Consider the following 57,398-nt stretch of genomic DNA (forward strand, 5'->3'; position numbering starts at 1 on the left):
CTCGAGACGGCCCCGTCACATTATTCCTATAAGGACCCTTAACCGCAATCACCCACTGCCCGCAAGTCGACGAACTCTCTTCGCACTACAACCCAAAGAGTCTCTTCGAACCGAAATGTCAGCCAGTCACATCGATGTGCCGTCGCGACAGCGCTCAGCATCGCGCCGGTACATTGCCGCATGCTCGGTGAACTCCTGCCGTCCGGTCTCGGTGGCGCGTCGCTCAGTGAAGGCCGCCAGGTCCTCCAGGCGTCGGGCCGCCGCTTTCCGAACCTCCAGGGGAGTGAAGTCGGCTCCGTAGGTCTCGATGAGTTCCCCGAGCCGGTCCTCGCGCGAGCCATAGCGGGCAGGGTCGAACCCGGCAGCGTCCTCGGCATAGGGGATGAGCCGGTATGCGAGGTAGGCGAAGTCCCAGATGCGCGGTCCGGGCGAGGCCATGTCGAAGTCGATGACGCCGACAAGCCGATGTTCTCGGACGATGAGGTTGTACGGCGCGAAGTCGTTGTGGCAGAGGACCTCGACGGGCGAATGCGACTCGCTGCGCCATACGACGCTTCGCGCGACCAGCGGCTCGCTCGCGTCGTGAAGCCTTCGAAGCAGGGCACCTGCGGCTCGCAGAATCGAAGGCCGCCATCTGGTCTCCGGCGGCGCCTGCTCGAGTGTCACTCCCTCGATGAAGGTCAGGATCTCCCTGCCTTCGGGGTCGATCCCACGTGGGCGCGGCGTCTCGGGGATCCCGGCTGACTCATAGGATCTGAGCAGTTCGTGCACGGCTTCAGTCCATTCGCCGCTGACGCGCCGTACGGTGCCACCGATTCTGACCACCGGATCCATATTGCCACCGGACAAGGTCTCAACTTGCATCGCTTCCTCGACTCCCTCCCCTGTCCGCCTCGCCATCCCCACCCCGCCTTCATACCGCCATACGGCCAAACCGCCGATTATTCACGTGGACGAACAACCCACGGAATCCATAACTGTCGGTATCGGGTCGCATACTTGCCGCACCGGGTCAGCCCCGGCGCAACCGCACAGGAGGAAACCGATGGAAACGCCCGAACTCGACCGCCTCGCCGACGCCATCACCGACCTCGCGAACGTCCGCGCCCGAATCCCTCTCGACCGTCTCCTCCGCGAAACGGCCCTCAACATTCTGATCCTCACCAGGATCGCCACCAACCGCCTCCCCGACCGCCAGCGCCGAGACGACATCGACGAATCCTGCGATCACCTGGTAACGCAACTCCGCCAATGCTCCTGGGAGCTCCCACCGGGCAAGGGGTGAATCTGGCTTGATCCGCGCAGCGGCTACTCGGCGTCAAGCTCGACCGGCCAGCCGACGAACGTGCCGTTCTCCTCGTACACGACCGCCATGCCCTGCGATTCGATGAGCTCGCGGAGATCCTCGATCGGAGCTTCAGGCAGGAGCACCGCCGTCCGGCGGGCCCGCACGTTGCGCTGGTAGTCGTGCAGCTGGCCGATGGCCAATCGGATCAGGTCCCGGCTGGCCCGGCTCTTGGCCTCGTACAGGACATTGTCGGTCTCGTCGTGGACATCGGTGAGGAAGGAGGCGGGAACACCCTCGATCGTGATGCGCTTGCGCTTTGCCACATGACCGTTCGCCTTCAGGAATGCCGTGTATCGATCGATGAGCTCGGCCTCGCGCCGTTGCATGTCGGTGCGGGCGACGGACTCGCGGGTGATGGGCTCGCCGGAATTCGACTCGAGTTCGACCGCCTCGACCGTCGTCGCCTCGACTCCGTGTTCGTCAGGCCGGAGATCAAGCGTGATCACAGTCGTCTCGATCGCGGGGCGCATGAAGTCGATGCCCGCCTGGTAGGTCTCGCCGAGCGGTCTCAGACGAAACGTGATGAGATCCCGGATGGTTCCTTCGCCGTCGGGGGCCTGGACCACCGTATAGGGCTTCATCCGGTCCAGCTCGAACTCGCCTATGTATCGGTGCAACTTGGCGTCGCCGCCTGGCACAGTCCCGTCCGCGATGAGCACTCGGAGCACGCGGTGCTGTTCTCGATGCCGCAGGACTCTCTTATTTATCCCGCTCAAACCCTGGTTTCCGGTCTTGCCCTCGGCGCTGTATTCGAAGACCGGCCCGAACTCGTCCGCATCGGCCGACCACCCGTCGCGATAACCGTGTTTGGGCCCCTCTTCGAGGTCGGCGTAGATGAGGACGCAGTCCTTGCACAGCACGATTCCCGTGAAGAGCCCACCGCCGTACACAGCCCTGACCTCTTGCCGGGTGTACTTCTGCCCCAACGCGATCGCTTCGTCGCCCATCGACCCAATCTACCGTTCGCTCACATCGTTCGCACTCCCGCCGACGATGCGGGAGGGGAGTTCGGCGAGGCGGCGGAGGCCGGAGATCTCATGGGGTGCACCCATGCCGCCGCTAGCCCATGGAACGCGATGTCGATCGGTGGCCAGCAGGTGAGTCGCACGGCTGGTTGAGTTGGCGGCTCGGACCTATCGAGTTGGAGCCAGTCGTGCATGTGACCACCGATCTCAAGGTGTTGTATTTCGGGACCCCGGTGGTGCTGATCGGCAGCCGCAATGAGGACGGGTCGGCGAATCTCGCGCCGATGTCCTCGGCGTGGTGGCTGGGGCAGCGTTGCATGCTCGGCATGGGGAACCGTTCCAAGACCGTGGCGAACCTGCTGCGGGAACGGGAGTGCGTGCTGAACCTGGTCTCCTCGGACATGGCGGGCGCCGTCGATCGGTTGGCTCCGCTGACCGGGGCCACTCCGATACCAGAGCGCAAGGCCGCCATGGGGTATCGGTTCGAGGCCGACAAGTTCGGGGCGGCCGGGCTCACACCGCAGGCGTCCGAGGTGGTCAAGGCTCCTCGGGTCGAAGAGTGCCCGATTCAGCTCGAATGCCTGGTCGAGAGCGTGCATGCGTTCGGGGAGACGGCCAGCGCCATCGAGGTCCGGGTGGTCCGGGCGCATGTCGAGGAGCGGCTGGTCATTCCCGGGACGGATCATGTCGATCCGGTCGGGTGGGATCCGTTGATCATGAAGTTCTGCGAGTTCTTCGGCGGCGGGTCGCAGGTCCATCCGTCGGCCCTCGCGGAGGCTTGGCAGATGCCGCACCGGCGATCGGGGCGGGCTCCGGTCGGTTGACGGGCTGCTCGGGCCCTGGTATACCTCCCCTACGCGCTGGTAGGCGTGTCCTTTGTCGCTTGGGAAGGCGGAACGGTGGACAGTGACGTCATCGTTGTCGGTGGGGGTTTGGCCGGGTTGGTGGCCACTGCCGAGTTGGTCCGGCTGGGGAAGTCGGTGACCCTGGTGGAGCAGGAGGGGTCGCAGTCGCTTGGGGGGCAGGCTTTCTGGTCCTTCGGAGGATTGTTCCTCGTGGACTCGCCCGAGCAGCGGTTCATGGGGGTGCGGGACTCTCGGGAGTTGGCCTGGCAGGACTGGGTGGGGACCGCCGGGTTCGATCGGCCCGAGGACGCCTGGCCGCGGAAGTGGGCCGAGGCCTATGTGGATTTTGCCTCCGGGGAGAAGCGGGCCTGGCTGCACGGCTTGGGGGTTCGGTTCTTTCCCGTGGTGGGGTGGGCCGAGCGTGGGGGTTATACCGCTCAGGGGCATGGGAACTCGGTTCCTCGGTTTCACATCACCTGGGGCACCGGTCCCGGGATCGTCGCTCCGTTCGCTGATCGAGTTCGCGCGGCGGCCGGGGCCGGGTCGGTTCGGCTTGCCTTTCGGCATCGGGTTGATTCCCTGAACGTCTCCGATGGCGTCGTCACCGGTGTCTCCGGGTCGGTGTTGGCCGACGATGACTCGCCCCGCGGGGTTTCCTCCTCCCGAGAGGTCGTCTCCGAGTTCAGCCTTTCCGCCGAGGTCGTCGTCGTCACGTCCGGTGGCATCGGGGGGAACTTCGATCTGGTTCGGGAGAACTGGCCTTCCCGTATGGGGGCCGCGCCCAAGCACTTGATCAGTGGGGTTCCCGCTCATGTCGATGGGCGGATGCTCGGGATCTCCGAGGATGCCGGGGCGAGCCTGATCAATCGGGATCGCATGTGGCATTACACCGAGGGCATCCAGAACTGGGATCCCATCTGGCCCCACCACGGGATTCGGATCCTGCCCGGGCCCTCCTCGCTGTGGCTCGACGCGACCGGGAACCGGCTTCCGGCGCCGCTGTTTCCCGGGTTCGACACCTTGGGGACGCTCGAGCACATCATGTCCACCGGTCATGAGCACTCCTGGTTCGTCCTCACCCAGAAGATCATCGAGAAGGAGTTCGCGCTTTCGGGGTCAGAGCAGAACCCGGACCTGACGGGCAAGAACCTCAAGCTCCTGCTCAAGCGCGTCCTGCCCGGTGCACCGGGCCCCGTCGAGGCGTTCAAGGAGCACGGCGCGGACTTCGTGGTGGCCGATGAGCTCGATAAGTTGGTCGACGGAATGAACGCGCTCACCGCCGAACCGCTGCTCGATCCCGCCCGAGTGCGGGATGCCGTGCACGCGAGAGATAACGAATTGGCCAATACCTTCACCAAGGATCTCCAGGTGACCGCGATGCGCGGGGCCCGGGCCTACCGCGGGGATCGGCTCATTCGGGTCGCCACCCCGCACCGGCTGCTCGATCCGAAGGCCGGGCCGCTCATCGGGGTGCGGCTCAATATCCTCACCCGCAAGACCCTCGGCGGACTCCACACGGACCTGGACGGGCGGGTCCTACGGGCTGATGGAGAGCCGCTTCCCGGCCTGTTCGCGGCGGGTGAGGCGGCCGGGTTCGGGGGCGGCGGGATGCACGGATACCGTTCCCTGGAGGGGACATTCCTGGGCGGTTGCCTCTTCTCGGGCCGCCAGGCCGCCCGAGGCGTAGCAAGCTAGAGGTGGGGACTGCTAACACGCGTTCCCCTCGCTCCTCGCTGCGCAGGTGAGAGACGCTTCACTTCGCTTGACGTGTCGCATGCCGGGTCTAAGGTGGTCGTGAAACGGTAGTTTTCACCTGCGAAACTGAAGACCTCTCGCCTACCGGGCGTGCTCCGCTATCATCCAAGACCTTGCGAGTGCGGCCCCCGGACCGGCACCGATGAGCACGTGGATGGTTGAGCATGAGCGACTACGAACGCCCCGGCACCGGCCCCTCGGCCGGTCCTCCCGGCGGCTCCCCTCCCCCGGGCGGTTACTCCCCACCTGTCGGCCCCACCCCGGGCCGGGCCCCGCAGTACGGCCCCGCCTCGACCCCTGGCGCAAACCCTCCCAACGTGAGCCCTCACAGCGTGAACCCTCACAGTGGCCCGCCTCACCAGGGCGGCCCCGCTGTGCCCGGCGGCCCCGGAGATCACGGCGGCGCACCCGGCAATGTCGGCCGCGCCTCGGTCGTCGGCGCCGTCCGCAAGACCATGCCTCTGGGTAAGAAGCCCAAGTCGAAGTCCAAGAAGCGCATGTCGATGCGCCGCCGCCGCGTGTACGCGGCCCTCATCATGGCCGTGCTCATGATGCTCGGCGCCGGGACCGTCGCCGGGGCGACCTATTTCGAGAACGTCCCCGAGCCGAAGGACCTCGCGTACGGCGAATCGACCACCATCACCCTCGCCGACGGCACCCCCGTCGCCGGCTACGGCGAGTACACCCGCAAGCTGGTGGACGACTACGAGGAAATCCCCGACGAGGTCGTCTGGTCGCTCCTCGCCTTGGAGGACAAGAACTTCTTCGAACACGACGGCGTCGACTGGAAGGGCACCACGCGCGCCCTGGTCAACAACGTCACCGGCGGCGACACCCAGGGCGCCTCGACCATCACCCAGCAGTACGCGGGCATGGTCGAGGACATCCGCGGTGACATCTCCTACGGCCGCAAGGCCAAAGAGGCCATCATGGCCATGAAGATGGAGCAGGACTACTCCAAGGAGGAGATCCTGACGCACTATCTGAACCTGAACTTCTACGGCCGCGGCGCCTACGGCATCGCCGCCGCCAGCGAGGTGTGGTTCGGCGAGAAGGTCAAAGATCTCGACTGGGGCCAGGCGATGATGCTGGTCATGCAGGTCAAGGCGGGCGACGGGTCCTTCGACCCGCGCGTGGCCGGGGAAGACTCCACCGCGCCACAGGACCGCTGGGACTACGGCATGAACGAGCTCAAGAAGATGGGCCACATTGACCAGGCGGAGATCGACGCCGGCATGCCCGAGACCGAGGAGTCGCTGGAGAACCCCGGCACCTGGGGCAACAACACCCCGACCGGCTTCCTCACCAACCCCACCGACGGCTACATCTGGGACGAGCTCTACAGCCGCTACGGCCTCACCCAGAACGATTTCTACGGCAAGGACGAGGACACCGGCGGCTACACCGTCGAGCTCACCATCAACTCGAAGGTCCAGGACGCCGCCGAGGACACCGCCAGCCGCGGCGACCTCAAACGCCAGGAGGAAGACGGCGTACTCGTCGACGACAACGGCGATCCCGTGGAGGAAGAGGCGGACGCCGCCGAGTACGAGAACGAGGACGGCTACTACGAGTTCAAGAACGACAACGAGAACGCCGCGCTGTACAAGCAGAACCCGTCGATGGCGAACGCCGTCGTGGCCGTCGAGCCCGGTACGGGCCGCGTCCTGGGCTACTACGGCGGCGAGAACGGCCTCGGTGTCGACAAGGCCGGGTTGGAGAACCCGCACCCGCCGTCATCGACGTTCAAGATGATCACCGCCGCGACGGCGGTCAAGAACAATGCCTCGATCGACTCCTGGTGGAACTCCGACTCCCCGCGCGAGTTCGACTCGCTCGAGGACTTCGAGGACAACGCGATCGAGAACGCCGGCACCGACGAGAACACCGACCGGACCCTGACCGACGCGGTCCGCGACTCGCGCAACACCCCCATGTACGCGATCGCCGAGAAGTACGGTGCGACCGCGATCCTCCAGACCGCCATCGACATGGGCCTGCGCACCCTCACCCAGACCGAGGACGGCGAGCCGGTCACCTACAAGTTCTACCGGGCGGACGACGGCACCATCACCTACTCGCGCCACGGCGTGCGGGAGCTCGACGACGGCACGTTCGAGACCCTCGACAACGGCAATATCAACCCGATGGCCTCGCTCGACGGCTACGAGGACGACGAGGTCACCCCGAAGACCACCGAGCTGGACCTGGAGTCTAAGAACTCGCCGTTCTACTACCACATTGGATTCGGGCAGTACCCGACCACGGTGAAGGACATGGCGACCGTGTACGCCACGATCGCCGCCGACGGCGTCTACAACGAGACCCACTTCGTGGAGAAGGTCTACGACCGCGACGGAAACGAGTACCCGGAGCAGCGCCCGCTGGAGCAGACCCAGGCGCTCACCACCGAGATCGCGCGCAACCTCCAATACGTCGGCTCGACCATCGACGGCGACGGCGGCGCGATCGACCGCCCCTACACCGGCAAGACCGGTACCTGGGAAGCCGCCGAGGAGTTCAGCCCGGCCAACGCCCACACCTGGTACGTCGGCGCGATCCCGCAGCTGAGCATCGCCACCTGGGTCGGCAATGCGACCGCCGAGTCGGCGCCGCTGCTGAATCCCGAAGGCAGCATCGACGGCGTGTTCGGTTCGACGCTGAGCTATCCGGTGTGGAAGCAGTTCATGGAGGGCTCGATCGACGCCATGGGCTACGACTCGCAGGCCTGGGGCGAGGCCGCCCACGTCGGCAGCCCCATCACGGATGACATCGAGAACGAAGACGGCACCATCGACCCCAGCAGTCCATATTGCGCGGCCAACCCGACCGATACCCGCTGCGGCGTACCCGGCGGCGACGGGGGCGGCAATGGGAACGGCGGCGACGAGAACTGCACGCCGATCCAGGAGATGCTCGACCTGTGCGAACAGGGTGGCGGCGATGGCGATGGCGACGGTGGCGGTGGCAATGGGAACGGAAACGGCAATGGGAACGGCGGAAACGACGACGACGACTGAGTGAGCGCGTTCGTCTGGGGGGCGTTTGTGAACCCCCTAGACGAACGCCTTGCCCTCGCCCCGGTACGTCGGCGCCTCGTCGATGATCTCACCGCGCGAGACCAGGTGGATCTCGTTCACCCGCTCCGCCAGCTCCCCGGCCTTGGCGTGCCGCATCCACACCCGTGAACCGATGACCAGACCGTCGGCGGCCTTGCCGCGCAACGGGGTCTGCACCTCCCCGGCGCCCTCAGTCCCGGCGAACGACATTCCACTGGGGAACGTCGGCTTGGGCAGCCGGTCCTTGCCCGGCACCCCCGAGGCGATCCAGCCGCCGCCGAGCGCGGTGACCATGCCCCGCCGCGGCCGCCGCACCACCGGCAGCGCGAAGAACGCGGCCGGGAGCGGGCGGATCGACCGGTAGCCGTCGAACAGCGCCGGCGAGTACAGGCCCGACCCGGCGGCGACCTCCGTGACCGACGGGTCCCCCGCCGTCCACCCGATCGAACCGGTCCCGCCGCCGTTGACGAACTCCAGATCGGCCACGCCCTGCACCGCCGCGACGGCGTCCGCGCGGCGCTCGGCCAGCTCGGACTTGGAGATCCGCTGCATGAGCCGCACCAGCGGATACTGCAGGGCCGCAGCGCTGAAGGCGTCCTGCACGCCCGCGATCTGGCCCTCGTAGCCCATGATCCCGACCAGGTTCACGCCCTGGCGCTTCTCGATCTCGTGCGCCATCGCGAGCGCCTGCTCGGCCGAGTGGACCGGCGAGCGGTGGGCGCCGATGTGGACGCGGCCGCCGAACAACTCCAGCGACATGTCCAGCTCCAGGCACAGCCGCAGCGGACGCGACGGATTCGGTTCCACATTGCGGCGCAGGAAGTCCAGGTGCTCGACGGAGTCGACCATGAGCGTGATGCGCCGCGCGGCCTCGTCGTCGCCCGCCAAGCGGCGCAACGCCTCCACGTCGGCCGTCGGATATCCGACCACGATGTCGTCGAACTCCTCCGCGAGCCACAGCGCCTCGGGGAGCGTGAAACCGAGAATGCCGCGGAACCCGGGCTGGGCCAGCGCCCTGCGCATGAGCGTGCGGCACCGCAATGACTTGCTGGCCAAACGGATCGGTTTCCCGATCGCGCCGCGCCGCAGAATGGCGGCGTTGGTGTCGAAGGCACCGAGGTCGACCACGGCGAAGGGCGGCTGCACCCCGGCGGTCGCGCGGCCCAATTCGGCGAACAGGTTCTCGGCGGGGCCGTGGCCCAAGTTGGTCCGGGTTACCATGTCGCTTCCCTTCCCTGGTCAGATGCGGTTAGATGAAAGCTACCGTCACGTAGAACGATCACTACCGGAGGCCCCGTGACAACCTCTCTGTGGCAGAACTGGTCGGGTACCGAAACGGCCGAACCCTCGCGGGTCGCCAGACCCGCCGAAGTGGACGATCTGGCGGCCCTGGTGCGCGCCGCCGCCGACGACGACCTGCGCGTCAAGGCCGTCGGCGCCGGCCACTCGTTCAGCGGCATCGCCGTGCCCGAGGACATTATGGTCGACCTCGGCGACCTGGACCAGGTGATCGAGATAGACGCCGCCTCCCATCTGGCCACCGTCGAGGCGGGCATGCCGCTGTGGCGCCTCAACCAGGTGCTGGACGCGCACGCGCTGGCGTTGGAGAACATGGGCGATATCGACCGGCAGACCATCGCGGGGGCGATCTCGACGGGCACGCACGGCACCGGCGACCGGTACCGCGGCTTCTCGTGGCAGGTCGCGGGCCTGAAGCTGGTCCTGGCCGACGGCACCGTGGCGCGGTGCTCGGAGAACGAGCGCCCGGAGCTGTTCGCGGCGGCCCGACTCGGTTTGGGGGCGTTGGGGATCATCGCCGAGGTGACGATGCGCTGCGTCCCGGCCTTCCAGCTGCGGGCGGTCGAGAAGCCCATGCGGCTGGAGGTGGTGCTCGACAGGCTGGACGAGCTCGTGGCCGAGAACGACCACTTCGAGTTCTACTGGTTCCCGCACACCGACCGGACCCTGACGAAGCGGAACAACCGCTACTCGATGGACGAGCGCGGCCGGGCCCCGAGCCGGCTCTCGTACTGGTGGAACGAGGCCTTCACCGAGAACACGCTGTTCGAGGCGGCCAACCGGGTGGGGACGCGGTTCCCGGGGTGGGTGCCGGGGATCAACCGGCTGGCCGGGCGGGTGTGGAGCGCCCGCGAGTACACCGACGTCTCGCACCGGGTCTTCACCTCGCCGCGGCGGGTGGTGTTCCGCGAGATGGAGTACGCGGTGCCGCACGAGAGCCTGCCGCAGGTCTTGAGGGACTTGCGGGACATGGTGGAACGCGAGGGCCACCACGTCTCCTTCCCGGTGGAGGTGCGCTTCGCGGCCGCCGACGACGTGTGGCTCTCGACCGCGCAGGGCCGGCGCACCGCGTATGTGGCCGTGCACCAGTACCACCGGCACGAGTACGAGGCCTACTTCCGCGACTGCGCGGCGATCTTCGACGCGGCCGAGGGTCGGCCGCACTGGGGCAAGATGCACTGGCTGGACGACAAGAAGCTGGACGAGCGCTACGAGCGCTTCGCGGATTTCGTGGCGGTGCGGGACGAGGTGGACCCCGACCGGCGATTCGGCAACGCCTATCTGGAACGCGTGCTCGGCGCTTGACCTCCTTCCCGCCCTGAGGAACGGAGCATCCTCGTGGCGCCGGGCGATCGGCGACCGGCTGGCTGGAAGGCGCTAGCCTGGGGGTGCCCCGCAGCTCCCATAGAAAGTGCCCCATAGTGACTGACCAGCAGCCCTACGGCCCCCAGTACTCCCAGCCTGGGCATCCGATGCACCCGCCGACTCCGCTCGGGAAGAACCCCGAGCGCTCCTTCGAGGACAAGATCAAGCTCGGCCGCGATGTCACCGTGGGGGTGGTGCTGGTGCTCGCCGGCAGCGCGTTCACCGCCGCTTCCGCCTGGTACTCGATGTTCGTGGCCGACGCGTTCTGGACGCCGGTTCCGGTCTCGCTGCTGGCGGTCGCCTTCGTGCTGTTCCTCGCCCAGGTCTGGTATTTCGTGCTCCGGGAGGGCCTGACGCCGATGATCGCGGCGGCGATCGGCGTCCACCTGGTGCTGTTCGCCATGCCGATCCTGATCTTCATCGGCGTCAATGAGCAGGTCCTCACCGAGCGCGGTGTCACCGAGTCCTGCACGGTCACCTCGCAGGAGAAGACGTACGTCCGCAGCGACGGGGAACGGAAGCCCAAGTACGACCACACCATGGAATGCCCGGAGGGCGGCGAGTTCGATCTGCGGACGTCGCCGAGGCAGCGCCACGACGTCGGCGAGTCGGTCGTGCTCACGTACGACCCGGAGGGCCGCGCCGGTCACCGCACCGGTGAGCCGAGCGGGTCCCCGCTCGCGCTGTTCGGCGGGATCGCGGCGGCGGTCTTCGTCGTCGGCACGGTGGTGCGGGTGATCTACCTGCGGTTCAGGTTCCGCCGCGGCGCCAAGCGGCGGGCCGCGTTCGGGGCACCGGGCCTTTAGGAGGCTCACGGGTACGGGCGGGCCTAGGGGTGTTTCGGAACCCCTAGGCGCCCTGGCCGTCCCAATCGAATGGCAGAATCTCGAACGCGTCGAACCCGGCCGTGAGCGGCCTGATCGCGCGAAAATCCCGCTGGTCCAGCGTGAAGATTCGGTTGGTGTCGTACCGATCCGCCAGCGCCACACCGACCGTGTCGGCGAGATCGAGTTTCAGACCGCGGTAATCAAGCCTGAGCTGGTTCGCGGTTGCGAAGTCCTCATAGCGAATCGACGCCAGCTGGTATCGACCGCGTTCGAATCGGACCAACAGCGCCGCAGCGACCTCGACCGCGAAGTCGAACCCGCCTTCACGGCGCGCCAGATGGTCGAGCTCCGTCATGACCAGTGGGGAGACGAGCAGCGACTCGGTCTCCATGATCTGTTCGGCCGCTTCATGATGCGGCTGGCCTTCATCGAAGGCGGCGAGGACTGCCGAGGTGTCTGCGACGATGATCATCGCTTCTGCGCGCGCCGCTTCATGCTCTGGTAGATCGCCTCGTCCATCTCATCGACGGTGAGCGGCTGCTCGCTGCGGTACTTCGGCAGAGGCGGCAGCGGGTCGGATTCCCCGGTTCGGATAAGCCCTTCATCGATGAATCGGCGCATGAGCTCAGCTTTCGAGGCACCCAACTTCCGGGCTACTGCCTCCAGCCGCATGTCTGCGGCCTCATCAAGGTAGATAGTGCTCTTCTTGCGACTCATGCCATCGATGGTACCACCCGTTGATATTGCCAGCGATGAACTGCGGCGGAACCGTTTCACCGAACTCACGCACCGCTGTCGGCCGGGTTGTCAGTCCCGTGGGCTAGGTTGTGGCCGTGGCAGATGTGCTGTACCGAACGCTCGACGATCTCTCCGATTCCGAGATCTACCAGGCCTATGAGCCGCCCGAAGCCGATTGGCTCCGCGTCAACTTCGTCTCCAGCGCCGACGGCGCCGCGACCCTGAGCGGCCTGTCCGGGCCACTTTCGGGTGAAGCCGACAAGCGGGTCTTCAAGGTCCTGCGCGCCAGGTGCGACGTGCTGGTGGCCGGGTCCGGGACGGTCCTGGCCGAGGGGTACGGGCCGCTGGTCCTCAGCGCCGACCGCATGGCCTGGCGCCGGGACCAGGGACTGCCGGAGGTCCCGATCATGGCGATCGTCTCGCGCTCGGCCCGGCTCGACCCGTCTGCGGCGATCTTCACCGAGGCGCCGCGGCGGCCGATCGTGATCTGCGCGGCCGACGCCGCCGTCGACCAGATGGCCGAGATGCGGGAGGTCGCCGACGTCATCGCGATCGGCACCGGCTCGGTCGACTTCCCGGCCGCCATCAGGGCCCTGCGCGAGCGGGGCCTGCGCCAGATCCTGTGCGAGGGCGGGCCGACCGTATTCGGCGAACTCATCGCGGCCGACGCGGTGGACGAACTGTGCCTGACGGTCTCGCCGCTCCTGGTCGGGGCCGGGGCACCGCGCATCGCCGAGGGCCACGCGGCCGAATCGGCCCGGGCACTGCGGCTGCGACACGTCATCGAAGCCGGGGGCAATCTGATCGTGCGCTATCTGCGAGGATCGACCGATGAGTGATTCTGTGGGCCGCGTCCTCGGCACCGAGGACGCCACGCCGCTGTCGTTCTGGGTCGGCGTCGGACCCGACGCCTATGCGCAGCTCGACGACGTGCTCACCACCGAACGCCAGGTCCCGGGCGTCGGCACGGTCACCGTCTCCGGCGTCGTCACCGCGGTGCGCAGCCGCCACGAGGGCGCCCAGTTCGACTCCGACGTGTTCGACATCGCCGGGGGCCTGCTCCCCGCGCAGGTCCAGGAGGCCGCCGAGGTCACCGTGACCCGCGTCGAGCCGGAGGTGTTCGTGCCGCCGACGCCGGGCGCCGAGGTGCACCGCGCCACCGGCGACGAACGCGACCGCGCCCTGTACTTCGACGGCATGACCCGCCAGATCCCCCTCGGGTTCTCGCGCGACGGCCAGCCGGTGTTCCTCAACGCCGACTTCCTCGACGGTTCGCGCGGCGCCCACGTGTCGATCTCCGGCATCTCGGGCGTCGCCACCAAGACCTCCTTCGCGACCTGGCTGCTCTACTCGCTGCTGCACTCCGGCGCGATGGGCGCCGAGGCGGCCAACACCAAGGCGCTCATCTTCAATGTCAAGGGCGAGGACCTGCTGCTCCTCGACCACGACAACACCCGCATCGACGACACCATCCGCGAGCAGTACCGTCGGCTCGGCATGGCGCCCGGCGCGTTCAAGTCCGTCGAGGTCCTGGCCCCGCCCCGCGAAGGCGACCGCAATGGCGTCCCCGACGTGGCCTGCCGCTCCACCGGCGTCGAGGCCTTCTACTGGACGCTCGGCGAGTTCTGCGCCGACGGCATGCTGCCCTTCGTGTTCGCCGACGCCGACGACGACCGCCAGCAGTACACGATGGTCGTCCACCAGGTCGCCGCCCGGCTCCGCAAGGAGGCCCGCCCGAAGGACAACGGCGCCGTCGCCATCGACGGCCAGCTCCTCACCAGCTACCGGGACCTGGTCGACCTCATCTGCGAACGGCTCTCCGACGACGACACCCGCACCGAATGGGCGGGGTCCGCGATCGGCCTGGGCACCGTCAACGCCTTCATCCGCCGCCTCATCGCCTCCGGCCGCGACGTCGGCCGCCTCATCCGCGGCGACCTCCCCTCCCGGGGCAAGGCCGTCTCCTCGGACGCGCAGGTGACCGTCGTCGACCTGCACAACCTGCCCGACCGGGCGCAGCGCTTCGTCGTCGGCGTGGTGCTGCGGACCGAATTCGAGCGCAAGGAGAAGGCCGGCACGGCCAGGCCGCTGCAGTTCGTCGTCCTCGACGAGCTCAACAAGTACGCGCCGCGCGAGGGCACCAGCCCCATCAAGGACATCCTGCTCGACATCGCCGAGCGCGGCCGCTCCCTCGGCGTCATCCTCATCGGCGCGCAGCAGACCGCCTCCGAAGTGGAGCGCCGCATCGCGTCGAACTCCGCGATCCGCGTCGTCGGACGCCTCGACGCCGCCGAGGCCACCCGACCCGAGTACGGATTCCTGACACAGGCCCAGCGCATGCGGGTCCTCATGGCCAAGCCCGGCACCATGTTCGTCGGCCAGCCCGAACTGCCGGTGCCGCTGGTCGTGAACTTCCCGTTCCCGGCGTGGGCGACCCGCCCCGCCGAGGCCGGCCACGCCCCGACCGCCACCGCCCGCTCGGTGACGGCCAAAGTGGACCCGTTCGACCTGGCCGGCGACGACGAAGACGACATTCCGTTCTAGGCCTTTCTAGGAGTGAGCCTTGCGCATCCTGCACACCTCCGACTGGCACGTCGGCGTCACCTTGAAAGGCCGGCCGCGCCTCGACGAGCAGCGCGCCGTCTTCGCCCAGCTCGCCGACATCGTCCGTGAAGAGCGGCCCGACCTGGTCATCGTCGCCGGGGACCTCTACGACACCGCCGCGCCCTCGAGCGCGGCCCAGAAGGTCCTGTACTCGACGCTCTCCGCGCTGCGCCAGACCGGCGCCGAGGTCGTCGCCATCGCCGGGAACCACGACAACGGGCCCGGCCTGGAGGCCCTGCGCGAATGGGCGCACGCCGCCGGAATCCACCTGCGGGGCCGCATCGGCAAGGCCTCAGACCACATCGTCACCGGCACCACCGAATCGGGCGAGCGCTGGCGGCTCGCGGCCCTGCCGTTCGTCTCGCAGCGCTACGCCGTGCGCGCCGCCGAGCTGTTCGAACTGAGCGTGGCCGACGCCGAGTCCGCCTACGCCGACCACCTGCGCCGCATGGTCTCCGCGCTCACCCAGGGCTTCGGCGCCGACGAGGTCAACCTGATCTGCGGCCACCTCACCGTCGTCGGCGGCAAGGTCGGCGGCGGCGAGCGGGAGGTGCACACCGTGGCCGACTACGCCGTGCCCGCCGCGATCTTCCCCGCCTCCACCGGCTATGTCGCGCTGGGGCACCTGCACAAGGCCCAGAAGATCGAAGGTCCGTGCCCGATCCGGTACTCCGGCGGGCCCCTCGCGGTCGACTTCGGCGAGGAGGACCACCAGCCGAGCGTGACCATCGTGGACGTCACCAACGACACCCCGGCGCGCATCCGCGAGGTGCCGCTGACGGCGGCCGTGCCGCTCCAGACGGTGCGGGGCAACCTGGGGCAGCTCGCCGAGGCCGCGGAGTCCGGAATCGACGAACGGGCGTGGCTGCGGGTGTTCGTGACCGAACCCGCCCGCGCCGGACTGCGCAGCGAGGTCGCCGACCTGTTCCCGCGCGCCGTCCAGATCCACATCGACCCGGTCCTGCGCGCCGATGCGACGAAACCGAAGGAGCGACGCTCGGGCCGCAGCCCCGGCGAGCTGTTCGGCGAATACCTGACCGAGAACGGCCACGACGACCCCGCCGTCGCCGCGCTCTTCGGCGAACTCTACGAAGCGACCCAGACCGTCGCGGCGGAGGATTAAATGAGGCCGATTCGCCTGGACCTGCACGGCTTCGGTTCCTACACCGAGGCCTCCACCTTCGACTTCACCGACGTCGACTTCTTCGCCCTCACCGGCCCCACCGGGGCCGGCAAGTCCACCGTGCTCGACGCGATGTGCTTCGCGCTCTACGGCAAGACGCCGCGCTGGACGAACTCGACCCAGCACTTCATCGCGCCCTCCGCCGTCGAGGGCCGGGTCCGGCTGGTGTTCGCCGCCGGCGGGAGCCACTACGTGGCAACGAGGGTGCTGCGTCGCGGGGGCAGCGGCAATGTCACCACCGCCCAGGCGGCGCTGGAGCGGCTGCCCGAGGGCGTCAACCCCGCCGACGACGACGAACTCCTCGAAGGGCTCGGCACCGCGCTGGCCTCGGGCGCCTCGGTGGTCGGCAAGGCCGTCGAGGGCATCATCGGGCTGCCGTTCGACCAATTCACCAAGTGCGTGCTGCTGCCCCAGGGCGAGTTCGCCGAGTTCCTGCACGCCTCGGCGGCCGATCGACGCAAGATCCTGGAGAACCTGCTGGGTCACAGCGTGTACCGCGGGATCCAGCAGCAGGCCCGGGCCCGGTACTCGGCCGCGTCGACCGCGCAGCAGACGCTCGAGGCGCAGCTGGCGCACGTCGCGCCGGTCTCCGACGAGGAGCTGGCGGCCACCGCCGAGCGGGTCGAGCGGCTGGAAAAGCTCACGGAGCCGGTGCGGGACAAGGCGAACGCGCTGGACGGGATGAGCGCGGCGATCGAGGCCGCGCGGACGCGGCTGGCCCTGGCCGAAAAGCACCTGACGTCGCTCACGTACATCAAGCGGCCCTCAGGGGTCGACGACATCGCCTCGCAGGTGGCCGACGCGGCCGCCAAGACCGTGGAGAAGGCGGCCGAGGTCGAGGCGACCGAGGCCGAGGACGAGCGGCTGCGCGCCGAGCTCGACGGGCTCGACCTGGGCCTGATCGAGCGGCAGCTCAAGGCCTGGGCGGACCTGTCGGAGACCGACGTGAACCTCAGGACCGGCACCGAGCTCACCGAGGAGTTGAAGCTCCAGCACGAGGAGGCGAAGGAGCTGGAGGGCGCGGCGGCCGAGGAGGTCGAGATCCAGCACGCGGCCCTGCACAAGATCCGCATGGCGGAACTGGCCGGGACGCTGCGCGCCGAGCTGGTCGCCGGGGAGGACTGCCCGGTGTGCGACCGGGCCGTCGAGACCGTTCCCGAACGCGACGTCTCCGAGGAGCTGAAGGAGGCGCAGGCCGCGGCCAACAATGCGCAGATCGAGCACAAGGACGCGCAGCAGGCGGTGGTGAGCCTCCGGGCGAGGCTGGACTCCTATGAGGAGCGGCTGACCGAGCTGCGGCTGACGCAGCGGCGGCTGAGCAAGAAGCTCGAAGACGTCCCCGACGCGGAGGCGTTGCGCGCCAAGCGGTCGGCGGCCGAGGTGGGCAAGCAGCAGCTGTCCGGGATCGCCAATGAACTGCGGGCCGCGCGCCGGGCGCTGCGGGAGGCGCAGAAGCGCAAGACCACCGCGGAGGAGAAGCGGCAGCGGGCCTGGACCGAGTTCAACCACGCGCGGGACCAGGTCGGCGGGCTGACGCCGCCGCCGGTGGGGACGGAGCTGTCGGCGAGCTGGCAGTCCCTGGTGGAATGGGCCGCCACGGCGCTGGAGCGGACGACGGCCGACCGCGAGGCGGCCCGGTCCGAGTCGGAGAGCCTGGACGGACGCGCCAAGACGCTGCGGGCAGAACTCCTGGCGGCGATGGCCGAGTTCGGGGTCAAGGTGCCGCTGACGGGAACGGGCGGCGACTACGTTGCGGCGCATGCCAGGTCGGTGGAATCGGCCCGGGCGGAAGCGGCACGGCTGTCCGAGCAGCGAAAGCGGCGCGTGGAGCTGGAGTCGGAGACGCGGCGGTTCGCGCGGGACGCCGAGGTGGCGAAGGAGCTCGCGGCGCATCTGAAGGCGGACCGGTTCATGGAGTGGCTGCTGAGCGAGGCCCTGGACGAGCTGGTGGCGGGCGCGACGGTGATGCTCAACCGGATCACGGGCGGGCAGTACGACCTGATCTACCGGGATCAGGATTTCTGGGTGGTGGACCACCACGACGCGGACATGGCGCGGCCGGCGCGGAGCCTGTCGGGCGGGGAGACGTTCGCGGCATCGCTGTCGCTGGCCTTGGCGCTGAGTGATCAGCTGGCGAGCCTGGCGCGGCACGGGGCGTGTCTGGAATCGATCATCCTGGACGAGGGCTTCGGGACGCTGGACCCCGAGACGCTGGACGCGGTGGCGACGACGCTGGAGGCGCTGACGATCTCGGCGGGGCGGACGGTCGGGCTGGTGACCCACGTACCGGAACTCGCCGAGCGGGTCCCGGTGCGATTCCGGATCACCAAGGACGCGAAGGGATCACACGTGGAGAAGACCTTCGCCTGAGACCGAGGCCGACGCGCGACCCGGGCCGGCAGCGCATGGTCGGGCTCGAAGAGCGCCATGCCGTCCGCGAGGACGACCGCAATGCCCGAGGTTCCCCCGCCTGCTCGACCTGGTGCGGGAGTGGGAACCGGAGGAGGGCTAGGAGGGTTCGCGAACACCCCCTAGGCTGGGGTCGACCGTCGAGCAGGGGTGCTCACAACCGCCTCTGAGCCGAGGTCGACCTCCAAGAAAGCGGGTGCGCCTTGCAGATCACCGTCGACGCCTGGGATCCGTCCTTCGCCGACAATTCCGAATCGCCGCGGAAGGCCGACTCGGCCGAGGTCAATGCCGAGGTGGAGGTGCCCGCGAAGGACTGGGCCCCGCTCGACGCCCCCGGCACCGGCCCCACTCGGATCCTCGTGGTCGACGGCGTGCGCCGCCTCGACGCGCGCATCGAGCTCACCGACGAGACCGGCCGCTGGCCGGGGCTGTGCGTCTCGTGGGCTGCCGGCGCGGTCGCCTGCGACCTCGAAGGCGGCGCCTCCGCTGTCACCGAGACGGCCGTCGAACGCGGCCTCTTCTCCCCTATCGACCCCGGCACCGACTTCGGCCAGTACCCGTACCGCAAGTCCGACGCCGCGGAAGCCGCCGAACTCATCGCCGCCGCCCAGACCGCCATGGCCTCCCTGGAGGCGAAGGTCGCAGCCGCGGTGGCGACCCACGCGGAACTCTCGGTCCTGGACGGGACCCTGCGGGGCCGCACCAGGCTGCCGAACGCGGTGGGCTACATCAAGAGCCACCACCGGTCCTACCTGCGCGGAGCCATGAACGGCGTGGTCGAGCAGCTGCGTCCCGGCCAGCGCACGCCCGTCTTCCACCTCATGACGACCTGGCCGCGGTACTCCTGGTACCTGCGCCTGCCGGGAATGAGCTCCAAGGGCTGGGCGGGCATCGCGCGGATCGAGGCGGCGGACGCCCTGAGCGAAGAGGCGGCGATCGCGCTGGCCGACGCGACGGCGGCGGCCCTGCCCCCGTTGGGTTCGGCCGCGCACAAGGACCCGCGGGCCCCGCAGAACCTGACCCCGATCGCGGGGCTCGAACGTCGCCTGAAGCGGAAACTCGGAGACCCGCGACTGCTGTTGAAAGCAGTGCGGGCCTCCGCGTCCGAGTTCTGACTCGGCATTTATTCAGTAGTTATTCAGTTCGGGCTCGTTGCCGGTATCGGCGTGTCGGGCTCGGGGCCGGTATCGGCGTGGGCTCAGTACCAGCCGTTGGATTCGGAGTGTGCCCAGGCGCCGCAGGGGTTGCCGTAGCGGCCGTCGATGTAGTCGAGGCCCCAGGCGATCTGGGTGGCCGGGTTGGTCTCCCAGTCGTCGCCGTTGGCGGCCATCTTGTCGCCGGGGAGCGACTGGGGGATGCCGTAGGCGCCGGAGCCGGAGTTGTACGCCGACTCGTTCCAGCCCGATTCGCGGTCCCACAGGGACACGAGGCAGGAGACCTCGTTCATGTCCCAGCCGGCCTCGAGGGTCATGGTGCAGCCGATGGCCTTGTTGCCGGAGTATTCCGAGCAGTCGGCGGCGATGTCGACCGTCGAACCGCTCGAGTCGTCGGAGGAGGTGTCCTCGGCGGGCTCCTCTTCCTCTTCCTCCTCCTCAGGGACCTCGGCGGGTTCGGACTTCTCGGTCGTGTCGGTGGCGGTCTCCTTGACGGGGAGAATGCTCTCCATCGTCGAGACGTTCTCCCACTTGTAATCGGCCGAGATGCCGTCCGCGACGATGTCCGAGGCGACCTGCTCCTCGGGTGTCGGGTCTTCGACGCCGGTGATCGCAGCGCCGGCGGTCGTCGCCGAGCTCACGGCGATCACGGACGCGGCGACCGAGGCGAAGACGCGGTTGCGGACAACGCGCGCGCCCCAAATGGGGGTGGCGGCGGCCGCGTGTCTTCCACGGGTCAGTAGCTTCGTCAAACGCATCCGGGCAACGTTAGGGGTCGCCTCGGATCGCGAGGTCACGCTTGGTAGCTGCGCAAACTCGGCACACTTCCGTCCACGTCGGAACTGTGCGCCTATCCCTTTCGTCCGATACCGGCCCTATCGTGTGCGCTGCGGCAAGCGCCTGATCTACAGAGGATTCAACTCAGCCGTTCGGCCCATTGACACTCCGAGATTCGCCAGATCTTCTTCCCTCAATGTCTACAGAGCCGCATCTCACACACCCGGAATCGGCTCTCGGTCATGGCGTTTCGGACTCACTCGGAGAAGGCGGGAGCTCACTCGGCGTTGCTTCGGCCTCGCTTGTCGGATCCCAGGGGCTCTCGCTTTCCGAGCTCCCGGACTCCGAGGTGGTCGCCTCCGCGGTCTCCTCGCTCCGGGACTCCTCGACGGTCGCCTCCGGAAGGTCCTCGTAATTGACGGTGCCGTCGTCGCTGACGAACGGGGCCCCGAAGAAGAGGAAGCCCATCGCCAACACCATCACCAAGGTGCCGGCGCCGACTCCCAGTCCGATCCACAATCCCGTCAGCGACCTCCGCGGCGGAGCCACGAGCGGCGGTGCGATGCCGGGGAAGGCCGGTGGCACGAACGCCCCCTGGCCCCCCGGCCCCCCGCTTCCCGGGATGCCCTGCGCCGGCGTCTGTTCCGAGGAGACCCGGACCGCCTCGCGGAGCTCCTTCGCATAGTCGGCCGGGGTACCGAGGCGGCCCACCAGGCTCGACTCCAGTTCCAGCTCCGCCGCGACCTCGCCGAGGTGCGCTTCCAGATCGGCCAGCAGTTCGGCCCGCTCGGCCGCGGGCAGGCGGCTCAGGTGGGCCTCCACCGCCTGGCGGTAGGCGGCCACTTCGTCGGCCCGTCCGGGATTGTCGGTCATGATCGTCCTTTCTCGGGGATGTCGAGGAGCTTCCGCATCTTGGCGCTGACGTCTTCCCAGGCCTCGTGCATGCCCTTGAGATAGCCGCGGCCCTCGGGCGTGAGCGTGTAGTACTTCCGGTGCGGGCCCGAGTCACTGGGCAGCACATAGGTGGCCAGGTACCCGGCCTTGTACAGGCGCCTCAAGGTCCCGTACACCGATGCGTCGCCGAGCTCGTCGAAGCCGGCGCCGCGCAGGCGGTGCAGGATCTCGTAGCCGTAGGCGTCCTCGATCTCCAAGACCCGCAGGACGATGATGTCGAGCAGGCCCTTGAGCAATTGTGATCGGTCCACGCAAACCACACTACCATGCATTGCATAGTAGTGCGCTAAGGCAAGTCCCGGAAACGACGAACCGGCCCCGCCCGAGAACGGCGCACTCTCGAATAGACGAACCGGCCCCGCCCCGAAACAGAACGAGGCGAGACCGGTTGCGGTCGTTCGTATTACAGCGTCGCGCGGGCCGCACGCAGCCTGGCGAGGCTCACGTCCTTGCCCAGCAGCTCCATCGACTCGTACAGCGGCGGCGACACGGTCTTGCCGCTGATCGCCACCCGCACCGGACCGAACGCCTTGCGCGGCTTCAGACCCAGGCCGTCGACCAGCGCCGACTTCAGCGCCTCCTCGATGCCCTCGGTCGTCCAGTCGATGCCCTCGAGCGCGGCGATCGAAGCGTCGAGCACCTCGTCAGCGCCCTCCTTGAAGGTCTTCTTCGCGCTGGTCTCATCGAGCTCGACCTCGGTGCCGCAGAACAGGAAGCGGAGCATCTCCACCGCCTGGGCCAACGTCGTGCAGCGCTCCTGCACCAGCGGGACGGCGACCTCCAGGACGTGGCGCTGCTCGGGCGTGACGACCTCAGCGAGCAGGCCGGCCTCCCGCAGCCTCGGGACGAGCATGTCGGTCAGCTCGGCCGAGTCGATGCCGCGGAAGTGGTCCGAGCAGATCGCGTCGAACTTCTTCTCGTCGAACCTCGCCGGGTTCGACTTGACGTCGTGCAGGTCGAACGCCTCCAGGAACTCCGCCACGCTGAACACGTCGCGGTCGCCCGAGAGCGACCAGCCCAGGGTCGCCACATAGTTGAGGACGCCCTCCGGCAGGTACCCGGCCTCCTTGTACTGCAAGAGGTTCGAGCGCGGATCGCGCTTGGACATCTTCTTGCCGCGCTCGTCCACGATCAACGGCAGGTGCGCGTACTCCGGCTCCGCGTCGGCCAGGCCGAGCTCGACCAGCGCGCGCCACATGACGATCTGGCGGGGCGTCGAGGGCATCAGGTCCTCGCCGCGGGTCACCATGTTGACCTTCATGAGGGCGTCGTCCACCGGGTTGGTGAGCGTGTACAGCGGTGAACCGTCCGCGCGCGCGATCACGTAGTCCGGCACGGTCCCACCGGGCGTGGTGACCTCGCCGCGCACCGCGTCGGTGAAGGTGATGGCCTCATCGGGCATCCGCATCCGGTAGACCGGATTGCGGCCCTCGGCCCGGAACGCGGCCTTCTGCGCCTCGGTCAGGTGGCGGTCGAAGTTGTCGTAACCGAGCTTCGGGTCGCGCCCGGCCGCCCGGTGGCGCGCCTCGACCTCCTCGTTGGTCGAGTAGGCCTCGTAGGCGTAGCCGCCTTCGAGGAGGCGCTTGATGACGTCGGCGTAGACGTCGAGCCGCTGCGACTGCCGGTAGGGCGCATGGGGTCCGCCGATGTCGGGCCCCTCGTCCCAGGACATGCCCAGCCAGGACAGTGTGTCCAGCAGCTGGTGGTAGGACTCCTCGGAGTCGCGGGCCGCGTCGGTGTCCTCGATGCGGAAGACGAACTCCCCGCCCTTCGCGCGGGCGTAGCCCCACGAGAACAGGCAGGTGCGGACCAGGCCGACGTGCGGCGTACCGGTCGGGCTGGGGCAGAAGCGGGTGCGGACGTTACTCACTGGAGACCGCCTTATTGGAGAGGGTGCCGATGCCGGCGACGGAAACGGATACGGTCTCGCCGCCCTGGAAGGAGCCCACGCCGGCCGGGGTGCCGGTCAGCACCACGTCGCCGGGCATGAGCGTCATGACCTGGGAGATGTAGGAGACCAACGTCGCCGGGTCGAAGATCATGTCCTTCGTGGAACCGAGCTGGCGGACCTCGCCGTTGACCTCGCAGCGGACCTCGGCGTCGACCGGGTCCAGGTCCGTCTCGATCCACGGGCCGAGCGGGCAGAACGAGTCGAAGCCCTTGGCGCGGGTGAACTGGACGTCCTGCTGCTGGAGGTCGCGGGCGGTCACGTCGTTGGCGCACGTGTAGCCGTAGATCGCGGTGGCCGCGGCCACCTTGTCGGCATTGCGGGCGCCCGGCAGCCCGATCACGATGGCCAGTTCGGCCTCGTGCTCAACCTGGTCGGAGATGGCCGGGAGGCGGATCGCCTCGCCCGGACCGATGACCGATGTGGACGGCTTGAGGAACAGCAGCGGTTCCTTGGGGACCTCATTGCCCAGCTCGGCGGCGTGCTCGGCGTAGTTGCGCCCCACGCACACCACTTTGGACGGAAGGATGGGGGCGAGCAGCCGCACGTCCTCAAGCGCCCAGCGCTGGCCGGTCAGTGCGACTTGGGCGAACGGATGCCCGTCGATCTCGGCAGCGGTAGCGCCGGGCCCCTCCCCTTCGAGTAGTGCGAAAGACATGCCGTTGGGGTGAGCGATCCGTGCGATACGCACTCTGCGCCCCTCTCTAAGAGTCAACTTGACCTGGTGCCGAGGCACCAGGATTGTAGGTAGCGTCTGCGGCTGGCTGCAGCATATGCTCCTACGTTTACCATCACCTAGCTTCGGGTGGTGGAGGGACGCGTGACTCACGCCCCGCTGTCCACGCAGAATCGCCGCGGGCGGCGATATTGCGGGAAGCATTCCAGTCGGCGTGGGCAACGACCCCGCACGACCGGCAGCAGAACACGGCCTGCGAAGGCCGGTTCTTCTTATCAACGTGATGGCAATACGAGCACTCCTGGGAGGTATAGGCCGCATCGACGTACACCACCGGCACTCCGGCGATCTTCGCCTTGTAGGCGATGAACGCCGCAAGTTGATGGAACGGCCAGGAATGGATTGCGGCCCGTTGGGGCTTGCGGAGCCGTACCCGGTCACGGAGCCCTGTCAGTGTTTCAAGGGCGATGCCATGTCCGGTGCGTTCAGCCTCGGCCACAATCCTTTTCGATACTTGGTGATTGATGTCATTGTTGCGGCGCTGCTCTTTTCTGCGCCGGATCTTCAACAGCCGCTTCGCCGCTTTCGTACCCTTCGCGTGCAACTTCGCGCGCAGGTCCTGCTCGCGTTCGCGTTGGCGGTTACGGGCCCGGTTGGACCGGATCTTCCCGTCCGAGGTGGTCGCTACGTTCACGATCCCCAAATCGACGCCCAGCCATCCCATCGGGTGCTCATTGAGGGCCGATTCGGGGACCTCGCAGGTAGCCATCAGGTAGAACACGCCGTCGCGGCATACCAGATTGCTCTCGCCTTTGCGGAAGCCCCGCAAGGTCTTCAACTGGTCGGCGCCACCCGTGAAGGGAATACCGCGGATTCGCCCCGCGACGGTCCAGATCGAGACGGTCCCAGCGTCCAACTGCCAGGACAGACACCGGTCGTCGAAGGGCTGGGCGCTATCGGCGCGGAAGGCGATCGGTTTCGACTCGGCCTTCCCGCGTCGCACCGAACCAGGCTCGCCGAGGTTCCCGGCTTTGATGTTGGCGCGCAAGGTGGTGTAGGCGTCCGATACTTTCTTGATCACGTGCTGCGCGGCCTGCGCGCCGAGCCCGCGAGTTTTCAACTCCGCGTAGGTGTGCGTCCGTAGTGCGTACTCGCGCGGCACGCCACGATCGAACGCGACCTGCGAAACCCAGTTCGCAGCCTCGTTGGCCACCTTCAGAGTGGCCCGCATCGACGCCGCCTGCTCAGGCGTCGGGCTGAGTTTCACGGTCACCGCGATCTTCACACACCCGATCGTATTGGCCGGGCCCTGCAACCCCTCGCACCCACACGCCAGCCATGAACATGATTCAGGTCACATGCCGCCGCGCGGTAAGACGACCAGACTGTCCCTATTGGAACCGAAGTTCTCCCAGGGCCGAAATCCGGGGTTCCCATGGATAGTCACTGAAGCGAACCTGTCGCCGCTCAGCTTAGTTCGGGCGCCTGCGTTCGCGAACGCACTATACGAACGGGAGGAAGGCCACCACAATGAGCAGGGCGCCGATGAGGGCGCCGACGACGATCCCCATGCCGAGCCGGCGCAGGCGGCCGGACAGGGCGATCGCGAAACCGAGCGCGAAGGTGAGAGGCGCGGCGACCAGGCACGACATCGCGGTCACGCCGATGCGGACCTTGAGGGAGGCACCGACGTCTCCGTCCAGGACGAAGCCGAGGACCAGGGCCAGGGCAATACTGATCACGAGCCCCAGGAACAGGCCGGAGGCGAATCGGCGCCGCGAGTAGACCGCCGAATCCGCGGCGAGTGCCGCGGCGCGGGCACGATCGGTCTTGTAGGAAGTCACCTTCCCACTGTAGTACGTACTGACCAGACCGATGGTGTCCGCACTCACCAGTTCCGCCTGGCAGGGGCGCCTATTTGCTGTGAATCTCCTACTGAACCCATCAATCGGCTCGCAAGCTTCGCCACTGACCTCATCGATCGGCTCGCAAGCTTCGCCGACCTTCGAACAAAATCCACCGACCACCCGTCAGTGGGACTCGCCGTCGCGAATCCATCACGCAGTGTGTTGCTCGTGCGAGACTGCCGCAATGCGCCGCTTGATCACACTCTTGACAGTATTCGGATTCGCCTTCCTATTCCAGATCCCGGCCCAGGCGATCGACTCCGACGCCCCCCGGGCGACCGCGTCGTTCAACGACGACGTCATGAAGGTCACCTACTCCGGTGACACGGTCTATGTGGGAGGCCTGTTCACCCGGGCCCGCAAGACCGACGGCACGTTCGAACGCCGCAGCCACCTGGCGGCGGTGAACTCGGTCAGCGGCGAGCTGCTGTCCTTCGCGCCGCAGATCGACGGGCCGGTCCACGACGTCGTCGTCTCGGGCGACTACCTGTACGCCGCAGGGTCGTTCAGGCATGTCGGCGAGGCCTCGACCCCGCGCGTCGCCCGCTTCTTCCTGTCCTCCGGCGAGCTCGACGCCTCGTGGCGTCCGGTGCCGTCGGCGACGGTGTACTCGATCGAGCCGGTCGGCGACACCGTCTACCTCGGCGGCACGTTCGCGAAGGTCGGCCGGTTCGAGCAGGCGAGGCTGGCGGCGGTGACGGCCTCGGACGGCACGCCCCTGACCGGGTTCGTCCCGCGCGTCCAGCAGGGCGCGGTGCGCGACCTCCAGCTCGGGCACGACCGGCTCTACGCCGCGGGCGCGTTCAGCATGATGGAGGACGAGAAGAAGTACGGCAAGCTCGCCGCGGTCGACCTGGACTCCGGTGCGGTGGACCGGTCGTTCGAGTCGAAGGTCTACGTATTGACCCGCGAGGTCGCCGTGGCCGGCGAGCGGGTGTTCGCGGCGCTGGACGGGCGCGGCGGCGAGATCCGCGCGTTCGAACGCTCGGGCGAGACCGCCTGGTACCAGGCGGTGGACGGCGGCATGCAGTCGGTCGCGGTCTGGGGCGATGTCGTCATCGGCGGTGGGCACTTCGACAAGGCCTGCGTCACCAATCACGCCGGACCGAACGGCGAATGCGTCGACGGGGTGCGGGCCCCCCGGGGCAAGCTCCTGGCGGTGGACTCCAACGGGAAGCTGCTGCCGTGGAACCCGAACGCGAACGGCGTGATCGGGGTGTGGGACGTGACGACACACCCGCAGGGAGCCAACCTGACCGCGGGCGGCACGTTCACGACGTTCGGCGGCGGCGCGATCGAGCAGAAGCGGCTCGCGGTGTTCGACTGAACCCCGGGCGAAACGAGCGAAGTAATCCTCACTTGGCGATCACTCGTCTAGAGCAAACAGGCGGCCCCGGCGCGGTAGCGCTGGGGCCGCCTGTTTGCTGCGCCCGATCCGCTGATGGCGGTAGGGCACCTCGGTGCCGGTGGGACGCGGGGGTCTCCCTCGCCTCCCGGCGCTCCCGAACCGCCGCGATTGGCAGTCCGGTCGGTCTATGAGTGGGTCACTGGCGGTTCAGGCCGTAGGTCAGGCCCTCCGCGAGGGCGTTCCAGGACGCCTCGATGAGGTTGGGGGCCGCGCCGACCGTGGTCCATTCGGATCCGCCGTCGCTCATGGTGATGAGCACCCGGGTCACCGCGTCGGTGCCGGTCGAACCGGCCAGGATGCGGACCTTGAAGTCGGTCAGGGCCAGGCTCGCCAGCTTGGGGTGACGCTCGGACAGCGCCTTCCGCAGCGCCGCATCGAGCGCGTTCACCGGGCCGTTGCCCTGCGCGGTCGCGATGACGCGCGCACCGTCGACGTCGAGCCGCACCGTCGCCTCGGCGACCGAGTGTCCGGCCGGGTCATGGTCGACGATGACGCGGTAGGTGTCGAGGGTGAACGGCCGCGGCAGGCCGCCCTCGACCTCGTCGCGGACCAGCAGTTCGAAGGAGGCGTCGGCGGCCTCGAAGGACCAGCCCTTCGATTCGAGTTCCTTGACGCGCTTGGTGATCCGGTCGAGCGCTTCGCGGTCACCGGAGAGGTCGATGCCCAGTTCGCGGCCCTTGAGCTCGACCGAGGCGCGGCCGGCCATCTCGGTGACGAGGATGCGCATGTCATTGCCGACGACCACGGGGTCCACGTGGTTGTACAGCGCCGGGTCGGCCTTGATCGCCGAGGCGTGGATGCCGGCCTTGTGCGCGAAGGCGGCGTGGCCGACATACGGGGCGTGCTCGTCGGGGGCCAGGTTGGCGATCTCGGCGATGGCGTGGGAGATGCGGGTCATCTTCTCCAGGCAGCCGTCGGGCAGGACCCGCATGCCGAGCTTGGTCTCCAGGTTGGCGATGACGCTGAAGATATCGGCGTTGCCGGGACGCTCGCCGTATCCGTTCGCCGTGCCCTGGACGTGCATGACGCCGGCCTGGACGGCGGCGAGGGTGTTGGCCACGGCGCAGCCGGTGTCGTTCTGCGCGTGCATGCCCAGTCGGATGCGCTCGGGCGCCAGGTCGACCGCGAGGCGCTCGCGCAGGTCGGTGATGGCCTCGGTGATGTCGGAGGGGATGCGGCCGCCATTGGTGTCGCAGAGGACGACCGCTTCGGCGCCGGCCTCGAGGGCGGTGCGCACCACCAGGGTCGCGTACACCGGGTCGTGGCGGAAGCCGTCGAAGAAGTGCTCGCAGTCGATGAAGACCTCGCGGTCGTGCTCGCGGCCGTGGCGGACCGAGTCCACGATCATGGCGAGGTTCTCTTCGGGCGTGGTGCGCAGGGCCTGCTCGACGTGGCGGACATCGGACTTGGCGACCAGGCACAGCACCGGCGCGCGCGAGTCCAGCAGGGCCTGGAACCCCGGGTCCTCGGCGGCGGTGGTGCCGGCCCGGCGCGTCATCGCGAAGGCGACGAGCTTGGCGTGCTTGAAGTTCAGCTCATCGGCGGCGCGGGCGAAGAACTCGGTGTCCGACGGGATCGCGCCCGGCCAACCGCCTTCGATGTAGTCGACGCCGAACTCGTCGAGGAGTTCGGCCACGGCGAGCTTGTCGGCCACCGAGTACCGGAGGCCCTCCATCTGCGCGCCGTCGCGGAGCGTGGTGTCGAAGACGTGGAACGCTCCGTCGGTATGTGTTTGCGTCACTTGGTGCTCCAGGTTCTAATGGGTTCGTCGGATCAGCAACTGAACGCTCGATCAGCCCCAACGAAAAAGACCCCCTGCGGACGCAGGAGGTCTGGCGCTTGACGGTGGCATCTACAGTCGGTGCTCCGTCAGGCGCCCGCAGCTAATGATGAGCTGGAAGGTCACGAGTCGAAGTATGCCACCGGCCCTCTACCCGAGCCAGGATTTCCCATTATACGGGATTGAGCGTGTTGCCGAAAAGAGCCGGGACCTGACGCTGATCGCCAACCCGCCCGCCGAACCCTATAGGATTGCGCGAAGCGGGCGTTACCAGTGGGAACGCAGGGCGCGTCGGCGCCACCAGATCACCGCGACGGCCCCGGCGGCGACCGCCACCACTCCCCCGGACACGGCGACCGCGAGGCCGGGGCCCGTCGACGGCAGCGTCGCGGCGACCGGATCGGTGGTCGGGGCCTCGACGTTCTCGCCCGGCGATGGCGACTCTGACGGCGACGGCGTCTGCTCCGTCGGAGGCGCCTCGGGGCCGGACTCGGCGGCGAGGCGCCACTCCTGGGCGTGCTGGGACGCGTCGACATCGACGGCCATCACCGCGGAGCCGCGATCGGCCTGGGACTGGCGCTCGATGCCGAGGAGGAGGCCGTCGGGCGTGACGAACCGGTAGTCGTCGTGGCCCGCGGCGTCATCGTGGACGATCTCCCAGGGCTCGGCGTCGACGCAGTCGACGAGTTCGAGCGGTGCCGTGTCCCCGTCCGCGGGCAGGGGCCGGGCGCCGAGACACTGCCCGGTGTCCTCGTGCACGATCAGGTGCGCTCCCCGATCATGAAGGGCCTCAATGGGCTTGAGCAACCAGTGGTGCCCCTCGGAGTGGAGGGCCGCACCGTCGCCCGTCCAAACCAGCGGCAACGTTTCGAAATCCTTGAGATGCAGCAGGACCGGCTCGGAGGGCAGTTCGGCGGCCTGAACTGGGGACGCGACCGGCGCGAGAGCGAAGGCCGCGACGAGGACGGTACGGACAAACATGGCTTTCATCCGCGAATTACATCAAATGAGACATTTTCGCGTTATCCGCCTCGGATCGCGCCTCGAGCTGCCACGGCAGTCCAGTTGCCCGGCCACCTGCGTAGATCGAACCTGTTGAGGCCCAAGGGGCCCGGCTCAGGAGCCCGGCTGGAGCCTGATCCGGCCGCGAATCTCGCTGGCGGCGTCGCCCGCCGCGCGGAGGCGGTCGGCCGCGTCAGTGAGGCTCTCCAGCGTCTCGTCCGCCGAGTGCGCCGCCAGCGCCTCGCGCAGGCCGACCGACTCGGCCAGGCACTCCCCGGCGGCGCTGACCATGTCCTCGTAGGCCGTCACTCCCGCCTCCAGGCGTTCGATCAGCCGGTCGCGGTCGGCCTCCAGGGATCGTTTCTTCCCTTCGGGCGCAATGCGAATGGACTGCTCGACGTCCCGGATCGTCGCGGCCAGCCGCAGCAGTTCCCGGCCGGCATTCCCGGCCCCGGCGAGTGCCGCGAGGGCTTCGGGATTGCCCTCCAGGCGTTCAGCCAGGTCCTCGGCGGTGATGCTGGCGCGCTCCAGGCGCAGGTACGGGGCGAGGGCGGCGCTGCGGCGGAACTTCGAGCGCATCCGCCCGCGCCGCAACGCGTCGGCGACCTCGCCCGCGAATCCGCGGACCTCTTGGCCGAGTCCGGCCGATCCGTTGATCTCGAGCGAGTCGCGGGCGGCGGGCAGGGCGCGGGCCAGGCGCCGGTAGTCGAGCCAGCGGAGGACGGCCAGCGTGGTGGAGAGTCCGGCGGCGATGACCCAGGCACCGTCTGAGCCGGAGATGCCGCCGTAGGGCACGAAGAAGGCGCCGCCGGCGACGGCGGCGCCTGAGATCACCGTCCAGGACTTGGCGGAGGACAGCCGGGTCTGCATGCGCCGCTCGGCGCGTTTGCGGGCCTTGGCGTCCACTGCGGCCTCCTGGATTTAGCTCTTGGTGGTATCGGCCTCGGCCTCGGGCGTGTCTTCGGCCGGGCCTTCGTTCAGGCTGGCGCGAATGTCGGCGAGGCGGTCGTTGGTGACCGTTTCCTTGGACTGGACGGCGGGGGCGCCGCCCTTCGAGCCGGACAGCTGGTCGCCTTCGAGCGAGGCGCGGATCTGGTCGAGTCGGGAGGCGCCGGCCATGTCGCGGGTGGCGCGGTTGACTTCGAGCAGGCGGCCTTCGACGGAGTTGGAGGCGAGTTCGGCTCGGCCCATGGCGTTGGAGTAGCGGCCCTCGATCTTGTCCCGGATCTCTCCGAAGTTCGGGACGTTGCCGGGGGCGGCGGTCTGCGACATCGACTCCAGGGAAGAGGCGATGGTCTCCTGCATCTTGGCCTGTTCGAGCTGGCCGAGGAGTTTGGTGCGCTCCTGCAGTTTCTGCTGGAGCATCATCTGGTTGTTCTCGACGGCCTTCTTCGCCTGCTCGGCGGCGTTGATGGCCTGGTCGTGCATGGTCTTCATGTCTTCAAGGGACTGCTCGGTGGAGACGAGCTGGCTCGCGAGGACTTCGGCGGTCTGCTCGAACTGCTGGGCTTTCGCCTCGTCGCCGTCGGCACGCGCCTTGTCGGACAACACCAATGCCTGCCGGGCCTGCGCCTGGAGGCGCTCGACTTCGGCCATGGACCGGTTGAGCTTCATTTCCAGCTGGCGCTGGTTCCCGATCACCGAGGCGGCCTGCCCCACCAGGGTCTGGTGCGACTTCTGCGCTTCCTCGATCGCCTGCTGGATCTGGATCTTGGGGTCGGCATGCTCGTCGATCTTCGCGCCGAACAGCGCCATCATGTATTTCCAGCCCTTGACGAACGGATTGGCCATTATCGGGGTCCTTCCGGTGATGCCTTCAACGCCGACTTCCCTCTTAGTGTCGGACATTCCCGCCACTCATGTGCGACAGGGTGACGCCTTAATCGCCAAAACTACATCATCGGTCGTGTTCAGGCCGCCGCGCGGACCACCGAATCGGTCACTTCGCCACGGCGGTGACGAGTGCGGGCTCCGGCGATCGAAGCGGGCGAGGGCGGCGGCGCGTGACGGCGGCGGCGCTGGGCCTCTTCCAACGCTTCCTTCTCGCGCGGCAGGGGCAGCACCGCGACGGGCCGTCCCTGCTGGTTCACGACTTCGTCCCCGCGTTCATGGGCGGCGACTTCCCGCGAAACCTCCGCGAGTACCTCGGACAGCCGCACCTGGAGCGCCCCGCACACCGATGCGAGGAGTTCACTGGAGGGTTCCTTATGGCCGCGTTCGATCTCGGAGAGGTATCCGAGACTCACGTTGGCCTGCTTGGACACATCGCGGAGCGTCCGCTTCTGAGCGCGGCGGCGCCGACGCAGGGTCTCTCCCAGAAGTTCCCGCAACAACACCATCGGCTTCTCCTCCACGCAGCTTTGCTCTCGTGAGCCTAAGTGGGTCCTGCAAGCCTAGCGCGCCGAGCGCGTCGGGCTCTCCTTCAATTTGCCTTCCTCATTTGGAAGGCTTTCCAGAGGTAATCAATTCCCGTCACGACTGTGAGGATGAGCGCTGCGCCCATGATCCACAGTCCGACGACGTCCAGCGGCTCGGGCCAGGGCCACAGCAGCCAGGCGATCGCGACGATCTGGAGCACCGTCTTCAGTTTGCCGCCGCGGCCGGCGGCGATCACCGCGTGCTTGAGCACGGCCATGCGCAGGGCGGTGATGCCCAACTCGCGCACCAGGATCACGATCGTCACCCACCAGGGAAGGGCGTCGTAGTAGCTGAGCAGCACCAGTGCGGTGCCGACCATGGCCTTGTCGGCGATCGGGTCGGCGAGTTTGCCGAACTCGGTGACCAGGCCGCGTGAGCGGGCCAGCCAGCCGTCCACGAAGTCGGTGGCGGAGATGAACACGAACAGCGCGCACGAGGCCATCATCCAGCCCGAGTGTTGCATACCCGAGAGCACCACGAACACGGCGAAGACCGGGACCAGGAAGATCCGGGCGACCGTGACGACGTTCGCGATGTTCCACGGTGAGACGGGGGTGGTCCCACTGGGCTCGGTGGTCACCAGGTCTCCTCTACGATTTCGGCGACCAGGTCGACGCCGTCGGAGTCGATCACTTTCACGGTGACGTAGTCGCCGACCTGGAGGCCTTCGACCTCGCCGACGATCGCGATGGAACCGTCGACCTCGGGGGCCTGGTGCGCGCCGCGCCCGTCGACCCCGTCGTCCTCGACCGATTCGACCAGGACCTTCATGGTCTCGCCGACGCGGTCGGCGGCCCGCTGGCTGACCAGTTCGTCCACCAGCATGGAGACGCGGGTGACGCGCTCGGAGACGACGTCCTCGTCGACGTGGCCGTCGAGGTCGACCGCCTCGGTGCCGTCCTCATCGGAGTAGGCGAACACGCCGGTGGAGTCGAGCCGGGCGTCGGACAGGAAGCCCATGAGCTCCTCGACGTCCTCCTCGGTCTCGCCGGGGAAGCCGACGATGACGTTGGTGCGGGCGCCGGCCTGCGGCGAGACGGCGCGGATCTGCTCGAGCAGGGCCAGGAAGTTCTCGGTGGAGCCGAAGCGCCGCATGCGGCGCAGGACCTTCGCCGAGGAGTGCTGGAAGGACAGGTCGAAGTAGGGGACGACCTTGTCGATGCGGTGCATGGCCTCGATCAGGCCGGGCCGCAGTTCGGCGGGCTGGAGGTAGGACAGGCGGATCCACTCGATGCCGTCGATCTCGGCGAGCCCTTCGAGCAGGTGCTCCAGGGCGGCCGAGTCGGCGAGGTCCTTGCCGTAGGAGGTGGTGTTCTCCGAGACGAGGTTGAGCTCTTTGACGCCTTCGGTGGCGAGCCAGCGCGCCTCGGCGAGGATCTCCTCGGGGGTGCGGGAGACGAAGGAGCCGCGGAAGGACGGGATCGCGCAGAAGGTGCAGCGGCGGTCGCAGCCGGAGGCGAGCTTGAGGTTGGCGACCGGCCCGGTCGACAACCGGTGGCGCAGGACCTGGAGGTGGGCGGGGGCGCCTTCACCGGCGGCCGCGTCGTCGGCCTGAGCAGCGCGCGTGTGGCCGGGGACGACCGCGGCGGCGTTCTGGCGCTCGGCCGGGGCCAGCGGAAGGCGCTTGCGGCGGTCGGAGGGCTGGTGCGATTCGACGGCGCGGCCGGCGAGGATGTCGTCCAGGCGAGCGGCCATGTCGGGGTAGTGGTCGAAGCCGAGCACGGCGTCGGCCTCGGGGAGGGAATTTGCGAGCTCGGTGCCGTAGCGCTCGGCCATGCAGCCGGTCGCGACGACCTTCGCGCCCGTATTGGAGGCGTCGAGCAGCACGTCGATCGACTCGGTCTTGGCCTGCTCGATGAAACCGCAGGTGTTGACCATGACGACGTCGGCGTTTTCGCCGTCGTCGGTGATCTGCCACCCGCCGGCCGACAAGCGGGCGGCCAATTCCTCGGAATCGGTTTCATTGCGGGCGCAGCCGAGAGTAAGGACCGCGACGCTCTTGGCGGCCGAGTTAGCTGAAGACACCATAAAAGCGTACCCACCGAAGGGGCCCTGCGGGCCGGGCGGCGGGCCGGGCCACACCGATACCACGCGGTAGAGTGGCGCACCTTACGTGCCGGAGGGGTTATCGGTACGCCGTAGCTGGGCAAACGGGGCGAAGCGGGCCCCTGATCTGGGTCCGGTGCCGCGGGCCGCCATGTCCTAGGCTGGTCCTATGTCCCCCATAGGCATCGCCCCCACCCCTATGCCGGCCGCCCGACCGGCAATCGCTCGCCGCAGCGCCGTGCTCGCGCTGGCCGGCATCGCCGTTCTCGGCGCCGCCGCCTGCTCGGCCCCGACCGCCTCGATATCCACCCGTTCCGGCTACTCGATCGTCGGCGACGACATTCCCGTCTCGGTCTGCCCGTCCGAGGGCGAGTCCAGGCTCTCCGACGAGGAGGGCACGCTCATCAGCGCCCACTTCGCGCTGCGGGTCGAATGCGTCGCGTCCTTCACCGAGATCCCCGAGGACTTCCAACTCGCCTACCTGTTCGGCGACGACGCCGAGGTGCTCCCGCCCGAAGCGGGCTTCGAGTTCACGCTCGTGCAGTTCGCGCCCGAGCCCGACGCCGAGGCGCCCGACGAGGACGCGAACGAGGTGACGGGGACGCTCGCGATCGGCGACGTGACCTGGGATTTCGACCAGGAGCTGCCGGGGCCGGGCTCGGTCTACCTGGCGGTGACCGAGGCCGACTCGCCCGTGAATCTGGAACTCACCGACGCCGAGCGGACCCAGTCGCTGGATCTGCGCGAACGCACCCGGACCGGCACCATCGAGGCGCTGTACACCGGCGAGCCCGAAGTCAAGAGCGACGTCATCGAACACACGGTCGAAGCGTCCCTGAACAGCGGCGGCTACAACTACTGGGTCGACGGCTGGGTGTACAGCACCAACTTCGTCGGCACCCGCACCGTCTACGCGGACGGGGAATGGGTCGCCGAGCCGGACCGGGCGCTGCTCTCCGTCAGCTTCGTCTGGATGCGCTCGGGCAGCGGGCTGGAGTGGGACATCGACCCCGAGGAGACGCTCAAGGTCTCCGGCCCCGACGGCGCGCTGGAGCCGGCCGTGGTCGACCACGACGACGAGGACTACGGCGACGGCGAGCTCCGCTACTACGACATGCAGTACGACGTCCCCGCAGACGCCCTCGAATTCACCCTGAAGTTCAGCCCCAAGGGGCCGATCGCCTGGCCGGAGGAGGGCATCGAAATGCCCGTCGAGAACGAGAAGACGCACGAAGCGGCGCTCGACTTCGCCTAGGGGGTTCGTAAACACCCCTAGGGCCAGTCCTGTGAACCCGGATGTCACTCGCCCCGGATGGAGGCGAGGACGCCGTCGAGGTCCCCGGGCTGGACCAGGACGTCGCGGGCCTTGGTGCCCTCCGAGGGGCCGACGACCCCGCGCGTCTCCATCAGGTCCATGAGCCGACCGGCCTTCGCGAAGCCCACGCGCAGCTTGCGCTGAAGCATCGAGGTGGAGCCGAACTGGGTGGTGACCACCTGCTCGACCGCCTGGCACAGCAGGTCCAGGTCGTCCCCGATCTCCGCGTCGATCTCCTTCTTGGTGCCCGGGGCGGCCGTGACCTCGTCGATGTACTGGGCGTCCATCTGCGACTTCGCGTGCTCGACGGCCGCCTCGATCTCGGCATCACCTACCCAGGCGCCCTGGATGCGTTCGGGCTTGGAGGCTCCCATCGGCAGGAACAGGCCGTCACCGCGGCCCACCAGCTTCTCGGCGCCCGGCTGGTCCAGGATGACCCGCGAGTCGGCGAGGCTGGAGGTCGAGAACGCCAGGCGCGAGGGCACATTGGCCTTGATCAGGCCCGTGACCACGTCGACCGACGGGCGCTGCGTCGCCAGCACCAGGTGGATGCCCGCCGCCCGCGCCAGCTGGGTGATGCGGACGACCGATTCCTCCACATCCCGCGCCGCGACCATCATCAGGTCCGCCAACTCGTCCACGATGACCAGCAGGTACGGGTGGGGGCGGATCTCCCGGTTCGAACCGGGGTCGGCCTTGATCTGGCCCGAGCGGACCTTGCGGTTGAAGTCGTCGATGTGGCGGACCCCCGCCTGCGCCAGATCCTCATAGCGCATGTCCATCTCCTTGACCACCCATTGGAGCGCGTCCGAGGCCTTCTTCGGGTTGGTCACGATCGGGTGGACCAGGTGCGGGATACCCTCGTACGTCGTCAGCTCCACCCGCTTGGGGTCGATGAGGAGGAGGCGCACCTGCTCGGGCGTGGCCCGCATGAGCAGGGAGGTCAAAAGTGCATTGATGCAGCTCGATTTACCTGACCCGGTCGCCCCGGCCACCAGGACATGCGGCATCTTCGCGAGGTTGGTGAGGACGTAGCCGCCCTCGATGTCCTTGCCGAGGCCCACGATCATCGGGTGGTCGTCGGAGGCAGCCTCTTTGGAGCGTAGGACGTCACCGAGAGCGACGTCCTCACGATCGGTATTGGGGATCTCGACGCCCACCGCGCTCTTGCCGGGGATCGGGTTGATGATGCGGATGTCCGAGCTCTTGACCGCGTAGGCGATGTTCTTGGACAACTGGATGATCCGCTCGACCTTGACGGCCGGGCCCAGCTCCACCTCGTAGCGGGTGACGGTGGGGCCGCGCGTGAAACCGGTGACCGCAGCGTCCACATTGAACTGACCGAAGACTTCCTGGAGAGCGGCGATGACCGTCTCGTTCGCCTTCGAGCGCTTCTTCGCGGCCGGGCCCGTGTGAAGGATCTCCAGCGACGGGCGCTGGTAGTCGCCGTCGTCGACCGCCGTGGCGGCCTCCGTCAGCGTCGGCTGCTCGGCCTTCTTCGGGGGCGGCGAGTGCTTCGGCGGCTCGCGGCGCGGCTGGGGCTCGGGGTCCGGAATGACCTCCGTGCGGTGGTGCGGCGGCGGCGCTTCGGTATTGAGCTCGGGCACCTCCTCGGGGGTCAGGCGCGGCAGGATCGTGGTGGCGCGGTGGATGGTCCGCGCCTCCTCCTCCTTGAGCCGCTCGGCCTCCTTGGAGAGGCGGCGGCGCTCCTGGACGTCGCCGTTCTCGTCCTCATAGGTCTCGACCTTCCCGGTCGCCAGGTCCCACAACCGGATCAACCTCGTCGGCACCTGGTTCACCGGCGTCGCGGTCGCCACCAGCACCCCGAAGAGGAGCAGCAGCACCAGCAGCGGGAAGGCCACATAGGGGGACACGCCCAGGGACAGGCCGCCGCCGACGAGCCAGCCGATCTGGCCGCCCGCCGCCATGCGCTCGCCCATTTCGGATGGCAGGCCCGAGATCAGATGCAGCAGACCGAGACTGGAGAGCCAGATCGACATCCAGCCGACCAGGGGGCGCCCGTGGCCCTCCTCCGGCGGCTCCTGGCGCATGACGCGCAGACCCCACAGGACGAGGAGGACGGGCAGCGCGCGCGTCGCCAGACCCATCAGCCAGTCCAGAATGAATGCGAACCGCTCCCCCACCGGGCCCGCCACGTCGAACCAGACCGCGCAGGCCAGCACGATCGCGGCGCCCACCAGCAGCAGACCGAGCCCGTCGCGGCGGTGCGCCGGATCGATCTCGCGCGCGGTCGCCGCCTCCTTGCCGACCGAGCGGGCCATCCAGCCGGTCGTGCGGGCGGTGCCGACCCACAGGCCGCGCAGGCCCATGCCGAGCGCCTCCAGCGGGCCGGGGACCGCGTCGAGGCGGCTGCGCTTCTTGGCCGCCGCCTTCTTCGCGGTGGACTTGCGCTGTGCCGGAGCCTTCTTCGCGGTCTTCTTGACCGCCTTCTTGGCGGGCTTCTTCGCGGCCTTCTTGGCGGGCTTGCGGGCAGCGGAGGCGGCGGGGCGCCGCGCAGAGCCGGACGAGGTCCGCTTGCGGGCGGCCCCTCGCGCACCGCTGGTCCTGGCCATCATGATCCATACGTTACCGCCCCCACGCCGCCCGGCGTTGACGTGAGGACACACCAAGAGAGGGCTAATGTGTGCGCATGTCTGAACCCGACACCGCGAAGACAATCCTGGTGACCGGCGCGGGACGCGGCCTCGGCCGAGCCCTCGCCGCACAGCTGACCGCACGCGGTGACCACGTCATCGCCCACGCACGCAGCGAAGGCACCCTCGACGGGGTGCCGTGCAAAAGCCGCCTCATCGCCGACCTCGCCACCCCCGAGACCCTGGCGGACGCCGTCGCGGCCGCCGGAATCGACCACCTCGACGCGCTGATCCACAATGCCGGAATCGCGCGGGTCGAGCCGATCGCGACCCAGACTCTCGACTGGTGGCAGCAGACCCTCGCGGTCAACTTGGCCGCCCCGGCCGAACTGACCCGGCTGCTGCTGCCGGCGCTGCGGGCGGCCCGGGGCCACGTCGTGTTCGTGAACTCGGGCGCGGGCCTGAACGCCGGGCCGCTGTGGGCCTCGTACGCGGCCAGCAAGTTCGGAGTGCGGGCGCTGGCGGACGCGCTGCGCGCCGAGGAACAGGGCGCGGGCGTGCGGGTCACGAGCCTGTACCCGTCCCATTTCGACACGGACATGCAGCGCAGCGTGCGCGAGCAGGCGAACTCGAACTACGACCCCGAGCGCGCCACCAGCGTCGACTCGATCGCGAAGGCCATCGTGGACGTGCTGAACACCCCGGCGGACATGGTGATCAACGAAATGCGGATCGAGCCGCCGAACCCGCTTCCGATCCGCCCCAAGAGCTGACCGGCCGCCTCCCGGGGCTCGCCCCGGCGGACATCCTGATCGTCCTGGTCGGCTGGACCGCCGTCGGCATCAAGCCGGGCCTGGAGCGGACCGCCAAACTCGGCGGCATCGGCCTGGCCCTGATCACCGTCGCGGCCTCGTTTCGGCCGGTCCAGGTCATCAACGGCCTCATCGATCAGGCCGGAGACGACGCCGGCGACATCCCGGCCGCGGCCGGCGGCGGCATCTGGCTCTACGTCCTCGCCGCGATCCTCCTGGTGATCAGCATCTTCATGATGCGCTGGGCCCCACAGCCGAAGCCCATGCAGCAGCCGCAGACCCAGCAGATGCCCCCGCAGCAGCCGGGCCCGTACAACCAGCCGCAGCAGTAACCAAGCAAAAAGGGAGGGGCCAAGCGCTACGCGCTTGGCCCCTCCCTCAAGTCGTTACAAGTCGGCAGGAAGCAGTCGGAACGCAGGGTGCGGCGTCAATGGGCGAATCATTCTAAAATGGCGCATGTCCAGAGTGGCGATCGCATCGGTCCGGAACTCTCTTGCCAACACGACATTGGTCGCGTCCGAGAGTCCGATCTCGGGGTAGTCCTGCAAGACAGCGTGAGCCGCCAACAGCGACTGCCCTATCCCAGGGACCTCCCAGCGACCCGAGGCGACTCGCGAGGCGATATAGCCGAGTGCCGCATTCGATACGGCCGACCCCATCCGCATCGCCAGCAGGTAATCGAGCTCGGCGAGGATGCACGGTGAAACCACGATATGACCCGTAGCGGCGAACGCCTCACGCGTGCCGACATGATGTTTGTCGTCCGCGTTGAAGAATGCGACCAGTGCCGAGGTATCGGCGATCACAACCGGGAAATTAGGGATGATCGCCCCCGAACCCCGCGAGCCACTGATCGACCTTCTCGGAGAACAAGGCGGGACCGCTGAAGGTCGGGGCCCGGTTGTCATCACCCATGGGATCAGTCCTGAAGGGGTAGGTCGGCTCACCCTCATCCCCCACCGGCCGGATGATCGCAATCGGCGCACCGTTCTTCGTGACGGTCACCGATTCGCCCGCTTCCACTTGCGCCAGCACCTGGGCGGTGTGCTGGTTCAGCTCTCGCATCGAGGCATCCATGCACCTATTGTACTACACGTAGTACATGAGGTGGATTCTGTTTAAGAGGAGGGGCCGGGCGCTTCGCGCCCGGCCCCTCCTCTACTTGCGTTCAGACTTCCAGGCTGTGCCCGTCGCGCGCCCTCAGACTTCCACCACGTGCGGGACGATCATCGGGCGGCGGCGGTAGGTGTCGTTGACCCACTTGCCCACCGTGCGGCGCAGGATCTGCTGGAGCTGGTGCGGGTCCAGGACCCCGTCCTGGGCCGCCCGGTCCAATGCCTGCTCGATCAGGGGCAGCACCCCGTCGAAGGCCTTCGGGTCCTCCGAGAAGCCACGGGCCGAGATCGTCGGGCCGCCCACGATCTTGCCGTTCTCCGAGTCGATCACGACCGTCGCGGCGATGAAGCCGCCGTCGCCGAGGACCCGGCGCTCGCTCAGCACCGGCTCGCCGACATCGCCCACCGACATGCCGTCCACATAGACCAGCTTGTTCGGGACGTGCCCGACCACGCGGGCGCGGCCGTCGATCAGGTCGACCACGTCGCCGTTCTCGATCACGATGACCTGGTCCTCGGGGACGCCGGAGGCGATCGCCAGGCGCGCGTGCGCCTGGAGGTGCCGCGCCTCGCCGTGGACCGGGATCATGTTGGAGGGCTTGACGACGTTGAGCACGTACAGCAGCTCCCCGGCCGGGGCGTGCCCCGAGACGTGGACCTTTGCGACGTCCTTGTGGATCACCGAAGCGCCGGTGCGGGCCAAGCGGTTGATCACGCCGTAGACGGCGGTCTCATTGCCGGGCACCAGCGACGACGCCAGGATGATCGTGTCGTCGGGCTCGACCGCGATGTGCCGGTGGTCGCCCGAGGCCATGCGGCCCAATGCGCTCATCGGCTCGCCCTGCGAACCGGTCGACATGTACACGACCTCGTCGTTCGGCAGCCGCACCGCCTCGTCCATGCTCACCAGCAGGTGCTCGGGCACCTGCAACAGCCGCAGGTCACGGGCGATCGCCATGTTGCGGACCATCGAGCGGCCCACGAAGGCGACCTTGCGGCCGTGCTCGGCGGCGGCGTCGATGATCTGCTGGACGCGGTGCACGTGGCTCGCGAACGAGGCCACGATGATGCGGCCCTTGACGTCCTCGAACAGGCTCGACAGGACCGGCCCGATCTCCCGCTCCGAGGTGACGAAGCCGGGGATCTCGGCATTGGTCGAGTCCGACAGCAGCAGGTCCACGCCCTGGTCGCCGAGCCGGGCGAACCCGGCCAGGTCGGTGACGCGACCGTCCAGCGGCAGCTGGTCCATCTTGAAGTCGCCGGTGTGCAGCACCAGGCCGGCCTCGGTCCGGATCGCCACGGCCAGCGCGTCCGGAATGGAGTGGTTGACCGACAGGAACTCGAGTCCGAACGGACCCAGTTCCAGGGTCTCGGTCTCGGCGACGACGACGCTGACGGGCTTGATGCGGCGCTCGCGCAGCTTGGCCTCGACCAGGGCGACGGAGAACTTCGATCCGACGACCGGGATGTCGTTCTTGTGCTCCAGCAGGAACGGGATGCCGCCGATGTGGTCCTCGTGGCCGTGGGTGACGACGATGGCCTCGATGTCGTCGAGGCGGTCGAGGATCGGCGTGAAGTCCGGCAGGATCAGGTCGACGCCGGGCTGCTCGACGTCGGGGAAGAGCACCCCGCAGTCGACGATGAGGAGCTTGCCGTCGTATTCGAACAGGGTCATGTTGCGGCCGATGGCACCGAGGCCGCCGAGCGGCGTGACGCGCAGGCCGCCGGCGGGCAGGTCTCCGGGAATTCCCAGGTTGTCAGGTCGAGTCAGGCTCATGCGATCCCCTTCACGGTGGCTAGGTTCTCCGCGATGAAGTCTGCGGTGACGGTGTCTGCGGCGGGCAGCGGCAGGCGAGGTTCGCCGCCGGGAAGCCCGCGCTGGGCAAGTGCGGCCTTGACCGCGATGACCCCCTGGGCCGGGCCCTGGAGGGCGCGGAGGGCGGGCAGGAGGGCGTCGTTGATGGCGCTGGCCTTGGTGACGTCGCCTTCGTCGAAGGCGTCGAACATTTCGTTGATCTGCTTGCCCACGAGGTGGGCGATGACGGAGACGACGCCGACTTGGCCGGTGGCGTAGGCGGCGAGGTTGAGCGCGTCGACGCCGCAGTAGAAGGACAGGCCGGTGGCGACGCGGATCCGCTGGGTGGCGGAGAGGTCGGCGGTGGCGTCCTTGCAGGCGATGATGCGGGGGTGCTCGGCGAGGCGCAGGTAGGAGGCCTCGGTGATCGGCACGCAGGAGCGGGCCGGGATGTCGTAGAGCATCGCGGGCAGCTCGGTGGCGTCGGCGATGGCCGTGAAGTGCGCTTCGATGCCGTCCTGCGGGGGCCGCGAGTAGTAGGGCGTGACGAGCAGCAGGCCTTGTGCGCCGGCCTTCTCGGCCTGGCGGGCCAGTTCGACGGAGTGGCGGGTGTCGTTGGTGGACGCTCCGGCGATGATGTGGGCGCGGTCCCCGACGGCTCCGACGACGGCCTCGATGACCTGGGTCTTCTCGGCGTCGGTGGTGGTCGGGGATTCGCCGGTGGTGCCGTTGACGACGAGGCCGTCGCAGCCTTGGTCGTCGACGAGGTAGCGGGCGAGTTCGGCCGTGCCGGGGACGTCGAGTTCACCTGAGGGGGTGAACGGCGTGATCATTGCCGCCAGTGTTCGCCCGAACGGGCGTGTCACGTTGCGCATGTGCTTTCACCAATGCTGGTCTGGGCAGCCGGGGAATCCGCTCCGGCCGCTCTCGGTTTCACTTTCTCAAGTTTCGCCGCCTTCAATGACGGCTTCAAGCGTCTTCGGCCCGTCAGCCCTCGGTGACGTAGGGGCTGTGGGCGACTTCGGTGCCGTCGTCGAGCGCGGCGATCTCAAAGTCCGCGAAGACGTTCGCGGCCTTGTCCTTGAGCTGCCGCAGGCACTCGACGGCCAACGCGCGGATCTCGACATCGGCGTGTTCGGAGGCTCGCATGGCGATGAAGTGGCGCCAGGCGCGGTAGTTGCCGGTGACGACGATGCGGGTCTCTGTGGCGTTGGGCAGGATGGAGCGCGCCGCCTGGCGCGCCTGCTTTCGCCGCAGGGTGGGGTTGGCGACGTCGGCGAACTTCTTCTCCAGGCCTTCGAGGAGGTCGTTGTAGGCGGTCTGTGCGGCCTCGGAGGCTGCCAGGAATCGCTCGTGGAGTTCGGGGTCGGAGGCGATGGCCTCGGGCTCGACCATGGAGGCGTCGCGTTCGGGGACGTAGCGCTGGGAGAGCTGCGAGTAGGAGAAGTGGCGGTGGCGGATCAGCTCGTGGGTGAGGGAGCGGGAGATCCCGGCGAGGTAGAAGCTGACGGTGCCGTGCTCGAGGACCGAGAGGTGTCCGACCTGGAGGATGTGGTCGAGGTATCCGGCGTTCGTGGCGGTCCTGGGGTTGGGCTTCTTCCAGGACTGGTAGCAGGCGCGGCCGGCGAATTCGGCGAGCGCCTGGCCGCCGTCGGCGTCGGTGTCCCAGGGAACGTCGGCCGGGGCCTCGAAGTGCGTCCATGCAATGAGTCGGACGTCCATCGGTACGATTTCGGGCATGCCCCGTTCCCCCTCGTGATCTGCGGTTTATCGGACTATACGCACCTTGCAGCGTACTCGTCGGGTCACTGAGGTCCCGCACACGCCCGTCGTGACCTTGACAGACATCAATAATGATGTCATTATGGTGTCATGGACTTGACGCCGTATATCGAATCGCTCCGCCGGAGCCTCACCGCTGCCGCGGCACCGGCCGGTGAAGACGCCGCGCGGACTGCTGAACTGCTGTCAGAAGCGCTCGACGCCGGGGCGCGACTCGCGCTCATGGAGGCCCTCTCCGAGGCCGCCGCCGAGATCACCGCCGGATTGGACCAGGCTGGGTCGTCGGCCTCGGTCGATCTGCGGGTGCGGGGCAAGGAGGTCGACCTCAGAGTCGCCGATGTGGAGACCGCCGAGGCCGCGCCGCCGCCGGCCCCGCCGGTGGACGACGACGTCGCCCGCATCACCTTGCGCCTGCCGGAATCCTTGAAGGAGGACGTCGAGAAGGCCGCCGCGGCCGACGGCGCCTCCGTCAACGCCTGGCTCGTGCGCTCGATCAACAATGCCGTCCACGCCTCGCGTGCCTCGGGCCCGACCAGCGGCGCGAAGTACAGCCAGCGCATCACCGGTTACGCCCGGGCTTAGGAGCCAGAGTCAATGAACGAGTACACCGAATTCACCCACGACGGGCCCATCACGGCGGCGATCACGCTGGCCGACGGCTCGATCACCGTGACGGCCCATGACTCCGACCAGGTCCTGGTCGAGATCAAGCCGGCGCAGCGCAAGGCCGACGGCGATGTCGACGCCGCCGATCTGGCCAGCGTCAGCTTCGAGGACGGCCACCTGCGGGTGGTCGCTCCCGAGAAGGGCCAGAACTGGTTCTTCAAGAAGCACATCGGGGTTCACGTGGCGGTCAAGGTGCCGGGCGGATCCGACGTGTCGCTCAAGTCGGCCTCGGCGCCGATCAGCGTGCACGGCAAGCTCGGGCTGGTCTCGATCAACACCGTCGCCGGGGCCGTCGCGGTCGAGCAGGGCACGGTCGTGAAGGCCAACACCGTCTCGGGCGCGGTCAGCGTCATCGAGGCCGCCGACGAGCTTCGCGCCAACACGGCGTCGGGCCAGGTGCGGGTCGACCACGTGGGCGGGGAGTTCTCCGCCAAGACGGTCTCGGGCGCGGTCATCGCCGAGCGGGTCGACGGCTCGGTCCGGGCCACCACCGTCTCGGGCGCCATCGAAGTCGGCGCGCTGAAGTCCGGTTCGTGCCGGGTCAGCAATGTCTCGGGGCGCATCAGCATCGGGGTCGTGCCGGGCACGGACGTGTGGATGGACCTGGACGCCAAGGCCGGGACGGTCACGTCCGAGCTGGCCGCGGGCGACACCTCGCCCGCTCCGGCGGACGGCGGCACCAGCCTCGAAGTGCGGGCCCGTTCCCTCTCCGGGGACATCTACCTGCACCGCGCCGGCGCTTACGCCTAGTCGCCTAGTCGCCTAGTCGCCTAGAGCCACACCGAACACCACCACCGCTGGGAGCCGGGAACCTACACGAAAAAGTGGGTGAACGGCTCCCACGGCAGGTTTCGGGCTATGAAGAACACGGCCCAGACGATGAGGAAGCCCGTCAGGGCGTTCGGGGTGAGGTGGAAGGTCGGGAGTCGCCACTGGCGGATCCGGCGCAGCCGCGGCAGGGCCCAGGTGAGGTACATCCACACCAGGAACGGGGCCGCGAACACGGCCATCACATGGTGGCGGGCGGCCTCGGGGAGGTTGCCGGTCAAGAGGTAGTAGAACGCCCTGGTGCCGCCGCAGCCGGGGCAGTCGAAGCCGGTCGTCATCTTGAACAGGCAGGTCGAGGGCCCGGTGTTGTCGGTCGGATTCGTGGCGATGACACCGCCGGCCGCGGCCGCGAAGCAGCCGAGCACCGCCAGCGGCGCGAAGGCCGGGTGCGCGAACAGCGCCGCGCTCCAGCGCGTGACCGGGTTCTGCCTGCGCCGCACGGGCTCCAGCGTCGCCTCATCTACCGCGCACACAGCTCCCCCTCACCGATTCGGGCCTCCGCTCACAGACTAGCCGGGGCCGGCCCGATCGGGGAGCCCGGCGAGACGGTGCGCAAGCGCATCCTGCGTGCCACATCGCAGCAAAATGCCTGGTTTACACCCATTGTCGGCCTAGGCTCGGTCCCATGCTGGGACTCGCACTCCGCCGCACCCGCCGGCTCCTCGCCGCCGGTGCCGCCGTCGGCCTCCTGTTCGCCACCACCGGCTGCCTCCGGCTCGACCTCGGACTGGAGGTGGCCCCGGACGACACCGTGAACGGCTCCTTCACCGCGGCCTGGAGCGAGGACTTCCTCGAATCGGCCTCCACCGGCGAGAACCCCCTCAGCCGGGCCGAACTCGACGCGTTCTTGAACGCGCTCCTGGACGGCGTGCCCGACGCCGAGCGCGTCCCTTACGACGACCACGGCTTCGTCGGCCAGACCGCGGAGTTCTCGGGCCGGCCGCTGACCGAGTTCGCCGAGTTCGGCGGCGACGAATGGGGCTACCTGCGCATCACCCACGAGGATCGCCGCTACCTCCTGGACGGCCACTGGGATCTGCGCACCGCGGGGTTCCTCGACACGGAGTCCTTCGAGGGCGCCGAGATCCTCCTCAGCGTCAACTTCCCCGCCCGCGTCGCCGAGCACAACGGCGAGCTCGACGGCCGCACCGTCACCTGGACCATGACGCCCGGCGAGCAGTACGACCTCAGTGCAGAGGCCGTGCAGTACAACGGATGGGCGTGGTTCGCCGCCTCCGTCGCGTCGCTGGTCGTGGTCCTGGCACTGCTGTGGCTGTGGCAGTGGACGAGGCTGCGCCGCCACTCGCTGCACTGAACGAAACCGGATCGTTATATCCCGCACAATCGGTAGTCACTCGATTTACGGCCCGTATTCTGGAGAGTCCCGCGCCAGATCACGTGTGGGTAGCGATGGGGAGGGCCGTTGACGCAGTACCGCTCGAAGAGCAAGGGACACAAGGGAAAAGAGTCGAGTCTCGACTTGAGCATCGGCCAGGTGCTCGCCGCGACCGGGGCGACCACGATCGGCGCGATCCTTGTCAAACTGCTCGACATCTGGGGCACCATCCTCGGCACCGCGGTCCTGAGCGTCTGCACCTCCATCGGCGCGGTCCTGATCCTGCGGGCCGTGAACCGAACCGGCGACAAGCTCAAGGCACAGCTGACGGCCATGGTCCCGGCCGCCAGAAGGACCGGGGCGGGTCAGGACGCGACCATCCCGCTCGATCCGAACCACGTCGCCGCGACCGCCGCGATCCCGACCGCCGCCGAGCTCGCGGCGCTGGACGACGAAACCGCCGAGATTCCAAAGGATCCCGAGGAAGTACCGGTCCCCGAAGGTCCTGAAGATCCCGAAGAGCACATCTCGAAGCGCGACTCGCGCAAGCGCACCCTCATCGCCATCCTCATCTCCAGCGTCCTGGTGTTCGGCCTGACGTTCGGCGCGCTCTACCTCCTCGGCACCCTCACCGGCGAACCCGGCCGGTTCGTCCTGCCGGCGCCCCAGGAAACCACCACCACCATCATCGAGTCCCCCAGCGACGACTCGGACGCCGAGACTCCCGGCACGGACACCGGCGGCAGCGCCACGCCCTCCGACGAAGCCAGCGAGTCCCCCGTCGAGGAGGCTCCCACCACCGGCGGCGAGACGCCTTCCGAGGACGAGGCGACGTCCAGCGAACCGGCCGAGGAAGAGGAGACCACCGGTTCGGGCGGCTCCGAGGATCCCACCGTCGGTCAGGAAGACCTGGAACAGGAACTCACCCCGAGCGAATCGGCGAGCTGAGCCGGCCCGGCCGCCCTTACCTCTAGTCCAGCAGGTCGTCGATCCCGACCGTCAGGCCGGGACGGGTGATGACTTCGCGGATCGACAGCAGCACGCCGGGCATGAACGAGGCCCGGTCGAGCGAGTCGTGGCTGATGACGAACCGCTCCCCAGGGCCGCCGAAGCGGGTCTCCTGGCTGGCCACGTACCCGGCGGAGCGGATCGCGTGAATGTGGACGCCGTCGACCTCGCCGCCGCGGGCGCCCGTGGTGTCCTCGGCGGTCGCGTCGGGCATCTCGCCCAGGCCCGCCTCCGCGCGGGCCGCGGCGATCAGGCGCGCGGTGTGGATGGCCGTTCCCGAAGGGGCGTCGACCTTGCGCGGGTGATGGGTCTCGATGATCTCCACCGACGGGAAGTACCTGGCGGCCTTGGCCGCGAACTGCATCTCCAGGACCGCGCCGATCGAGAAGTTCGGGGCGATGATCGAGCCGACCTCGGAATCTGCGCCAAGCGCGTCGCGGACCCGGTCGAGCTTGGCGGCGTCGAAGCCGGAGACGCCGACGACGGTGTGAATGCCGTGGTCGATGCACCAGGCCAGGTTGTCCATGACCACGTTCGGCAGGGTCAGGTCGACCGCCACGTCCACGCCCGCGTCGGTGAGCTTCTCCAACGGCTCCTCGCGGCCGACGGTCGTGACCAGCTCCATGTCCTCGGCGGCGTCGACCGCCTCGCACGCGGCGCGGCCCATCCGGCCCCGCGCCCCCAGCACGCCCACTTTGATCATGCGAAGTCCTTCTGGTCGAACGGCCCCACGGCCGCGGTGGTCATCGGCTGCGACAGGATATCCGCCGCGACGGCCCTCACCTGCTCCAACGTGACGGCCTCGGTGCGCTCCAGGTCCTCGGCGATGCTCGTCAGGTCCCCGTAGAGCAGCTGCTCGCGGCCCATCCAGTTCATGCGGGTGCCGGTGTCCTCGGTGCCGAACATGACGCCGGCCTCGTACATCTTCTTGGCGCGCAGCAGTTCCGACTCGGTGATGCCGTGCTCGACCACGCGGGCGAACTCGGCGAAGATCAGCTCGCGGACCTGCGCGACATTGTCGGGGCCGCATCCGACGTAGACGCTGAACGAACCGGTCTCGGCGAAATAGGAGATCGAGGAGCTGACCGTGTAGGCCAGGCCCCGCTCCTCGCGGATCGACTGGAACAGGCGCGAGGACATGCCCGAACCCAGGACCGAGTCGAGCAGGTCGAGCGCGCGGGTGCGGTCGTCGTGCCGCGACATGGTCGGACAGCCGACCACCAGGTGGGCCTGCTCGGTGTCCTGCCGCTCGACCGTCAACATCTTGCGGCGCTCGGGCAGACCCGGCTCCGGGCGCTGCCGCTGCGACGGGATCGCCACACCGGCGTCGAGCGGCGCGAAGGCCTCCCGGACCAGCTTGACTACCTCGTCGTGCTCGACGCCCCCGGCCGCGCAGACCACGAGGTTCGACGGCAGGTAGTGGGTGCGGTAGAACCGGCGGATCTGCTCGGCCGTCATGGCGCGCACCGAGTCGGCGGTCCCGCCGATGTCGCGCCCCATCGGGCCGTCGCCGAACACGGCCCGGTTGAAGTTCTCGTAGACGACGTCGCCGGGGTCGTCGGCGGCCGCCGCGAGCTCCTCGAGGATGACCCCGCGCTCGGTCTCGACGTCCTTGTCCGCGATGAGGGAACTGGAGACCGAGTCTCCCAGTACGTCGACGGCCAGGGCCAGGTCGTCGGCCAGGACCCGCTCGTAGAAGCAGGTGTGGTCGCGGGCGGTGTAGGCGTTGGAATCGCCGCCGACCGCGTCGATGGCCTCCGAGATCTCGGCGGCGGTGCGCTTGGCGGTCCCCTTGAACAGCAGGTGCTCCAGGAAGTGCGCGGCCCCGGCCAGCTCGGGGGTCTCGTCGCGGGTGCCGACGCCGATCCACGCGCCCACCGAGGCCGACCGCATCGCGGGCACGGCATCGGTGACGACGCGCAATCCGCTGGGGAGCACGGTGCAGCGCACCGTGCCCCCCAGCGGATCGTCGATCAGCGCCTCAGGTTGAGGACGACTCATTTAGTCTTCAGAGCCTCCGGACTCATCCGAGCGGCGGGTGCGGCGCCGACGGCGCTCCCCGCCCTCGTCATCGGACCCCCGCGAGCCGCGGTCATCGCGACGAGGGCCGCGGTCGCCGCGTCCCCCACGGTCGCCGCCGCGTCCGCCGCGGTCACCGCCCCGTTCGCCTTCCTTGCGCTCCGGACGGCCCTTCTTGTAGCCCTCCGGCTCCTGGCCCTCCGGGTAGACCTTGTCGAGGTAGATCTTGCCGCGGTTGTCGATGTCGCCGATCTCGACCTCGACCTTGTCGCCGACGCCCAGCACGTCCTCGACGCGGTCGACGCGCTTGCCGTCGCCCACCTTCGAGATGTGCAGGAGGCCGTCGCGACCCGGCGTCAGCGAGATGAACGCGCCGAAGTCGGTGGTCTTGACGACGGTGCCCAGGAACCGGTCCCCCACGTTCGGGAGGGTCGGGTTCGCGATGCCGTTGATCGTCTCGACCGCGGCCTGCGCGGCCTCGCCGTTCTCCGCCGACACGTAGATCGTGCCGTCGTCCTCGACGGTGATGTCCGCGCCGGTGTCGTCCTGGATCTGGTTGATCGTCTGGCCCTTCGGGCCGATGATCGCGCCGATCTTGTCCACCGGGATCTTCAGCGTGGTGATCCGCGGAGCGGTCTTGGCCAGCTCACCCGGCTCGCTGATCGCATCGAGCATGACGTCGAGGATCGCGTGGCGGGCGTCGTTGGCCTGCTGGAGCGCCTGTGCCAGCACGTCCGAAGGCAGACCGTCGAGCTTGGTGTCGAGCTGGAGGGCCGTCACGAACTCGCTGGTGCCGGCGACCTTGAAGTCCATGTCGCCGTAGGCGTCTTCGGCGCCGAGGATGTCGGTCAGCGTGACGTATTTGGTCTCGCCGTCGACCTCCTCGGAGATGAGGCCCATCGCGATGCCCGCGACGGGGGCCTTGATCGGCACACCGGCGGCCATCAGCGACATCGTGGACGCGCAGACCGAGCCCATCGAGGTCGAGCCGTTCGAGGCCAGGGCCTCGGAGACCTGCCGGATCGCGTAGGGGAACTCCTCGCGGGTGGGCAGGACCGGGACCAGGGCGCGCTCGGCGAGCGCGCCGTGGCCGATCTCGCGGCGCTTCGGGCTGCCGACGCGGCCGGTCTCACCGGTCGAGTACGGCGGGAAGTTGTAGTTGTGCATGTAGCGCTTCTTCGACACCGGCGAAAGGGTGTCGATGGCCTGCTCCATGCGCAGCATGTTCAGCGTGGTGACACCCATGATCTGGGTCTCGCCGCGCTCGAACAGGGCCGAGCCGTGGACGCGCGGGAGGATCCCGGCCTCGGCGGCGAGCGGCCGGATGTAGGCGGGCAGGCGGCCGTCGATGCGGACGCCCTCGGTGATGACGCGCTTGCGGACCAGCTTCTTGGTGAGGCTGCGCAGCGAGTTGGACAGCTCGCCCTCGCGGCCTTCGAAGTCGGCGCCGAGCTTCTCGAGCATGACCGCCTTGACGCGGTCGAGCTCGGTGCCCCGGTCCTGCTTGTCGGCGATGGTGAGCGCCTGGTCGAGCTCCGCGCCCACGGCCGCTTCGACGGCGGCGAACGCGTCGTCGAGGTAGTCGGGGAAGCGCGGGTAGTCGGCGACGGGCTTGGCGGCGACCGCGGCCAGTTCGGCCTGGGCGCGCACCAGCTCGGCGATGACCGGCTTGACGGCCTCGAGGCCGCCGGCGACGATCTCCTCGGTCGGCTTGGTGCCGCCGGCCGCGATGTGCGAGATGGTGTTCTCGGTGGCCTCGGCCTCGACCATCATGATGGCGACGTCGCCCGAGTCTAGGACCCGGCCGGTGACGATCATGTCGAAGGTGGCCTTCTCGGTCTGCTCCAGCGTCGGGAACGCGACCCAGTCACCGTCGATGAGGACGATGCGGGTCGAGCCCAGCGGGCCGGAGAAGGGCAGGCCGGCGAGCTGCGTGGACATGGAGGCGCCGTTCATGGCGACCACGTCGTACTCGTCGCGCTCGTCGACGGCCAGGATCGTGCCGATGACCTGGACCTCGTTGCGCAGGCCGCTCACGAAGGAGGGGCGCAGGCCGCGGTCGATCAGGCGGCAGGTGAGAATCGCGTTCTCGCTGGGACGGCCCTCGCGGCGGAAGAACGAACCGGGAATGCGCCCGGCGGCGTACATCCGCTCCTCGATGTCGACGGTCAGCGGGAAGAAGTCGAAGTGGTCCTTCGGGTTCTTCCCGGCGGACGTGGTCGCCAGGACCACGGTGTCGTCCATCTGCACGATGGCCGAACCCTGGGCCAGCTTGGCGAGCCGTCCGGTGCTGAAGTGGATCTTGCGGGTGCCGTGTGCGCCGTTGTCGATGACGGCGGTGGCGTGGTGGTCCCCGAGGTTGAACGCCTCAGGGCTCCGGTCGGTCTGTTCCGACATTGAGTATTTAACTCCTCTTGTGTTGGTGCGGAGCGCTACTCGCCGTTCTCGGACCGGTCTTCGATCGAAGCACACGGAGCGGTGTCCCGGTTGTTCACGGGACCGTCCGGATGCCACTACCGAGGACCGGAAGCCACTGGCAAGCACGCCACGTCTCGCTTCGAGACGCTGCTTCGAGCATCTTGCTCATCGCCCACCTTACGTTACTCCCGGGGAGTGACGGCAATCGCGAACGAAAAGTGAGGTTGGACCGCAACGGGACCGTGCCAGAGCGAAAGGCGGATCCGATCGCGCGACCGACCGATCCTATAGGATATATCCTATAGGGTCTGATTGATGCGAGCCCGGGAGTGGAACGTGGACGAGTACGACGACAGGGGGAGCGGAACACCGCTCCCCCTGTCGTCGGCCCTGCGGGAGGGCCGGAAGTCCGAGTGCTAGCCGCGGATGCCGAGGCGCTCGATGAGCGCACGGTAGCGGGTGATGTCCTCGTTCTTGAGGTACTTGAGCAGCCGGCGACGCTTACCGACCAGCAGGAGCAGGCCACGACGCGAGTGGTGGTCGTGCTTGTGCTCCTGGACGTGGGCGGTGAGCTCCTGGATGCGGGCCGTCAGCAGCGCCACCTGGACCTCGGTGGAACCGGAGTCGCCTTCGTGAGTGGCGTACTCCTTGATGATGTCGGCCTTCTTCGTGGCTTCGAGCGCCATGCGAACACCTTTCTAGTGCAATGAGTTCCGGCCGGTCCCGCGGTGTCGAGCAGGGCGGTCGGGCCCACCGGAAAGCCGGTGGACCAAGCCAGATTACCAGCGCTTTTAGTCGAGCCCCAAGTCGGAGCGGGTCTGTGCGACATCGGTCTCGATCTGCTCGACGAGCGCTTCGATCGAGTCGAAGGCGATCTGTCCCCGCAGGCGGGAGACGAAGTCGAGCCGGACCTCGGACCGGTAGAGGTCGCCGGAGTAGTCGAGCACGAACGCCTCGACCGAGCGCCGTTCATCGCCGAACGTGGGGTTGGTGCCGACGCTGATCGCCGCCGGATAGCGGTGCGAATCCAAGTGGAGCCAGCCGGTGTAGACGCCGTCGGCCGGGATCGCGCATCCGGGGATCGGTTCGATATTGGCCGTGGGGAAGCCGAGGCCCTCGCCTCTTCCGGCCCCGTGCACGACGGTGCCCTCGATGCCGAAGTCGCGGCCGAGCACCTCGGCGGCTCGGGCCACATCGCCCTCCGCGAGCAGGGAACGTACCCGGGTGGAGGAGAAGGCGGCGTCGTCGGCCGTCAGGGCCTGCGCCTGGACTCGGAAGCCGTGCTCGCCGCCGAGTTCGGCCAGGAGCCCCACGTCACCGGCGGCCTTGTGGCCGAAGCGGAAGTTCTCGCCGACGACGACCTCGACGGCGTGCAGGCCGCCGACCAGGACGTGCCGCACGAAGTATTCGGGGCGGAGTTTCGACAGCTCCTTGGTGAACGGAAGCACGCACACGCCGTCGACGCCGAGGGCGCCGAGCAGTTCGATGCGCCGTTCCAGGCTCGACAGCTGGGGCGGGACCGCGTGCGGGGCGACGACCGCGGTCGGGTGGGGATCGAAGGTGACGACGACGCAGCGGGCGCCGGCCTCGGCAGCGGCCTTGACGGCGCTGCGGACCAGGGCCGCATGGCCTCGGTGCACGCCGTCGAAAACGCCGATGGCGACCACGGAGTCGGGCCAGCCCTCAGGGGTCGCGTCTATTCCACGCCAGGTTTCCACGAGGACGATCTTCTCACTGCCGCCGAGGTGGCGGCGGAGCCGTCAGCGGGCAGTGGCCGCCGCCGCTGGGAATTCGGTTGCCACCGCTCGGCAGCAGGAAACCGGGCGATTTCGATCGGTCGATAGAAGTCCGCTCGGCGGTTTCTGTCGGTCGATCGAAAGTCGCCCGGTTTCTAGGTCAGGTCGAGTGCGGTCAGGTCGAGTGCGGTCGTGTCGAGTGCGGTCAGGTCGAGTGCATGGGTGATGGGCTCAGAGCATCATCGAGGAATCGGCATTGCCTCCGGAGGCGAAGATCAGCAGCATCAGCACGCCCACGGCGACCAGGAGAATGATTCCCAGCAGCAGCCAGCCGTTGCCGATCGGCTCGGCCTGGATGGGGACCGCGTCGGCCAGGATTTCAGGCTCTTCGCGCGATGGTTCCTCGGTGACCTGCTCTGGGATTGTCTCGCGGAACTCCTCAGGCAGTTCTTCGGCGCTCTTCGAGTTCATCATGACGTCTCCTGGCGGGTCGGGTGCAGTCACGGCTCTTCTCACTTCACTTCTGATTGTTCGGAACCGTCGGCTATCCGACTGTCGTTTCCGAGAATCCGCCCGACACAGGCCGCAATTGGCGCCTCGCGGAATTACATCGCCGTTGTCGCGTTCACCCGCGGTTTGAGCGTTGACCTCGCCGAACCGTCTCGGCATCGGCCGCTCCATGCCATGTTCGATACCCAAAGTGTTCTTCGTAACGGGGTGAGTCATGAAACCGAAGCTCAAGGCATTTGGGGCGGCCGTGCTCGGCGCGGCCCTCGTCGCCGCGCTGCTTCCCGCGGCATCGGCCCAGGCCGCCGGCGGGACGGGCTGCGTCCAGCTCAAAGGGTTCACCGTGTGCCGCACCAGTCCCGGGGGCGGCACGGACACCTCCATCGTCTCGGAGGTCGCGCGGCAGATCGACAAGACCGGGAAGGGCGACACGGTCCGCGCGGCGGTCTACCAGTGGACGCTGGACAGGCCGGTGCGGCCGGTGGCCGACGCGATGGTCGCGGCAAAGAAGCGCGGCGCCGACGTCAAGGCCGTGGTGGGACAGCTCGGCGGCAATCCGGGTCTGAACAATCCGGTCATCAACCTGTTCAAGCGGAACGGGATCGCGGTGCACCAGTGCAGGGGCGGCTGCCTGCCGAACGGGTCCGGATCGGCGAAAGGTCCCGATCACAATCGGTTCTTCCTGATCGAGCGCGACGGGAACCCGACGGTGGCCGTCACCAGCTTCAACTTCACCCGTTTCCACGCGACGCAGGCGCACAATCTGGCGGCGGTGCACGGCGACGGCGAACTCTACGACTTCTACACCGGCTACTGGAACCGGCTCTACGACAAGAGCTGGGGCGGCTGGCGCGACGCGGACAAGTCCGCCTCCGGCAACGGGACCTACGCGTGGGTCTTCCCGCGCTCGGCCGACCCGGTCGCCTCACAGCTGCGACAGGTGACCGGCTGTTCAAGCGGCGACAGGGTGTGGGTGGCGCACGCGAACTTCCAATCGAACCGACCGGCGGTGCGCGACCAGCTGGGGCGCGTCAAGCGGCTCGGGTGCGACGTGAAGGTCGTGGTGCTCGACAAGGACACCAACAATCCGGGGTGGATCGCCGATGCCACCGGGCGGAAGAACGTCAGGACGCACGACTCGCTGCGCGACAAGTTCTTCATGATCGACGCCGAGTTCAACGGGAAGCATCGGGAGATGGTCTACACCGGGACCCACAACCTGCACGGCAACGCCATGAAGAACGCCGACGACAACCTGCTCCGCATCGGGAACCGGGCTGTCGTCGACGTCTATTCGGATTATTACCAGCGGTTGTGGCGGGAGGCCGGATGAGCGATCGCCGATCGGGGAGGTCCGCAGCTCCTCCCCGATAGGCGATCACCCGTCTCGCTAACCCTTGACGGAGCCGGCCAGCAGGCCGCGCACGAAGTACCGCTGGAGCAGCAGGAACACCAGCAGCGGGACGATGATCGCGATGAAGCCCGCGGCGGGCAGGCGCGTCCAGTTGTTGCCCCAGCTTCCGGCCATGTCACCGAGGACGGCTGTGAGCGGCCTGGTCGCCTCGCCGCCGCCGAAGGTGCGGCCGACGAGGAAGTCGTTCCACACCCACAGGAACTGGAAGATCGCGATGGAGGCGATCGCGGGCGTCACCAGCGGCAGCACGACCTTGCGGAAGATCTGCGAGTGGCTGGCGCCGTCGATGCGGGCGGCCTCCATGACGTCGCCGGGGAGCTCGCGCATGAAGTTGTGCAGCAGATAGATCGCCAGTGGGAGCCCGAAGATCGCATGGGCGACCCAGACTTGCACGATCGTGTTGACGCCGTCGAGTTCCCAGGCGGGCATGATCGTGACACCGCCGACATGCAGGCCCCTGCTAAAGAAGGACAGCAGCGGGATGAGCGCCATCTGGAGCGGAACGACCTGGAGCGCGAATATGCCGATGTAGAGCAGGTTCCGGCCCCGGAAGTTGATCCACGAGAGGGCGTAGGCGGCCATCGCGGCGAACGCGACGGGCACGAGCACGCCCGGGATCGTGATGACGACCGTGTTGATGAGGTTGCGGATGAGGCCGCCGCCCTGCGTGTTGGAGTACAGGACGAAGTTGTAGGTCTCCAATGTGGCGCTGCCGGGATCGGTGAAGAACACCCACCACCCGGTGTCTCTGATGTCGTCCTCGGGCCTGATGGACGAGACGAAGAGCCCGGCGGTCGGGATCGTCCACAGTACGGCGATAACGAGCGCCGCGACGCTGGCGACGCGGCTGGAGAGGATCCGGCGGAGGCGCTGTCCGCGGGTTTCGCCGATCCTGCTCGGCTTCTGCACGTCGGTGCTCATCGGGCCTCCAGTTCCTGGCGGCGCATGTTGCGCACCTGGTAGATGACGACGGGGATGACGAGTGCGAACAGCAGCACGGCCATGGTCGCGCCGCGCCCGTCGTTGCCCAGGCGGAAGGCCTGGTCCCACATGTTGTGGGCCAGGACGTCGGTGCCGTGGTGGCCGCCGGTCATGGCCCGCACGATGTCGAACAGTTTGAGCGTGGCGATGAAGACCGTCACGCCGACCACGAGGATGGCTGAGCGAATCGAGGGGACGGTGATGTGCCAGAAGATCTCGGTGGGCTTGGCGCCGTCGATGCGGGCGGCCTCGATCATCTCGATGGGCACGCCTTTGAGCGCGGCCGAAAGGACGACGGTAGCGAAGCCGACCTCGATCCAGACGAGCACCACCATGAGCAGGAGGTTGTTCCACGGATCCTCGAGGAGCCAGTTGACCGGCGGGGCCCCGAGCCAGACGAGCATCTGGTTGAGCAGGCCGATCTGGTCGCCCGAGCGCTCGTACTCATAGATGAGCTTCCAGATGATCGAGGCGCCGACGAACGAGATGCCCATCGGCAGGAACACCAGGGCCTTATAGGTGCGTTCGCCTTTGCGGCCGTCGATGAGGACGGCGTAGACCAGTCCGACCATCGTGGACAACAGCGGGACGATGATGATCCACAG

At 68.3% G+C, this 57,398-nt stretch carries 53 protein-coding genes (1 of these 53 running past the window's edge); 19 read left to right on the forward strand and 34 right to left on the reverse strand.

Going from position 1 to position 57,398, the window contains the following annotated elements:
• Positions 1 to 126 precede the first annotated feature (126 nt).
• Positions 127 to 864: a phosphotransferase gene (locus FAB82_RS00005; RefSeq protein WP_136532484.1), complete on the reverse strand. Its 738-nt coding sequence runs from the start codon at positions 862 to 864 to the stop codon at positions 127 to 129.
• A gap of 181 nt (positions 865 to 1,045) precedes the next feature.
• Between FAB82_RS00005 and FAB82_RS00010 the strand changes: the two genes are divergently transcribed.
• Positions 1,046 to 1,285, forward strand: a complete 240-nt coding sequence (locus FAB82_RS00010; protein WP_136532485.1) for a hypothetical protein — start codon at positions 1,046 to 1,048, stop codon at positions 1,283 to 1,285.
• Positions 1,286 to 1,308: 23 nt separating this feature from the next.
• On the opposite strand, the gene FAB82_RS00015 is transcribed toward FAB82_RS00010, so the two are convergent.
• A complete protein-coding gene (locus FAB82_RS00015) occupies positions 1,309 to 2,295 on the reverse strand; it encodes an SRA domain-containing endonuclease (RefSeq protein ID WP_136532486.1) in 987 nt (328 codons plus the stop codon).
• Positions 2,296 to 2,501: 206 nt separating this feature from the next.
• Here FAB82_RS00015 and FAB82_RS00020 point away from each other — a divergent pair, with 206 nt between their 5' ends.
• The 3 genes from FAB82_RS00020 to FAB82_RS00030 all read left to right on the forward strand — a co-directional run bounded on the left by FAB82_RS00020 (position 2,502) and on the right by FAB82_RS00030 (position 7,933).
• Positions 2,502 to 3,137, forward strand: a complete 636-nt coding sequence (locus tag FAB82_RS00020; protein ID WP_342799426.1) for a flavin reductase family protein — start codon at positions 2,502 to 2,504, stop codon at positions 3,135 to 3,137.
• 75 nt (positions 3,138 to 3,212) lie between these two features.
• On the forward strand, positions 3,213 to 4,853 hold the full coding sequence (locus FAB82_RS00025) for an FAD-binding dehydrogenase (protein ID WP_136532488.1): 1,641 nt from the start codon (positions 3,213 to 3,215) through the stop codon (positions 4,851 to 4,853).
• Positions 4,854 to 5,245: 392 nt separating this feature from the next.
• Positions 5,246 to 7,933, forward strand: a complete 2,688-nt coding sequence (locus FAB82_RS00030; protein WP_168801350.1) for a transglycosylase domain-containing protein — start codon at positions 5,246 to 5,248, stop codon at positions 7,931 to 7,933.
• Positions 7,934 to 7,969: 36 nt separating this feature from the next.
• Here the strand turns inward: FAB82_RS00030 and FAB82_RS00035 are convergent, their stop codons facing one another.
• Entirely contained in the window at positions 7,970 to 9,193 is a 1,224-nt protein-coding gene (locus FAB82_RS00035; protein ID WP_136532490.1) for an amino acid deaminase/aldolase, read from the reverse strand.
• Positions 9,194 to 9,268: 75 nt separating this feature from the next.
• Between FAB82_RS00035 and FAB82_RS00040 the strand changes: the two genes are divergently transcribed.
• Entirely contained in the window at positions 9,269 to 10,576 is a 1,308-nt protein-coding gene (locus FAB82_RS00040; RefSeq protein ID WP_136532491.1) for a D-arabinono-1,4-lactone oxidase, read from the forward strand.
• Between the two features lie 116 nt (positions 10,577 to 10,692).
• Positions 10,693 to 11,442, forward strand: a complete 750-nt coding sequence (locus FAB82_RS00045; protein WP_136532492.1) for a hypothetical protein — start codon at positions 10,693 to 10,695, stop codon at positions 11,440 to 11,442.
• Positions 11,443 to 11,485: 43 nt separating this feature from the next.
• On the opposite strand, the gene FAB82_RS00050 is transcribed toward FAB82_RS00045, so the two are convergent.
• Positions 11,486 to 11,935, reverse strand: a complete 450-nt coding sequence (locus FAB82_RS00050) for a type II toxin-antitoxin system VapC family toxin (protein WP_136532493.1) — start codon at positions 11,933 to 11,935, stop codon at positions 11,486 to 11,488.
• Complete coding sequence (locus FAB82_RS00055; protein ID WP_136532494.1) at positions 11,932 to 12,180, reverse strand: ribbon-helix-helix domain-containing protein; 249 nt, start codon at positions 12,178 to 12,180, stop codon at positions 11,932 to 11,934. Before FAB82_RS00055 ends, FAB82_RS00050 begins: the two co-directional genes overlap by 4 nt.
• Positions 12,181 to 12,296: 116 nt before the next feature.
• On the opposite strand from FAB82_RS00055, the gene FAB82_RS00060 reads away from it, so the two are divergent.
• The 5 genes from FAB82_RS00060 to FAB82_RS00080 all read left to right on the forward strand — a co-directional run bounded on the left by FAB82_RS00060 (position 12,297) and on the right by FAB82_RS00080 (position 19,512).
• Positions 12,297 to 13,040: a pyrimidine reductase family protein gene (locus FAB82_RS00060; protein ID WP_136532495.1), complete on the forward strand. Its 744-nt coding sequence runs from the start codon at positions 12,297 to 12,299 to the stop codon at positions 13,038 to 13,040.
• Positions 13,033 to 14,745, forward strand: a complete 1,713-nt coding sequence (locus FAB82_RS00065; protein ID WP_136532496.1) for an ATP-binding protein — start codon at positions 13,033 to 13,035, stop codon at positions 14,743 to 14,745. The genes FAB82_RS00060 and FAB82_RS00065 overlap by 8 nt, the downstream gene beginning before the upstream one ends.
• A 19-nt stretch (positions 14,746 to 14,764) precedes the next feature.
• The gene (locus FAB82_RS00070; protein ID WP_136532497.1) at positions 14,765 to 15,928 is read left to right on the forward strand and encodes an exonuclease SbcCD subunit D; all 1,164 of its coding nucleotides are present in this window, start codon (positions 14,765 to 14,767) and stop codon (positions 15,926 to 15,928) included.
• Positions 15,929 to 18,358 (forward strand): AAA family ATPase, encoded by a 2,430-nt coding sequence (locus FAB82_RS00075; protein WP_136532498.1) that lies wholly within the window; start codon positions 15,929 to 15,931, stop codon positions 18,356 to 18,358.
• Positions 18,359 to 18,600: 242 nt separating this feature from the next.
• Positions 18,601 to 19,512, forward strand: coding sequence for a hypothetical protein (locus tag FAB82_RS00080; protein ID WP_211116260.1), 912 nt, complete (start codon positions 18,601 to 18,603; stop codon positions 19,510 to 19,512).
• Between the two features lie 83 nt (positions 19,513 to 19,595).
• Here FAB82_RS00080 and FAB82_RS27365 read toward each other — a convergent pair whose 3' ends face one another.
• From FAB82_RS27365 to FAB82_RS00115, 7 genes are all read right to left on the reverse strand, one after another.
• Positions 19,596 to 20,309, reverse strand: coding sequence for an aggregation-promoting factor C-terminal-like domain-containing protein (locus FAB82_RS27365; protein WP_211116261.1), 714 nt, complete (start codon positions 20,307 to 20,309; stop codon positions 19,596 to 19,598).
• Positions 20,310 to 20,568: 259 nt separating this feature from the next.
• Positions 20,569 to 21,201 carry an HAAS signaling domain-containing protein gene (locus FAB82_RS00090; protein WP_136532499.1) on the reverse strand — a complete coding sequence of 211 codons (633 nt, stop codon included), beginning with the start codon at positions 21,199 to 21,201 and terminating at the stop codon, positions 20,569 to 20,571.
• A complete protein-coding gene (locus FAB82_RS00095; RefSeq protein WP_136532500.1) occupies positions 21,198 to 21,533 on the reverse strand; it encodes a PadR family transcriptional regulator in 336 nt (111 codons plus the stop codon). Before FAB82_RS00095 ends, FAB82_RS00090 begins: the two co-directional genes overlap by 4 nt.
• 152 nt (positions 21,534 to 21,685) lie before the next feature.
• Entirely contained in the window at positions 21,686 to 23,152 is a 1,467-nt protein-coding gene (gltX, locus tag FAB82_RS00100; RefSeq protein ID WP_136532501.1) for a glutamate--tRNA ligase, read from the reverse strand.
• Positions 23,145 to 23,921 (reverse strand): fumarylacetoacetate hydrolase family protein, encoded by a 777-nt coding sequence (locus FAB82_RS00105; RefSeq protein ID WP_211116262.1) that lies wholly within the window; start codon positions 23,919 to 23,921, stop codon positions 23,145 to 23,147. Before FAB82_RS00105 ends, gltX begins: the two co-directional genes overlap by 8 nt.
• 100 nt (positions 23,922 to 24,021) lie before the next feature.
• Complete coding sequence (locus FAB82_RS00110; RefSeq protein WP_136532503.1) at positions 24,022 to 25,191, reverse strand: RNA-guided endonuclease InsQ/TnpB family protein; 1,170 nt, start codon at positions 25,189 to 25,191, stop codon at positions 24,022 to 24,024.
• Positions 25,192 to 25,408: 217 nt separating this feature from the next.
• Positions 25,409 to 25,750 (reverse strand): hypothetical protein, encoded by a 342-nt coding sequence (locus tag FAB82_RS00115; RefSeq protein WP_136532504.1) that lies wholly within the window; start codon positions 25,748 to 25,750, stop codon positions 25,409 to 25,411.
• Positions 25,751 to 25,997: 247 nt separating this feature from the next.
• Between FAB82_RS00115 and FAB82_RS00120 the strand changes: the two genes are divergently transcribed.
• Positions 25,998 to 27,140: a PQQ-binding-like beta-propeller repeat protein gene (locus FAB82_RS00120; protein ID WP_136532505.1), complete on the forward strand. Its 1,143-nt coding sequence runs from the start codon at positions 25,998 to 26,000 to the stop codon at positions 27,138 to 27,140.
• 217 nt (positions 27,141 to 27,357) lie between these two features.
• Here the strand turns inward: FAB82_RS00120 and cimA are convergent, their stop codons facing one another.
• The 7 genes from cimA to rimO form a co-directional block, all read right to left on the reverse strand.
• Positions 27,358 to 28,962 (reverse strand): citramalate synthase, encoded by a 1,605-nt coding sequence (gene cimA, locus FAB82_RS00125; RefSeq protein WP_136532506.1) that lies wholly within the window; start codon positions 28,960 to 28,962, stop codon positions 27,358 to 27,360.
• Positions 28,963 to 29,268: 306 nt separating this feature from the next.
• Positions 29,269 to 29,982 carry a hypothetical protein gene (locus tag FAB82_RS00130; RefSeq protein WP_211116263.1) on the reverse strand — a complete coding sequence of 238 codons (714 nt, stop codon included), beginning with the start codon at positions 29,980 to 29,982 and terminating at the stop codon, positions 29,269 to 29,271.
• A gap of 135 nt (positions 29,983 to 30,117) precedes the next feature.
• Positions 30,118 to 30,909, reverse strand: a complete 792-nt coding sequence (gene pspM / locus FAB82_RS00135; RefSeq protein WP_136532508.1) for a phage shock envelope stress response protein PspM — start codon at positions 30,907 to 30,909, stop codon at positions 30,118 to 30,120.
• A 15-nt stretch (positions 30,910 to 30,924) separates the two neighbouring features.
• A complete protein-coding gene (locus FAB82_RS00140; RefSeq protein ID WP_136532509.1) occupies positions 30,925 to 31,794 on the reverse strand; it encodes a PspA/IM30 family protein in 870 nt (289 codons plus the stop codon).
• 119 nt (positions 31,795 to 31,913) lie between these two features.
• A complete protein-coding gene (locus tag FAB82_RS28255; protein ID WP_136532510.1) occupies positions 31,914 to 32,342 on the reverse strand; it encodes a helix-turn-helix domain-containing protein in 429 nt (142 codons plus the stop codon).
• 83 nt (positions 32,343 to 32,425) lie between these two features.
• Positions 32,426 to 33,001 carry a CDP-diacylglycerol--glycerol-3-phosphate 3-phosphatidyltransferase gene (gene pgsA, locus FAB82_RS00150; protein ID WP_211116264.1) on the reverse strand — a complete coding sequence of 192 codons (576 nt, stop codon included), beginning with the start codon at positions 32,999 to 33,001 and terminating at the stop codon, positions 32,426 to 32,428.
• Positions 32,998 to 34,449, reverse strand: a complete 1,452-nt coding sequence (rimO, locus tag FAB82_RS00155) for a 30S ribosomal protein S12 methylthiotransferase RimO (RefSeq protein WP_136532512.1) — start codon at positions 34,447 to 34,449, stop codon at positions 32,998 to 33,000. The genes pgsA and rimO overlap by 4 nt, the downstream gene beginning before the upstream one ends.
• A gap of 187 nt (positions 34,450 to 34,636) precedes the next feature.
• On the opposite strand from rimO, the gene FAB82_RS00160 reads away from it, so the two are divergent.
• Positions 34,637 to 35,722, forward strand: a complete 1,086-nt coding sequence (locus tag FAB82_RS00160) for a hypothetical protein (protein ID WP_136532513.1) — start codon at positions 34,637 to 34,639, stop codon at positions 35,720 to 35,722.
• 44 nt (positions 35,723 to 35,766) lie between these two features.
• On the opposite strand, the gene FAB82_RS00165 is transcribed toward FAB82_RS00160, so the two are convergent.
• Positions 35,767 to 38,358: an FtsK/SpoIIIE family DNA translocase gene (locus tag FAB82_RS00165; protein WP_136532514.1), complete on the reverse strand. Its 2,592-nt coding sequence runs from the start codon at positions 38,356 to 38,358 to the stop codon at positions 35,767 to 35,769.
• A gap of 74 nt (positions 38,359 to 38,432) precedes the next feature.
• Between FAB82_RS00165 and FAB82_RS00170 the strand changes: the two genes are divergently transcribed.
• On the forward strand, positions 38,433 to 39,149 hold the full coding sequence (locus FAB82_RS00170) for an SDR family oxidoreductase (RefSeq protein WP_136532515.1): 717 nt from the start codon (positions 38,433 to 38,435) through the stop codon (positions 39,147 to 39,149).
• A 425-nt stretch (positions 39,150 to 39,574) separates the two neighbouring features.
• Here FAB82_RS00170 and FAB82_RS00175 read toward each other — a convergent pair whose 3' ends face one another.
• The 5 genes from FAB82_RS00175 to thyX all read right to left on the reverse strand — a co-directional run bounded on the left by FAB82_RS00175 (position 39,575) and on the right by thyX (position 43,838).
• On the reverse strand, positions 39,575 to 39,994 hold the full coding sequence (locus FAB82_RS00175) for a PIN domain-containing protein (protein ID WP_168801351.1): 420 nt from the start codon (positions 39,992 to 39,994) through the stop codon (positions 39,575 to 39,577).
• A gap of 10 nt (positions 39,995 to 40,004) precedes the next feature.
• A complete protein-coding gene (locus FAB82_RS00180) occupies positions 40,005 to 40,265 on the reverse strand; it encodes a type II toxin-antitoxin system Phd/YefM family antitoxin (protein WP_136532517.1) in 261 nt (86 codons plus the stop codon).
• 123 nt (positions 40,266 to 40,388) lie between these two features.
• Complete coding sequence (locus FAB82_RS00185) at positions 40,389 to 42,080, reverse strand: ribonuclease J (RefSeq protein WP_136532518.1); 1,692 nt, start codon at positions 42,078 to 42,080, stop codon at positions 40,389 to 40,391.
• Positions 42,077 to 42,973 (reverse strand): 4-hydroxy-tetrahydrodipicolinate synthase, encoded by an 897-nt coding sequence (dapA, locus tag FAB82_RS00190; RefSeq protein ID WP_136532519.1) that lies wholly within the window; start codon positions 42,971 to 42,973, stop codon positions 42,077 to 42,079. The genes FAB82_RS00185 and dapA overlap by 4 nt, the downstream gene beginning before the upstream one ends.
• Positions 42,974 to 43,085: 112 nt before the next feature.
• Positions 43,086 to 43,838 carry an FAD-dependent thymidylate synthase gene (thyX, locus tag FAB82_RS00195; protein ID WP_136532520.1) on the reverse strand — a complete coding sequence of 251 codons (753 nt, stop codon included), beginning with the start codon at positions 43,836 to 43,838 and terminating at the stop codon, positions 43,086 to 43,088.
• A gap of 132 nt (positions 43,839 to 43,970) precedes the next feature.
• Between thyX and FAB82_RS00200 the strand changes: the two genes are divergently transcribed.
• Positions 43,971 to 44,462, forward strand: a complete 492-nt coding sequence (locus FAB82_RS00200) for a hypothetical protein (protein ID WP_136532521.1) — start codon at positions 43,971 to 43,973, stop codon at positions 44,460 to 44,462.
• Positions 44,463 to 44,474: 12 nt separating this feature from the next.
• Positions 44,475 to 45,296, forward strand: a complete 822-nt coding sequence (locus FAB82_RS00205; RefSeq protein ID WP_136532522.1) for a DUF4097 family beta strand repeat-containing protein — start codon at positions 44,475 to 44,477, stop codon at positions 45,294 to 45,296.
• A gap of 62 nt (positions 45,297 to 45,358) precedes the next feature.
• On the opposite strand, the gene FAB82_RS00210 is transcribed toward FAB82_RS00205, so the two are convergent.
• Positions 45,359 to 45,814, reverse strand: a complete 456-nt coding sequence (locus FAB82_RS00210) for a DUF2752 domain-containing protein (RefSeq protein ID WP_211116265.1) — start codon at positions 45,812 to 45,814, stop codon at positions 45,359 to 45,361.
• 185 nt (positions 45,815 to 45,999) lie between these two features.
• Here FAB82_RS00210 and FAB82_RS00215 point away from each other — a divergent pair, with 185 nt between their 5' ends.
• A complete protein-coding gene (locus FAB82_RS00215; protein ID WP_136532523.1) occupies positions 46,000 to 46,689 on the forward strand; it encodes an LppM family (lipo)protein in 690 nt (229 codons plus the stop codon).
• A 165-nt stretch (positions 46,690 to 46,854) separates the two neighbouring features.
• Positions 46,855 to 47,658, forward strand: a complete 804-nt coding sequence (locus FAB82_RS00220) for an ICP22 family protein (RefSeq protein ID WP_136532524.1) — start codon at positions 46,855 to 46,857, stop codon at positions 47,656 to 47,658.
• 22 nt (positions 47,659 to 47,680) lie between these two features.
• On the opposite strand, the gene dapB is transcribed toward FAB82_RS00220, so the two are convergent.
• From dapB to FAB82_RS00250, 6 genes are all read right to left on the reverse strand, one after another.
• Positions 47,681 to 48,421 (reverse strand): 4-hydroxy-tetrahydrodipicolinate reductase, encoded by a 741-nt coding sequence (gene dapB / locus FAB82_RS00225; protein WP_136532525.1) that lies wholly within the window; start codon positions 48,419 to 48,421, stop codon positions 47,681 to 47,683.
• On the reverse strand, positions 48,418 to 49,719 hold the full coding sequence (locus FAB82_RS00230) for a M16 family metallopeptidase (RefSeq protein WP_136532526.1): 1,302 nt from the start codon (positions 49,717 to 49,719) through the stop codon (positions 48,418 to 48,420). Before FAB82_RS00230 ends, dapB begins: the two co-directional genes overlap by 4 nt.
• Positions 49,720 to 52,134, reverse strand: a complete 2,415-nt coding sequence (locus FAB82_RS00235; RefSeq protein WP_136532527.1) for a polyribonucleotide nucleotidyltransferase — start codon at positions 52,132 to 52,134, stop codon at positions 49,720 to 49,722.
• 437 nt (positions 52,135 to 52,571) lie between these two features.
• Positions 52,572 to 52,841: a 30S ribosomal protein S15 gene (rpsO, locus tag FAB82_RS00240; RefSeq protein ID WP_136532528.1), complete on the reverse strand. Its 270-nt coding sequence runs from the start codon at positions 52,839 to 52,841 to the stop codon at positions 52,572 to 52,574.
• Between the two features lie 105 nt (positions 52,842 to 52,946).
• A complete protein-coding gene (locus FAB82_RS00245; RefSeq protein ID WP_136532529.1) occupies positions 52,947 to 53,873 on the reverse strand; it encodes a bifunctional riboflavin kinase/FAD synthetase in 927 nt (308 codons plus the stop codon).
• A gap of 249 nt (positions 53,874 to 54,122) precedes the next feature.
• Entirely contained in the window at positions 54,123 to 54,365 is a 243-nt protein-coding gene (locus FAB82_RS00250; protein ID WP_136532530.1) for a hypothetical protein, read from the reverse strand.
• A gap of 250 nt (positions 54,366 to 54,615) precedes the next feature.
• Here FAB82_RS00250 and FAB82_RS00255 point away from each other — a divergent pair, with 250 nt between their 5' ends.
• Positions 54,616 to 55,731, forward strand: a complete 1,116-nt coding sequence (locus tag FAB82_RS00255) for a phospholipase D-like domain-containing protein (protein WP_136532531.1) — start codon at positions 54,616 to 54,618, stop codon at positions 55,729 to 55,731.
• A gap of 57 nt (positions 55,732 to 55,788) precedes the next feature.
• Here FAB82_RS00255 and FAB82_RS00260 read toward each other — a convergent pair whose 3' ends face one another.
• Complete coding sequence (locus FAB82_RS00260) at positions 55,789 to 56,733, reverse strand: carbohydrate ABC transporter permease (protein WP_136532532.1); 945 nt, start codon at positions 56,731 to 56,733, stop codon at positions 55,789 to 55,791.
• On the reverse strand, positions 56,730 to 57,398 hold the 3' portion of the coding sequence (locus FAB82_RS00265) for a carbohydrate ABC transporter permease (protein WP_136532533.1). It continues 306 nt past the right edge of the window; the window shows 669 of its 975 coding nt (coding positions 307-975); its start codon lies off the right edge, out of view — the gene reads right to left on this strand; it ends in the stop codon at positions 56,730 to 56,732. The genes FAB82_RS00260 and FAB82_RS00265 overlap by 4 nt, the downstream gene beginning before the upstream one ends.

Origin of the sequence: Glycomyces buryatensis (genome assembly GCF_004912275.1) — a bacterium.
Classification (GTDB): Bacteria; Actinomycetota; Actinomycetes; order Mycobacteriales; family Micromonosporaceae; genus Glycomyces; species Glycomyces buryatensis.

Excerpts from the sequence above, each read along its gene's own strand:
- FAB82_RS00005 (WP_136532484.1), bottom strand. The coding sequence starts at position 864 with ATGCAAGTTGAGACCTTGTCCGGTGGCAATATGGATCCGGTGGTCAGA.
- FAB82_RS00010 (WP_136532485.1), top strand. The coding sequence starts at position 1,046 with ATGGAAACGCCCGAACTCGACCGCCTCGCCGACGCCATCACCGACCTC.
- FAB82_RS00015 (WP_136532486.1), bottom strand. The coding sequence starts at position 2,295 with ATGGGCGACGAAGCGATCGCGTTGGGGCAGAAGTACACCCGGCAAGAG.
- FAB82_RS00035 (WP_136532490.1), bottom strand. The coding sequence starts at position 9,193 with ATGGTAACCCGGACCAACTTGGGCCACGGCCCCGCCGAGAACCTGTTC.
- FAB82_RS00050 (WP_136532493.1), bottom strand. The coding sequence starts at position 11,935 with ATGATCATCGTCGCAGACACCTCGGCAGTCCTCGCCGCCTTCGATGAA.
- FAB82_RS00055 (WP_136532494.1), bottom strand. The coding sequence starts at position 12,180 with ATGAGTCGCAAGAAGAGCACTATCTACCTTGATGAGGCCGCAGACATG.
- FAB82_RS00065 (WP_136532496.1), top strand. The coding sequence starts at position 13,033 with ATGAGTGATTCTGTGGGCCGCGTCCTCGGCACCGAGGACGCCACGCCG.
- FAB82_RS00075 (WP_136532498.1), top strand. The coding sequence starts at position 15,929 with ATGAGGCCGATTCGCCTGGACCTGCACGGCTTCGGTTCCTACACCGAG.
- FAB82_RS27365 (WP_211116261.1), bottom strand. The coding sequence starts at position 20,309 with ATGCGTTTGACGAAGCTACTGACCCGTGGAAGACACGCGGCCGCCGCC.
- FAB82_RS00090 (WP_136532499.1), bottom strand. The coding sequence starts at position 21,201 with ATGACCGACAATCCCGGACGGGCCGACGAAGTGGCCGCCTACCGCCAG.
- FAB82_RS00120 (WP_136532505.1), top strand. The coding sequence starts at position 25,998 with ATGCGCCGCTTGATCACACTCTTGACAGTATTCGGATTCGCCTTCCTA.
- FAB82_RS00130 (WP_211116263.1), bottom strand. The coding sequence starts at position 29,982 with ATGTTTGTCCGTACCGTCCTCGTCGCGGCCTTCGCTCTCGCGCCGGTC.
- FAB82_RS00140 (WP_136532509.1), bottom strand. The coding sequence starts at position 31,794 with ATGGCCAATCCGTTCGTCAAGGGCTGGAAATACATGATGGCGCTGTTC.
- FAB82_RS28255 (WP_136532510.1), bottom strand. The coding sequence starts at position 32,342 with ATGGTGTTGTTGCGGGAACTTCTGGGAGAGACCCTGCGTCGGCGCCGC.
- rimO (WP_136532512.1), bottom strand. The coding sequence starts at position 34,449 with ATGGTGTCTTCAGCTAACTCGGCCGCCAAGAGCGTCGCGGTCCTTACT.
- FAB82_RS00160 (WP_136532513.1), top strand. The coding sequence starts at position 34,637 with ATGTCCCCCATAGGCATCGCCCCCACCCCTATGCCGGCCGCCCGACCG.
- FAB82_RS00165 (WP_136532514.1), bottom strand. The coding sequence starts at position 38,358 with ATGATGGCCAGGACCAGCGGTGCGCGAGGGGCCGCCCGCAAGCGGACC.
- FAB82_RS00170 (WP_136532515.1), top strand. The coding sequence starts at position 38,433 with ATGTCTGAACCCGACACCGCGAAGACAATCCTGGTGACCGGCGCGGGA.
- FAB82_RS00180 (WP_136532517.1), bottom strand. The coding sequence starts at position 40,265 with ATGGATGCCTCGATGCGAGAGCTGAACCAGCACACCGCCCAGGTGCTG.
- FAB82_RS00185 (WP_136532518.1), bottom strand. The coding sequence starts at position 42,080 with ATGAGCCTGACTCGACCTGACAACCTGGGAATTCCCGGAGACCTGCCC.
- dapA (WP_136532519.1), bottom strand. The coding sequence starts at position 42,973 with ATGCGCAACGTGACACGCCCGTTCGGGCGAACACTGGCGGCAATGATC.
- thyX (WP_136532520.1), bottom strand. The coding sequence starts at position 43,838 with ATGCCCGAAATCGTACCGATGGACGTCCGACTCATTGCATGGACGCAC.
- FAB82_RS00200 (WP_136532521.1), top strand. The coding sequence starts at position 43,971 with ATGGACTTGACGCCGTATATCGAATCGCTCCGCCGGAGCCTCACCGCT.
- FAB82_RS00205 (WP_136532522.1), top strand. The coding sequence starts at position 44,475 with ATGAACGAGTACACCGAATTCACCCACGACGGGCCCATCACGGCGGCG.
- FAB82_RS00215 (WP_136532523.1), top strand. The coding sequence starts at position 46,000 with ATGCTGGGACTCGCACTCCGCCGCACCCGCCGGCTCCTCGCCGCCGGT.
- dapB (WP_136532525.1), bottom strand. The coding sequence starts at position 48,421 with ATGATCAAAGTGGGCGTGCTGGGGGCGCGGGGCCGGATGGGCCGCGCC.
- FAB82_RS00230 (WP_136532526.1), bottom strand. The coding sequence starts at position 49,719 with ATGAGTCGTCCTCAACCTGAGGCGCTGATCGACGATCCGCTGGGGGGC.
- FAB82_RS00235 (WP_136532527.1), bottom strand. The coding sequence starts at position 52,134 with ATGTCGGAACAGACCGACCGGAGCCCTGAGGCGTTCAACCTCGGGGAC.
- rpsO (WP_136532528.1), bottom strand. The coding sequence starts at position 52,841 with ATGGCGCTCGAAGCCACGAAGAAGGCCGACATCATCAAGGAGTACGCC.
- FAB82_RS00250 (WP_136532530.1), bottom strand. The coding sequence starts at position 54,365 with ATGATGAACTCGAAGAGCGCCGAAGAACTGCCTGAGGAGTTCCGCGAG.
- FAB82_RS00255 (WP_136532531.1), top strand. The coding sequence starts at position 54,616 with ATGAAACCGAAGCTCAAGGCATTTGGGGCGGCCGTGCTCGGCGCGGCC.
- FAB82_RS00260 (WP_136532532.1), bottom strand. The coding sequence starts at position 56,733 with ATGAGCACCGACGTGCAGAAGCCGAGCAGGATCGGCGAAACCCGCGGA.